The sequence below is a fragment of the Pseudomonas sp. R9.37 genome (assembly GCF_963878885.1).
GTDB lineage: Bacteria > Pseudomonadota > Gammaproteobacteria > Pseudomonadales > Pseudomonadaceae > Aquipseudomonas.
Genome location: NZ_CAWNZA010000032.1, coordinates 280,318 through 335,953, shown reverse-complemented (window position 1 = coordinate 335,953; position 55,636 = coordinate 280,318). Strand labels below are relative to the sequence as shown.

Here is a 55,636-nt window from a genome sequence, read left to right as displayed (position 1 = left end):
GGTTCAACTCAGCGTCCTGCTGGTCGACATGGACCGCGATTCCTACAGCAAAGTGGCGATTGGCTGAGGGCTACAATAACCCCTGATCGGCGCACACCTTCACCACTTGCTCACGAAACCAGGTATTGGCACTGTCCTGGCCGCTGGTTTCGTTCCACTGCATGTCCAGGGTGAAGCCCGGCAGCCCGTTGGGCGCCTCGCAATGGCCAAACACGCTGGCGGGCGCCAAGAGCTTTTGCACACGGCGCGGCAAGGTGACGATGAAGTCGGTGCCGGTGATCATCTTCAACGCGGCGCTGTAACTGTTGGCCCTGGCGACCACTTGGCGCGTGTGGGCCTGGCGTGCCAGCCAGCCGTCGATCATGTTGGTGTGGGAGGTCCAGGGCGTGGGAAACACGTGCCGCCGCTCGACGAAAGATTGCAGGCTGAACGCCGGCTCGCGCGGGGTCGCGCGTTTATCGAACACACACACCAAGTCATCTTCCAGCAGCATCTGGACCTTGAAGTCTTTGTGGGCGCGGTGAAAGTTCGGACCGAAACAAATCACCAGGTCGAGGCGACCTTCGCGCAAGTCCTCGGCGGGAATCTCGGTTTCCAGCTTTTGCACATTGACGATCACTGGCAGGTCGGCGCGGTCGAAGTTCTTCAACAGGCGCGGCAGGATCAGTTGCTCAAAGTACTCCGGCGCGCACACGTTGAACGTCACGGCCTTCTGCGTCGGGTCGAAGGTCTGGCCACCGGCGTGGCACAGGTTGATGCTCTCGAGGATCTTCTGCACATGCCCGTACATGGTCGTGGCTTTGTACGTAGGCCGCATGCCTGCCCGCGTGTTGATAAACAGCTCATCCTCAAAACTGGTGCGCAGTTTCTTCAGGCTGTAACTCACAGTGGACTGGCTGACGAACAGCGTTTCAGACACCTCGGTAACGCTGCTCTGGTCGTAGACGGCGATGAACACCATCAAGTCCTGCATATCGAGCTTTCTGAGCAAATTACTGTTTAGCATCCGTTCCATCCGGTAAGCCTTGGCACTGAGGCAGCGCGCGACAAGGGCAAAAGCTTAACGGAACGGTCGTGCCATTAGAAAGCTCTGTAGGGCGTTTCTATGTTTGGTGTGGGACAAAAAATGTTGGCAATACGACGTCAGCGGATATGTCGTGCGTAATGCTTCGGATTGAAACGCGTGACGATCAGCAGCATCACCCCAATCACGGCGGTCAGTGACCACCAGGCCCATTCGAAGCTGCCGAGTTGGTCGCGAATCATCCCGGCAATAAGTGGCGACAAGCCAGCAATCAGGTAGCCGATGCCTTGCACAAACGCAGTCAGGCCGCCGGCGCGGCGCGGGTTGTCCAAGTGGTCGAGGGACAGGATCAGGCTCATCGGAAACAGACCGCCAATGCCCAGGCCCAGCAGGCAAGGCCACAGCAGGCTCAGGTATTGAGGGCTGAGAATAAGGCCGCAAAAACCGCAGATGATCAGCACCAGCAACACCGCGACTACCCCGCGTTTATCCTGACGGCGGTTGGCGATGGCCGGGGTGATCAGGCCTGACACGACTTCCATGGCGGTCAGGAACCCCAGCAGCAGGCCGGCCTGTTGTTCGCTCCAGCCTTGCTCCACGTAGTACGGCGCCAGCCACGCCAGCACGCAGGTGTAGGAGGCGGTGCCGAGGCCGAAAAAAATCGCCAGCAACCATGCGCGACGATTGCCGAAAAACGATTCCTGCGCGCCGGCACCGGCCTGGGGCAGTGGCGGCATTGCCGAACGCTGGGCGTACCAGAACACCAGCGCCAATAGCGCAAGCGCCGCCCAGATGGCCAGGCCGATACGCCAGCTGCCGGTCTGCACCTGCACGAGCGGCGCGAACGAAGCGGCCAGTGCCGCGCCCCCCATGATGGCGGTGACGTACAGGCCCATGAACAGCGAGACGTTGGCGCTGAAGCGCGTCTTGATCAGCGCCGGCATCAACGCCTGGATCATCGCGATACCGACGCCGGCAGCGATGGCGCTGACGATCAACGCCGACGCCGAATCCACAAACAGTCGCGACAGCGTGGCCAAGCCAATCACCAGCAGTGACAGCACAATGCTGCGGTGCTCGCCCACGCGTTTACCCAGGCCCATGCCAAAGAACATCGCCAGACCCATGGCCATGACCGGCAGCATGGTCAGCAGCGCGGCGCTGCTGAAACTCAACGGCACATCGCCGCGAATCGATGACAACAGTGGACCGACGGCGGCCATCGACGGGCGCAGGTTAAGGGCGACCAGTACGACGCTGATCATCAGCCAGACGGCGGTGGCGGGCGTTGCGCGAACGTTTTCCATGGGTGGACCTTGAAGAGACAAGGGCGAATCAGGCCACGCAGGGGAGAGGGGAGCAAATCAGAAAATCGTTGGGGCTATCTAAAAATTGCAGGTGACTGGCACGCAGCGATTCCAAATGTGGGAGCGGGCTTGCTCGCGAATGCAGTGTGTCATTCGCAGATTCATTGCCTGATGCGCCGCTTTCGCGAGCAAGCCCGCTCCCACAAGGGATCTGCGTCGCTAGAGGGCGCGGATCACATGTTTGATCTCCTGAAACGCCGCCAAGCCCCACGGGCCCAACTCGCGGCCGATGCTGCTCTGCTTGTAACCACCCCACGCCGTTTGCGGGAAGATCACCTGCGGCGCGTTGATCCACACGAGCCCGGCCTGCAAGGCATTGGCCACGCGTTCGGCGGTGTCGACATCGGCGCTCACCACACTGGCGACCAGGCCGAAATCGCTGTCATTGGCCAGGGCAATGGCTTCCTCGGCAGTGGTAAAACGTCGGACACACAGCACCGGGCCGAAGATCTCCTCGTTCCACAAGGCGCTGTTCAACGGCACATCGGTAAACACGGTCGGGCGAATGAAATAGCCCTTCGCCAGGTCGGCCGGTCGTTCACCACCGCACAGCAAACGCGCGCCGTCTGCGATGCCTCGCTGAATATGCCCCAGCACTCGTTGATACTGCGCACGGTTGATCAACGCACCCATTTGCACCTCATCGGCAAACGGGTCTGCCACGCGAATCCCCTCGGCCCGTGTCTGCAAACGCTGCAGGAACGCGTCCGCCAGGCTGTCAGCCACCAGCACGCGGCTGGTGGCCGAACACATCTGCCCGGCGTTGAAAAAGCCACCCCCACAGGCCAGCTCCACCGCCAGGTCAAGGTCGGCGTCCGCGAGCACCAGCAACGCCGATTTACCACCCAGCTCAAGGCTTACACCCTTGATGGTTTCTGCCGCGCGCTGCATCACTTGCACGCCGACGGCGTTACTGCCGGTGAAGGAAATCTTCGCCACGCGGCGGTCTGCGGCCAGCGGTGCGCCAACCGCCAGGCCCGTGCCGCAGACCAGGTTGAACACACCCGCCGGCAGCCCTGCCTGGGCAATAATTTGCGCCAGTTGTAACTCCGCCAACGGCGTGACTTCCGATGGCTTGAGCACCACGCAACATCCGGCCGCCAGGGCCGGGGCGAGCTTCCAGGCGGTGGTCACCATCGGGAAATTCCACGGCACAATCAGCCCGACCACACCACAGGGCTCACGGCGCAGGCGTGCGCTGAAGTCCTCGCCGGGCAGTGCCACCGGGCGGTCTTGCGCGGCGTCCATGTCGTCGCACATGCCGGCGTAGTAGTCGAAGGTGGCGATCACATCGTCCACATCAATGCCGGCCTCAAACAGCGGCTTGCCATTGTTGCTCGACTGCAACTGCATCAGCTGGTCGCGCTGGGCGCTCACGCCCTGGGCGATCTTACGCAGCACGGCGCCGCGGTCACGGCCGGTGCTTTTCGACCAGTCGATGAACGCCGCGCTGGCCGCCGCCACCGCGTGGGCCACGGTGCTCGCGTCGCCCACGCTGACGTGGGCCAGGGTGGCTTCGGTGGCGGGGTTGATCACCTCGATAACATCATGGCCTGCGCGCCATCCGCCCGCGATGTACACACCGTTCAATACTGCGTTCATACCGCTACCTCCTGCATCCACAGCCCCTGGTCGATTTCTATCAGCGTCGGTCCCTGGCGATCAGCGGCGGCGCGCAATGCCGTGCGCAGCTGCGCGATACCCTGAATGCTCTCGGCGGCGCAGCCCAAGGCTTTGGCCACACCGATAAAGTCCGGGGTGTAGATGTCCACACCGACCGGCTCGATGGCGCGGTTGAGCATGTACTTCTTGATCTCCTCGTAACCCTGGTTATTCCACAGCAGCACGATGACCGGCACGCGCGCCTCGACCGCGCTGGCCAGTTCCGGCAGGCTGAATTGCAGGCCACCGTCGCCGATCAGGCACACCACCGGTTGCCCGTCGCCGCGTCCCAGCCAGGCGCCAATCGCTGCGGGCAGCGCGTAGCCCAAGGTGCCGTAGCCGGTGGAGGAATTGAACCAGCGGCGTGGTTGGTCGAGGTTCAGCGTCAGGTTGCCGCTGTACACCGGTTGGGTGGAGTCGCCCACCAGCACGGCGCCGGGCAGTTGCGCCAGCACGGTGTTGAGAAACAGGGTTTGCGCGCGGGTGGCGGCGTCCCAGGTGGGCGTCAATTCAGCCCACAGACGTGCGACGCGTGCGCTGCCCCAGTCGGGGGCGCGATCGCCCGATACCTGGGTGTCCAGCGCGGCCAACAAGGCTTGGGCTGCGATCTGCGCATCGGCCACCAGTGCGACCTGAGGCGGGTAATTGCGCACGGTCTGGTCGGGGTCGATATCGATGCGCAGCAGCGTGCCGGGAATCTCGAACCCCCCGGCGAAGGTCACGTCGTAATCGGTTTCCGCCAGCTCGGTGCCGATGGCCAGCACCACATCGGCTTCGGCGACCAGGGCGCGGGTGGCGACCAGCGTCTGGGTCGAGCCGATCAGCAACGGGTGCGCGGCCGGCAGCATGCCCTTGGCGTTGATGGTCAGGGCCACCGGTGCGCCCAGCCGTTCGGCCAGGCGCGTCAATTCGGCGGCCGCCTCGATGGCGCCGCCGCCGGCCAGGATCAGCGGGCGTTTTGCTGCCGCCAGCCACTGGCTCATCTGCTTCACCGCCGCCGGTGCGGCACCGGCGCGCGCCACGCTGACCGGCTCGCTGCCGAGCAGGGCATCGGCGTTTTCGACCAGTACATCCAGCGGAATCTCGATGTGCACCGGGCGCGGTCGACCGGCCTGGAACAGCGCAAACGCGCGCGCCAGCACGCCAGGCAACTCCGCCGCCGACATCAAGGTGTGCGAGAACGCCGCCACGCCCGCGATCATCGCGCTCTGGTTCGCCAGCTCATGCAGCTTGCCGCGCCCGCCACCCAATTGGCTGCGCGATTGCACACTGGAAATCACCAGCATCGGGATCGAGTCGGCATAGGCCTGGCCCATGGCGGTGGTGATGTTGGTCATGCCGGGGCCGGTGATGATGAAACACACGCCGGGTTTACCGCGGGTGCGTGCATAGCCGTCGGCCATGAAGCCTGCGCCCTGTTCGTGGCGCGGGGTGACATGGCGGATGCTCGAGCGCGCCAGGCCACGGTACAACTCCACGGTGTGCACGCCGGGAATGCCGAACACCTGGTCTACGCCGTAGCGTTCCAGGAGGTTGACCAATACTTCGCCGCAGGTCGCCATACATGTCGCTCTTGTTATGGATTCGAGGCGCTATTGGAGCGGCTGGCCGGTAGCGCCAACAATCGATAAAAAGTCATACTAGCCATGTCTCCACGTCATGGTTGCGCCCGATGAAACGCTTGCCACCGCTGCCCGCGCTGCACACCTTCTGGGTCACGGCCCAGTGCTGCAACTTCACCCGCGCCGCCGAGCAACTGCACATCACCCAAGGTGCGGTGAGCCGGCAGATTGCCGGGCTCGAAAACCATTTGGGCTATGCCTTGTTCCAGCGCCAGGCGCGGGGCTTGAGCCTGACCGAAGAAGGGCGCGAGTGGTCGCTGCGGGCGCAGCAGGTGTTTGGCTTGATCGGTGACGCGGTGGAGCAGATCGGCAGCCGCCGCCAGACCCTGCAACTCAAGGCCTCCACCTGCGTAATGCGCTGGCTGCTGCCGCGCCTGATGCAGTGGCAACTGGAGCGCCCGGACGTGCCGGTGGAACTCACCACCACGGTGGCCTACACCGTGGACTTTCGTCGCGAGCAATTCGACGCGGCGGTGATCTATGCGCCCATCGCCGAGCAGTCGGCGCAGGCGCGGCATTTATTCGATGAACAACTCACCCCGGTCTGCGCGCCGGCGTTGCTGGCCAGCCTGCACACACCGGCTGATCTGCAGCGACAGGTGCTGCTGCACCCCACGCGGGACGAGCGCGATTGGGCGTTGTGGCTGAAGGCTGCGAATACGCGCTTGAGCAACCTGGCCCAGGGGCATCATTTTGAGACGCTGGACCTGGCAATGACGGTGGCGTCCCAGGGCTCGGGAGTGGCGATTGGCGACAGCGCGTTGATTGGCGAGGATGTGAAGGCGGGGCGGTTGGCGACACCGTTTGAACTGCGCGTGCCGACGGGGATGGGGTATTACCTGGTGTATCCGCCGGGAATTGAGCCGTCTACTGGATTAGTCGCCTTGATGGAGTGGTTGGTAAGCCAGGCACAACCGTCGTAACACCGAAGACCCGAATGTGGGAGGAGGCTTGTGTGGGAGCGGGCTTGCCTGCGATGCAGGCACCTCGGTGTGTCAGTCATGCCGCGGTGATGCTATCGCAGGCAAGCCAGCTCCCACAGTTTTAACCGTGTCGGTTCAGTAGCCGACGGTGAAACGCTGGCGCGAGTGCTTCGGCGACTCAACCTCGTCGATCAACGCGATGGCGTAGTCCGCAAAGCTGATCCAGCTGCGCCCTTCAGCGCTCACCAGCAAGTCATCCTGGCCGACACGGAATTTGCCGGTGCGCTCAGTCTCAACGAACTCCGCCGACGGCGACAGAAAGGTCCAGTCCAGCTCTTTTTCCTGACGCAGCGCATCAAGAAACTCAGCGCCGGCGCTGGCTTCGGCCTTGTACTCTGCCGGGAAGCCAGGGCTGTCGATGACTCGGCTGCCCTCCGGCAACAACAATGAACCTGCACCGCCGACCACCAGCAGGCGTTTCACCCCGGCGTGCTTCACCGGGCCGATCACGGCACTGGCCGGCAGTGTGGCGAAGTGCGCCGCACTGATCACCACGTCGTTGCCGCTGACAGCCTGTTGCAAGGCGTTGGCATCCAGGGCGTCGACCTGTTTGACGGTGACGCCCGGGCGTGCGGCCAGCGTGCCGGTATTACGCGCAATGGCGGTGACGGTATGCCCACGACGCAGCGCTTCTTCCAGCAGTTGGCTACCGGCGCGGCCGGTGGCACCAATGATTGCGATCTTGCTCATGACGTTCTCCAGTACGTTAAGGTTTAAAACCATTCACCACTTCATTTCGCCCTTGGCGACTTTGGCACCGAGTTCCAGGCTGCTCTCATCTTCAAGTTTCGGGTAACGTTTTTTCATGGCCGCGATCAGCGCAGTCGAATCCTTGGCCTTGGCGGTTTCCTCATCGAACGCTTTGATATAGCCCGCGGTGAATGCCACGGACTGCACAGTCGGCGTACCCAGGTAATGACCTGGAATCACGGTGCGCGGTTTCAAGTCTTCGATGCGTTGCAAGGTTGCCAGCCAGTCGGCGTGGGACTGAGCGGTTTGCGTATCGGCCATCCACACGTGGGTGTTCTCGAAGACCACAACGCCGCCCACCACGGCCTTGATCGATGGGATCCACACAAACGTGCGGTCCGGCTGCGGGCCGTCCAGGCCGACCACTTCCAGCGTCTTGCCTTCCAGGGTCAGGCTATGGCCTTGGAGCACCTGCGGGATGATGGCTTTGGCCGGTTTGTCGGCACCCAGCTTAGGGCCCCAGAACGCGAGTTTCTGCTCGGCGGTGGCCTTGATATGGTCGACCACCGGCTGGGTGGCTACCACCTTGGCGGTGGGGAATGCCTGCGTCAGGACGTCGAGGCCGAAGTAGTAATCCGGGTCGCCGTCACTGACGTAGAGGGTGGTCAGGCGCTTGCCGCTGGCGCGAATCTTTGTCACCAGTTGCTCGGCTTGGGCATTGCCGAATTGCGCGTTCACCAAAATGACGTCGTGCTCGCCGCTGACCAGTACCGAGCTGACGGGCATCATTGCCGAGGTGCCAGGGTTGTAGGCGTCCAGCGTCAGATCGGCCGCCGCGGCATGGGCGGCGAACGCCAGGGCGGCCATGGCCGTGGCCAATCGTTTAAGCGTCGAGATCATGTGCAACTCCAGCGGCAGGTAAGGGATGCACAGAGCTTAGTTGCACTAAACGTCACAAAAAATGCCATGCTTGAACATAGTTTGTTTCTGAAAGCGTGCAAATCATGGATCGTCTTCAAGCAATGCGGGTGTTTATCACGGTCGTTGACCTGGGAAGCCAGTCGGCGGCTGCGGATCAGCTGGACCTGTCGCGGCCGGTCGTTTCACGTTATCTGGCGGAGCTTGAGGATTGGGTGGGCGCGCGGCTGATGCATCGCACCACGCGCAAGCTCAGTCTCACCGCAGCGGGCAGCGAAATGCTGCCCCGAGCGCGGCAGATGCTGGAGTTGTGCAACGACATGCAGGCGGCCGTCAGCGAGCCGGACGAAGCGCCGCGTGGTCAGCTACGGCTGAGTGTCAGCAGCTCATTCGGCCAGGCGCAATTGGCGGACGCCGTGGCCGAGTTCGTCAAGCGCAACCCGTTGGTCAGTATCGATCTGCAGATGCTCGACCGTACGGTAAACCTGGTGGATGAGCGGATCGACCTGGCGATTCGCACCAGTTTTGAGCTGGACCCCAACCTGATCGCTCGCAAGCTGACGCTCTGCCGCTCGGTCATTTGCGCGTCCCCGGCGTACCTGGTGGAACATCCGCGCCCGCAACACGTGCACGACCTGGCGAAGCACAACTGCCTGACGCACACCTACTTCGGCAAAAGCCTGTGGCATTTCACAGAAAACGCTGAGCCAGTGTCGGTGGCGGTGCAGGGCAATATCAGCGCTAACGAGGCGACCGCCCTGTTACGGGTGACGTTGGCGGGGGCAGGGGTGGCGCGGCTCCCCAGTTATCAGGCGGGGGATTACATCCGCAGTGGCGAACTGATCCGTTTGCTGCCCGAGGCAGAGCCCCAGCAAATGAATGTCTACGCGGTGTACGCCTCGCGCAAGCACATGCCGTTGGCGCTGCGCAGCCTGCTGGATTTTCTGGTGCTGCGCTTTCCTGAGGAGCCGGTGTGGGATGTCGGCCTTTGAAGCCGACATAAAGATGTTGAATGGCGTCCAATAATGGCAACTCTTGCTGACTGACCTATGCTTTAAACAGCACCGAGTCGATCCGTTCAGAGGTGTGCCATGACTCTAAAAATCAGAAAGTACCTGATGATTTTCATCCTGTGCGCCCTGGCTACCGCGCTGTACGGCACGGCTGCCTATCGGGTTGAACAGACCCGCATGCAGCCGACCTTTGCGGTCAGTTGCCATCAGGACATGTGCCTGCCGCGTACCGGCAGTTTCAGCGCGCTCAGGTAGGCTGTTCGGCCTTCAACTGCTCGCGGAACGCTTTGGGCGAAAACCCGACCCGCCGACGAAACAGTCGCGAGAAGTTGGTCGGGTCGGAAAACCCCAGCACTTGCGACATCTCATTGATGGTCATGCTGGTGTAAGTCAGCAGGCGCTTGGCTTCCAGCAACTGGCGGTCATGCATGATCTGCAGCGCAGGTTGGCCACCCAATTCCCGACACGTGCCGTTCAGGTGTGAGACCGAGATGCCCAGCTTGTGGGCCAGGTCTTCGATCTTGGGGTGCTCGCGGTAATGCTGTTCGACCAGTTGGGTAAAGCGCCGGAAATATTCACGCCCTCGCGGCGCACGCGCGTGGCGGCGCTGGATGGCCTGGCGGCTGATCCACACCAGCAGCACGCTGACCAAGGCGTGCATCATCATGTCGCGCGCCGGTTGCTCATCGGCGTATTCATCTTGCAGGCGCGCAAACAGGCTATTGAGGTAGTCGCTGTCCTTGCCTGCCGGGTAGTTGCCCAGGGCTTGCAAGCCGTCCACCGCCGAGCCCAGCTGCGCCTGCAAATGGCTGACCAGCGGCGCTGACAGCGTGACGATGAACCCTTCGACATCTTCGGCAAACCGAAACCCATGCACACACAAGGGCGGCAGCACCTGCAAGGTCGCCTCGTTGAGTGTGGTGCGCTGACCTTCGATTTCCAGTTGCGCCTGACCTTTATGCACGTACAACAACTGGCACAAGTCCGCGTGCCGGTGGGGCTGGATTTCCCACTGGTATTCCCGACTGCGCCGGGAAATGGTTTCACAGTGCAACAAATCGGGCGTCGGCCATTGCTGGCTTTCCCCGTAAAGCTTGAAGACCGGAATCGCGGTACTGGCAGTTTTGGTCATGGTTTCAATCCGATACTCAGGATAGTGGTTCGGTAATCGCCCCGATTGGCAAAAAGCGCAGGCTTTGTCTCAGTTTTCACCTTCTTATGGCGGTCACTCAAGTGAAAAATGTCAGCAACAAGATCAATGACAACTCTTTCACCTTATCCGTTCGGATGAGCCTCGCGGACCCTAAAAATAATGAAAACGCTGAAAACCCAAGTCGCCATTATTGGCGCCGGTCCCTCCGGACTGTTGCTCGGTCAACTGCTGCACAACGCGGGTATCCAGACCCTGGTGCTAGAGCGCCAGCGTGCCGATTACGTGCAAGGCCGCATCCGTGCCGGGGTGCTGGAACAAGGCATGGTCGACCTGCTGCGCGAAGCCGGCGTGAGCCAGCGCATGGACGCCGAAGGCTTGGTGCATGACGGTTTCGAGCTGGCGCTCAATGGCCAGCTCAGCCATATCGACCTCAAGGGCTTGACCGGCGGCCAGTCGGTGATGATCTACGGCCAGACCGAAGTGACCCGCGACCTGATGCAAGCGCGCGAAGCCGCCGGCGCCCTTACGCTGTACGAAGCGCACAACGTGCAGCCCCATGACCTTAAAAGTGATCGACCGTGGCTGACCTTCGAGCATCAGGGCGAAGCCTTTCGTCTGGAGTGCGACTATATCGCCGGCTGTGATGGTTTCCACGGCGTGGCGCGCCAATCCATTCCGGCTGATTCGTTAAAGGTTTTCGAGCGCATTTACCCTTTTGGTTGGCTGGGCATCCTCGCCGACACGCCACCGGTGCATGCCGAACTGGTCTACGCCAGGCATCCGCGCGGCTTTGCGCTGTGCAGCATGCGTTCGCCGACCCGCAGCCGTTATTACCTGCAAGTGCCGGCTGAAACGGCACTGGATGAATGGTCGGATGAGCGTTTCTGGGATGAGCTGAAAACCCGCCTGCCCAGCGCCTTGGCCGCACAGTTGGTGACCGGGCCGTCCATCGAGAAAAGCATCGCGCCGCTGCGCAGCTTTGTGGTGGAGCCGATGCAATACGGGCGGCTGTTCCTGCTCGGGGATGCGGCGCATATCGTGCCGCCGACCGGGGCCAAGGGGTTGAACCTGGCGGCCAGTGACGTGAATACGCTGTTTCGCATCCTGCTCAAGGTGTATCGCGAGGGGCGCGTGGACTTATTGCAGCAATACTCGGCGATCTGCCTGCGCCGGGTGTGGAAGGCCGAGCGGTTTTCCTGGTGGATGACCTCCATGCTGCACCAGTTTGCGGACGCGGATGGCTTCAGCCAGCGCATCGCCGAGAGTGAGCTGGCGTATTTCGTCGATTCGCAGGCAGGGCGCACAACCATTGCAGAAAATTACGTCGGGCTTGCTTACGAAGCTATCGAGTAGCCTGCTATCGTATCGAGCATTCCCACGGGCCCTTTCTGCCCCGTGGGCCTTGCTCGAAGGTTCTGCCGTGACCAACCTCAACCAGCCCACCCAACCCGTTCCCGCCGTGCGCAGTGTGCTCGCCGCCTTGATGATGGCGATCTTCCTCGGCGCGCTGGACCAGACCATCGTCGCCGTGTCCATGCCGGCCATCTCCGCGCAGTTCCATGACGTCAACCTGCTGGCCTGGGTGATCTCCGGCTACATGGTGGCGATGACGGTGGCGGTGCCGATTTACGGCAAGCTCGGTGACTTGTACGGGCGTCGCCCGATGATGCTGATCGGCATGGGCGTGTTCACGCTGGCGTCGCTGTTTTGCGCCATGGCGCAAAACATGGAGCAACTGGTGCTGGCGCGCATTCTGCAGGGCATCGGTGCCGGCGGGATGATCTCGGTGAGCCAGGCGATCATTGGTGACATCATTCCACCGCGCGAGCGCGGGCGTTATCAGGGTTATTTCAGCAGCATGTACGCGGTGGCCAGCGTGGCCGGGCCGGTGCTTGGCGGGTACATGACCGAGTATCTGTCCTGGCGTTGGGTATTTCTGATCAACCTGCCGCTGGGCGCTGGCGCCTGGTATGTGGCGCATCGCACGCTGGTCGGGTTGCCGGTGCCGCAGCGCAAGCCGATCATCGATTATGTCGGCACCTTGCTGATGATCATCGGCCTCACGGCCTTGCTGCTGGGCATCACCGAAATCGGCCAGGGCCATCATTGGCGCGACCAGCAAGTGCTCGGGCTGCTGGTGTGTGCGGGCGTGGCGCTGACGGTGTTTGTCTGGCATGAACGCCGCGCGCGCGAGCCTTTGCTGCCGATGCACCTGTTCGCCAATCGCAGCGCCGTGTTGTGTTGGTGCACGATTTTTTTCACCAGTTTTCAGGCGATTTCCCTGACGGTGTTGATGCCGCTGCGGTATCAGACGGTGACCGGTTCGGGCGCGGACAGCGCCGCGCTGCACCTGCTGCCGCTGGCGTTCGGCCTGCCGGTGGGGGCTTATTTTGCCGGGCGCATGACCTCGGTGACCGGGCGCTATAAGCCCATGATTCTGAGCGGGGCGTTGTTGAGCCCGTTCGCCATTCTGGGCATGGCCTACAGTGCGCCGCAGGCGGTCGGGATGACGGCGGTGTTCATGTTGCTGTGTGGGATTGCGGCGGGGATGCAGTTCCCGACGTCGCTGGTGGGAACGCAGAATTCGGTCGAGCAGCGCGACATTGGCGTGGCGACCAGCACCACCAACCTGTTTCGCTCCCTGGGCGGGGCCGTTGGCGTAGCCTGCATGTCGGCCTTGTTGCTGGCGCTGTTGCAGGATTCGAGCTTTGCGCATTTGGCCAGCGGCGCGCTGGTGGCCGAAGGCAGTTCCGGCAACGTTTTGCTGGACGGCTTGAACGCCGCGCCCGGCCCGGCGCAGGATGCCCTGCGCGGGGAGTTGGCGGTGACGTTCCGGCACTTGCTGATGGTGAGTGCGGCGGTGTCGTTGCTGGGGTTGGCTGCAGCAATAGCGATGCCAAACCGAGTGCTGCGTGGGCGTGAAGACAAGGCCAAGTAACTGCCCGATGATGATCAAACTGTGGGAGCCGGCGTGCCTGCGAAAGCGGTGTATCAGTGCCGACTATGCCAACTGACCCGCCGCTTTCGCAGGCAAGCCAGCTCCCACAGGTGACTGCATTTCAATGTTGATCAGGGGCTGTAATACCCGACCGCCACCATGAAATGCCCGGCCTTGCGCACATACGCGTGTTTGTTCTCGACCTTGTCGGTCACCGGGTTTTTCCAGCGGTACTTGTACTCACCCTGATCCTGCTCGGCCATCAGCTTCAAAATCGGCTCGCCCACCGGCTTGCCGTCCGGGTCCCTGATCTTGGCGAAGTCGGTGTCCACCAGCCGCAGGTTGGTGCCGTGGGCCACATAGCGCCCGGTATTCAGGTCGACCACGAACACGTACAGGTCATCCTGCAGGAAGTCGCCCTGCAACGAATTGATCGCCTTGAGCGTGCCGGCTTCATCCTTGACCAGTGCTTTCACCGCCTTGTCGCGCAAACCGCGAGCCTGCTCTGGCGTGGCGCGTGGCAGGTAATACCCGACGGCCAGAATCCGCTCGCCGATCCGCTGATAAAACACGTGCTTGTGCTCAACCTTGCCGTCGTTCCAGTTCTGCCAGCGATAATCGGCCTGCTGGATGCCCTGGCCTTCGGGCACCGCCAGCGCTTTTTTGAATGAGGCTTGCAAGTCAGGCCCGAGCAACTCGGACACATCGCGGCCGATCAAGGCCGAGGAAGGCCCGCCACTGGCCAGCAACACGCCCTGGGTGTCGACCACAAACACATAACGGTCATGGTCGACAAACTCCCCTTGGCGACTGAACGCGGCAAACGCCTTGTCGCCGTTGCTCTGGTAATAGGCCAGGGCCTTGGTCAGCAGCGCCTTGGCGGCGTGGGCGTCCTCCTCCTGAGTGGCCGCGTGCACCTGGCTGCAACACAACAGCAGCAGCCAGGTGATTCGGAGCAATCCCTTCATTACTCATCCCTCGTTATTGTTTGATGTGACCACAGCGTAGACGGCTGCGGCTCAGGGCGCCGCCAGCCATTGATTGACGATGGCGTCGTACGCGCCGGTGGCGACGCTCAAGTGCAACCACTGGTCGACATAGCTTTTCCACGCCACATCATCGCGGGGCAGCAGGAAGGCCTTTTCGCTGTACTGCATCTGCTGTTGCGGGTTGACCGCGCACAATCCCGGCTTGAGCTTTTGCTGGAAGCGCGCCTCGCTGGCGTCGGTGATCATCACGTCCGCCTTGCCCGCCAGCAACTCGTCGAAGATGGTCACGTTGTCATGCAGGCGGATCTGCGCCTGGCCCAGGTGAGTGCGGGCAAACACTTCGTTGGTGCCGCCGGCCGGCTCGATCACCCGCACCTGCGGCTGGTTGATCTGCTCGACGCTCTGGTAGCGCTGCACATCGGCGCAACGCACCAGCGGGATCTTGCCGTCCACACCCAGCGCCTGGCTGAAGAAGGCCTTTTTCTGGCGCTCCAGCGACACCGAAATCCCGCCCACCGCGATGTCACAGCGCTGGGCCAGAAAGTCCGGCATCAGGGTTTTCCAGGTGGTGGGCACCCACGTGATCGTCGCATTCAGGCTTTTGGCCAGCGATTCGGCCATGGCAATGTCGATGCCTTCATAGCGGCCATCGGCGCGCAGCGAAGTGTACGGCTTGTAATCGCCGGTGGTGCAGACGGTGAGCGTGCCGCGCTGCACCACATCATCGAGCCGCGAGGGCGCGGTATCGGCCAGGGCGGTGGTTGCCAAACTCGCCAATACACACAGGGCCAGGGGAGCTTTCATGCGGTCGAGTCCTTGGGGCATGATCGGGGCGGCCATTATTTCCAGGAGCGCGCCGAGGTAGCAAGCGGCGTGAATGTTTAGCCAAGCTGCAACCAAACTCCATCAACCCTGAATTTAACCACCCTGTGCAGGCGTGTGACGCTGCCGGGCATCTACCTCACTGTGAATCCCGCATGGAAGGTTCCCCCGACACTCATCCCGCGACATTGCCTGGCGCTTTAGTGCCCAGCTGTACCGCGGTTGTCGAGGCCCTTCCTTCCGAGCTGGCCTTCTGGGCCTTGTTCCACTGCCGACACGCACGCCCTCCGGATACCGCTCTCCTACGTTGATCTCTCCCATAGACCAGGCGCCCCTGCGCGCGTTGCCTATGTTCCTGCCTGACGCAAACGTATGAGACTTGCCATGAGTGATTTTGCCTGCCTGCAAGAAGCCCGATCTTTCCTTGAGCAGCACCCGGACATCGAGATGTTCGAGCTGTTTATCCTCGACAACAACGGCGTGCCACGCGGCAAATTGCTGCACCGCGATGAGCTGCTGGCGGTGTACGAAAGTGGCCGGCCGTTGCCCAGCACCATCCTTGGCCTGACGATTAATGGCGACGACGTGGAAAACTCCGGGCTGGTGTGGGAAGTCGGTGACATCGACTGCCGCGCCTACCCGATCAGCGGGAGCCTGCAGCGTATGCCATGGCGCCTGATTCCCACGGCCGCCGTGCAAGTGAGCATGCACCCCACCGAGGGCATGCCCGCCACCGTGGCCGACCCGCGGCATTTGCTCGCCAAGGTCATCGACGGGCTGAAAGCCGACGGTTACTACCCGGTAATGGCGGCGGAGCTGGAGTTTTACCTGCTCGACCAGAAACCCGACAGCAATGGCCGCCCACAACCGGCGCGGGATGTGGACGGCAATCGCCCGCGCTCGACCCAGGTGTATGGCCTGCGCGAGCTGGAGCAGATCGAGCCGTTTCTCGCCGACCTTTATAGCGCGTGCAAACTGCAAGGCATTCCGGCGCGCACGGCAATCTCCGAGTACGCCCCGGGCCAGGTTGAAATCACCCTGGAACATCGCGCCGATGCCTTGCAGGCCATGGACGAAGCCGTGCGCTACAAGCGCCTGGTCAAGGGCGTGGCGCATAAACACGGGATGACCGCCTGCTTCATGGCCAAGCCGTTCGACGACCTGGCGGGCACCGGCATGCACATGCACGTCAGCCTGGCGGATGCCCACGGCAATAACCTGTTCGCCAGTGAGGCCGCCGACGGCACGCCGCTGCTACGTCAGGCCGTGGGCGGCATGCTCAGCACCTTGCTCGATTCGTTGCTGATGTTCTGCCCCAACGCCAACTCTTATCGCCGCTTCCAGACCAACAGCTACGCACCGCTGGCCGCCACGTGGGGCGTGGACAACCGCACCGTGAGCCTGCGCGTGCCGGGCGGGCCGGCCAGTTCCCGGCACATTGAGCACCGCATCTGCGGCGCCGACGCCAACCCTTACCTGGCTGGCGCCGCAATCCTGGCGGGTATCCATCGCGGTATCCGTGAGCAACGCGATCCCGGCGCGCCGGTGGAAGGCAACGGCTACGCGCAGGCCAAACAATTGCTGCCCACCGACTGGCTCACCAACCTGCGTGCGCTTGAAGAGTCAAGCTGGGCGCGGGATGCGTTTGGCACTGAATTCCTCGGCGTGTACCTGGCGGTCAAACGCGCCGAGTACCAGCAGTTCATGGGCGAGGTAGGCGAGCAGGATTGGCGCTGGTATCTGCACCAGGCGTAATCCACCCTGGGAGCCGGGCTTGCCCGCGATAGCGGTGTGTCAGCCAGTGATGGTTGCCTGACCCACCGCCATCGTAGCCTCGCTAAAGCTCGACAACGCCCACAATGGATTTTGGGTGTTGGGTGGCCGTGACGGCTTCGACCTTTTTTTCACGTTGCAGTGGGTAAGCTGCGGTTCAAGGTCGTTCACTACCGTTCCACACACATGAGCCCGTGATGTCGTCACAACCACCTTCCTCTATCGAGATTGAGTTCACCGAGCGCTGTGACCGCGAGCATGCCAGGGTCTGCGGCGACACACGCCCGCCACGCCTGCGCCAGCGCGTGGCAGCGTGGCGCGATGAGCGGTTGGTGCGCCAGGCATTGAAAGTGGCTGGCGAACCTGGGCTGATCCTCGACCTGGCCTGCGGCTCTGGCCGGTTCTGGCCGGTGTTGGCAGAACACATCAACCGCGTGATTCTGGCCTCCGACAACTCCCAGGCCATGCTCGACCATGCGCGCACTCATCACCCGGCAGCACTGCTCAAACGCGTCAAAACCTTCCAGGGATCAGCGTTTTCCATCGGTTTGTCGGCCAATGCGGTGGACTGCATTTTCTGCATGGAACTGTTTCGCCATGTACCCAGCAGTGAAGGGCGCTTGGCGCTGCTGCGCGAGTTCCATCGGGTCAGCCGCGACACCGTGATCGTTTCCGTGGACGCACCTGCGCCTGTCGAGGGCGAGTTTCGCCAGGCCGGTTTCAAAATACTCAACCATCAGGAATTCCTGCCGGGCTCCAAGCTGTGGCGGGTTTACGTATTGCGTAAGAGAAGCTAACTCTCGCCCGTCGGACTATTCTTCCTCTCTTGTCGGAGTTTTCATGAAGGCGTGTGCACTGCGGATGCTCGCAAGCGTCTTTCGCGATATATACTGCGCGCCATTCTTCAAGGGAGAGCCGTGTGGCCATCGATATTCACTGGATCTGCGACAACGATAGCCTCGGCCAGCATTGCGCCGAATGGCAGCAGTTGCCATTCGTCGCCCTCGACACCGAATTCATGCGGGTCGACACCTTTTACCCCATTGCCGGGCTGATCCAGATCGGCGATGGCGTACGCGCTTACCTGATCGACCCTCTGACCATCGACAATTGGCAACCCTTGGCCGCCTTGCTGGAAAACCCGGCGGTGATCAAGGTGGTGCACGCGTGCAGCGAAGACCTGGAAGTATTGCTGCGCTTGACCGGCAGCCTGCCGGTGCCGTTGTTCGACACCCAATTGGCGGCGGCTTACCTGAACCTCGGTTTCTCCATGGGCTATTCGCGCCTGGTGCAGGCCGTGCTGGATATCGAGTTGCCCAAGGGCGAAACCCGCTCGGACTGGCTGCAGCGGCCGTTGTCCGAGACCCAGGTGAGCTACGCCGCCGAAGACGCGGTGCACTTGGCCGAGGTTTACATCCGCCTGCGTCCGCAGCTCTCAGACGACAAATACGCCTGGGTGCTGGAAGACGGCGCCGAGTTGGTGGCCAACCTGCGCCGCGAAGTCGACCCGTACGAGGTGTACCGCGACGCTAAGCTTGCGTGGAAACTGTCCCGCGCCCAGCTCGCCGTGCTGCGTGAACTGTGCGCCTGGCGCGAGCAGCAGGCCCGTGCCCGCGACCTGCCGCGCAACCGCATCATCCGCGAACACTCGTTGTGGCCCCTGGCCAAATCCCAGCCGGACAACCTCGCCGCGCTGGGCAAAATCGAAGACATGCACCCGCGCACCGTGCGTCAGGACGGCCAGTTTCTGCTGGACCTGATCAAGCGCGCCGCCAGCGTGCCCATGGACCAATGGCCACCGGCTGTTGCCGAGCCGCTGCCGGTGGATGCCGCCACGCTGATCAAGCATCTGCGGGCCTTGGGCCAGGCCGAAGCCGAACGCCTGGACATGGCGCCGGAACTGATGCTGCGCAAGAAAACCCTCGAAGCCCTGGTCAAGAGTGGCTACCCCGATGGGCCTTATAAATTGCCAGACTCGCTGCGTGGCTGGCGCCGCGAGTTGATGGGCCAGGCGCTGCTCGACAGCCTGGCCACTGCCGGAGAACAGCCTTGAAACGTATTTGCTCCATCTACCGCAGCTTGAAAAAAGACGGAATGTACCTCTACGTGCTCAAAAGCGACGCGCTGGAGCGTGTGCCGGAACCGTTGATGGCGGCCTTCGGCAAAGCCCATCTTGCGTTCGAGATGATCCTGACGCCGGAGCGCAAGCTGTCCCGCGAGGACATCACCGTGGTCCTGGAAAACCTCGACAAGCAGGGCTACCACCTGCAAATGCCACCGGCCGAGGATGAGTACATCGAGCACTTGCCCGAAGAGCTGCTGCGCCGCAACGACCCGATGTGATCGGTCAGTGCCCGAACCGGGCACCTTCTTCAATGCAAACGTATTCGTTGGCGGTGGCCGTAAGGATGCGGGCGGCCGTCTGCAGTGTTTTTGAAAGGTTTGAACCATGCGTGTTCTGATTGCTGAACAGGATTACCCGCTCTACGCCCAATTGCTGGGTGACGCCGCGCCGGACGTCGAAGTGCTGACCAGCGGCGACTCGGCCGAACTGTCGCGCCTGGCCGCCGATTGCCCGGTATGGCTTGGCCAGCCGGATCTGCTCGCCACCCTGTTGCGCCAAGGCCACCAGCCGCAATGGCTGCAATCGACCTGGGCGGGCATCACGCCGCTGCTGGCCGATGGCTTGCCACGCGACTATCGCCTGACCCGTGCGGTGGGCATTTTTGGCCAGGTCATGGCCGAATTTGTGCTCACCTACATGCTCGGCCACGAGCGCGAAGTGCTCGCGCGGCTGGTCAGCCAGGTTGAGCGCAAGTGGGACAACCGCATGGGCCAGAGCCTGGCCGGGCGCAAGGCGCTGATCGTCGGCACGGGCGATATCGGCCAGAGCGTTGCCGATTTTCTGCTGCCGTTTGGCGTCAAGCTGTACGGCATCGCCAGCACCGCGCGTGAGCAGGCGCCGTTTATCGAAGTGGCCGGGCTGGATCAACTGGGCCGCCTGGTGGGCGAGGTGGACTACGTGATCAACCTGCTGCCCAACACGCCCAACACGCATGATTTGTACGATGCGGCGTTGTTCAAGCAATTCAAACCGACCGGCTTGTTCATCAACGTTGGCCGTGGCGTGGCCGTGGTCGATGCTGACCTGGTCGAGGCGCTGAAAGAAGGGCACCTGGCCGGTGCGGTGATCGACGTGTGCCGCCAGGAACCGCTGCCGCAGCGCCATCCGTTCTGGACTGCGTGGGGGCTGCTGCTGACCGGGCACAGCTCGGCACCAACCTCGCCGGGGATGATGGTGGAGTTGTTTGTGCACAATCTACGGGCGTATCAAGCCAAGCAAGCGTTACGCGGAGAAGTGAGCTTCGAACGCGGTTATTAAGGTGCGAGCGGGCTTGCCCGCGACAGCAGCGTGTCAGTCAAGGATGCCGTGACTGACCGTGCGCTATCGCGGGCAAGCCCGCTTCCCCAGGGGATATCAGCAAGGCTTACAGGCTGAAATCGCCTTCGGACACCAGCTCGCTCAACGGCTTGCGTGGGCTTGGCGCTTCACGGCCCTGCAAGTACTCGGGCAGGCTCGACTTGTCGCCCAGCTTGCCCACGGCCACCGCCGCGTGCAGCGCATAGCCTTGGGGAATCTTCAGTTCTTTGCGGGTCAGTTCCTGATCGAAACCGGCCATGCCGTGGGTGTGCCAGCCGCTCAGGCTGGCTTGCAGCGCCAGGTGACCCCAGGCCGAACCGGTATCAAAGGTGTGCCACAGCGCCGGGGTTTCTTCGCTGGCGCCGGGGGCGGTGAAGTCGGTTTTTGACGCGATGATCACCAAGGCCGACGCATGCTGCGCCCAGGCACGGTTGAATTCATTCAGCAGGCCCAGGTAGCGTTCCCAATCCGGCGTGTCACGGCGCGCGTAGAGAAAACGCCAAGGTTGCGAGTTATAGGCCGATGGGGCCCAGCGTGCGGCCTCGAAAAAGCTCAGCAGGGTGTCTGTCGGGATGCTCTCGCCGGTAAAGGCGCGAGGCGACCAGCGTTCGGTAAATTGGGTGTGGATCGGGTAGTCGGCAACGCGTGTCATGGGCAGTTCCTGAGGTGCGATTCGGCGTTCAAAGCTACTGCGCGCCCACTGGGCTGACAAGTGTTGTTACACCGCCAGTCGTAAGCGCTTGGCCCCGGGGGCCTTGGGCACTAGACTGGCGGCCTTTTCACCGACCGATATTGATGTAGAGCCATGGCCGCTAAAGTCGAACCTTTCTGGATACGAAAAACCCTTGAACACCTCGACCAGGAGGAGTGGGAGTCGTTGTGCGACGGCTGTGGCCTGTGCTGCCTGCAAAAGCTTGAGGACGAGGAGGACAACAGCGTTTATTACACGCGCATTGCCTGCAAACTGCTCGACCTGAACACCTGCCAGTGCACCGATTACCCCAACCGCCGCGCCTCGGTGCCCGACTGCATCCAGCTCACGCCGGGCCAGGCCGACCAGTTCAAGTGGCTGCCGCCAACCTGCGGCTACCGCCTGGTCAGCGAGCGCAAGGACCTGCCGCTGTGGCACCACCTGGTCTGCGGCGACCGCGATGCCGTGCACCACGAACGCATTTCCCAGTCCGGTCGCATGCTCGCCGAAGGCAGCGTGCCCGAAGACGACTGGGAGGATTACCTGATCTTCCGCGCAGGCTGAAAAAGGAGTGTGTATGACGGTGGCAACCAAGCTGGCGGCCTCTTGTGTGTTGCTGGCGCTGAGCCTGCCCGCGTGGTGCGCGAAGAAAGTCGACCTCGACTACCACGTCAAACTGCTGCCCCAGAGTGATCAAGCCGAGGTGCGTGTGAGCCTGTCCCAAGGCTCGGCGGTGCGCAGCCTGAATTTCGACCTGGGCCGCGACGGTGATTACAGCGACTTCAAGGCCGATGGCCAGTGGAAGGTCACCGGCACCCATGGCTTGTGGCAACCCAGCGCCGACAAGGCCAGCCTGAGCTACCGGGTACGCCTGACCCACGCGCGCAAACCTGGCGTGTATGAAGCGCGGATGACGCCCAGTTGGGCGTTGTTCCGAGGCGAAGACCTGGTGCCGGCTGCGCGGCTCGACCAGCAGGACGGCGTCGAGTTGGTCTCGCGCCTGGTGTTCGAGTTGCCGGCAGGCTGGAAAAGCGTCGAAACCGCCTGGCCGCGCATCGGCAAGCACAAATTCCGCATCGACAACGTTTCCCGCCTGTTCGACCGCCCTACCGGCTGGATGCTCGCCGGCACCCTCGGCAGCCGCCGCGTGCGCCTGGGCGAAACCGAGGTCACCGTGGCCTCGCCCAAAGGCCAGGCCATGCGCCGCATGGACGTGCTTACGCTGCTGACCTTCGTCTGGCCTCAAGTGGAGGCCGCGTTCCCGCGCCACCCGGCCAAGCTGCTGGTGGTGGGCGCCAGCGACCCGATGCGCCGTGGCGTGTTTGCGTCGCGTGACTCGATCTACCTCAACAGCCGCACGCCGCTGGTCAGCGAGAACGGCAGCAGCGCGTTGATCCGTGAGGTGGTGCAGGCGATCGGGCGCTTCAATGATCACGACACCAGTGACTGGATCAGCGAAGGGCTTGGCGAGTACTACGCCATCGAGCTGCTGCGCCGCGCGGGCGGCATCACCGATGAGCGGTATGCCGCGATTCAGGCGCGCTTGAGCAAAGAGGGCAAGGACGTGACCACATTGCGTGGCGACCACGTCAACGGCGCGACCGTCGCGAGGGCGGTGGTGGTGTTGCAGGAGCTGGACCGCGAGATTCGCGTGAAAACCCACAACAAGCGCTCGCTGGACGACCTTGCGCAGGCGGTGATGCGCGCGAACAGCATAACGACGGCGGAGTTTGTGCAGTTGGCCGACAGTGTGATCGGCGAGTCGTCGGTGGTGCTGGATAGCAAATTATTGCGCTGAGCTTAGGGCATACACAAAGCAAAAATGCGGGAGCGGGCTTGCCCGCGATTACGGTGGATCAGTCAGCACACCTGTCGACTGATACACCGCCTTCGCGGGCAAGCCCGCTCCCACATTTAGCTCTCCAATAGGTGGAGAGGCGCATCAGCCAGTGGTTTTGGTGGCTTTTTCAGCGGCGACTTCGGCCTTGGTCTTCAGGTTTTTCAGCTCTTCGCCCGCGCGCTCGATTTTGGTACGCACGCTGTTTATTTCCTGGCGGCCCTGTTCCAGCTTGTCTTTGAGCGAGCTGCGCCCGGTGACGCCGCGCACCAGCGCCACGCCACCAATGGCCACCTGGATGAGCCCGAAGATCCCGCCACGGCGCAGGCCTTTGCCAACCATCATCACGCCACCGGCCACCGAGCCAATGCGCTCCCAGCCGTGCACATTTTGAGGCGGTTGGGTTTCAAACGGCGTGTGTTCGATGATAGGTCGCAGGATTTTGCTGTCGCTCATGATCTGTCTCCAACAAGGCAAGTGATATGTAGCTGACTGCCTGCAGGCGCCGGATGTTCCCAAAAAATCAGTACTTGGGGCCCGAGCGGGTGTTGTTGCCCTTGGCCAGGCGATCGTAGAGCACCACGTTGACCGTGGCGGCGAGGTTCATGCAGCCGGTGGTCGGGATGTACACCACGTCTTCACACCAGTCGCGAATCTCTTTGTCCAGCGAGCCGTCTTCGGGGCCGAAGATGTACAACGCGCGATCAGGGTGGGTGTATTCGGGCAGCGGGCGGGCGCCTTCGACCAGCTCCACGGCGACCGGGATGCAACCCAGCGGCAGGATTTTTTTCAGGTCGTCGATGCCGATCAGCGGAATGTCGTGATGGACCTTCTTGGTGTCGGTGATGAAATCCCGGGCGCGCTCGTAACGCACGCCGGTGTAGAACACCGAGGCCACGCCGTAGCAGCCGGCGGCACGCATCACCGAACCGACGTTTTCGGGGGATTTGGGGTTATACAGACCGATGCAGCTGTAGCGTTTATTGCCCACGGGGAAGGGTGCCTTGGAGAAAAACGGCGATTATACGGCTTGGGCTGTTGGGTTGCTTGGGCGATCGCTATCGCGGGCAAGCCCGGCTCCCACAGGGGAATGCGTTCCAAATGTGGGAGCGGGCTTGCCCGCGAAGAGGCCATGACAGGCAGCGACGATTTCAGTCGTCTTTCTTCATCAACCCAGCCAACGCCGCAAACGGGTTGTGCGTGGCCTTGGCAATCGTCGGGCTGCTGGTGGAGCCTTCGCCGAAGTACTGCTGGTCGGTGTAGCGTGAGTGTTCGTTGTCGTGGCAATACAGGCACAGCAACTCCCAGTTGGAACCGTCCTGGGGGTTGTCATCATGGTTGTGGTTGCGATGGTGCACGGTCAGTTCGCTCAAGCGCTTGCCGGCAAATTCACGCGCGCAGCGGCCACACACGTGCGGGTACATCTTCAAGGCTTTGTCGCGATAGCCCATTTCCCGGTCGCGCTGGGCATCGGCGAGGATGCGGTCCAGCTTGGCGGTGTGGGAGGGCGGGTTGGTCGAGCTCATCATGGCTCCTGGCTATTTGGGGGTTCACGGATAAGGTTGATTCTAGCCGCTTGCGGGGTAAATGACTGCTGGCTTTTTCAGCTGCGGTACAGCCTGCCGGCGGCAATCGTTTGTAGTATCGGCTCACTTCATTCTCAAGGATCTGAAACCAATGCGTTTATACACATGGACCGCAGCACTGCTACTCAGCGTCCTGGCGGCCCAAGCCCAGGCATTCTCCACGCCCAAGCCTGGCCAGATCATCGAGGTGGCCCTTGAACAATTGCACCCGACCCAGGCCGTCGTGGGCTTTGACCAGATTTACTACAGCCTGGGCCTGTTTGCCGACACGCCGGCCAAGGTCTTCGACGAATACTGCGAAACCAACGGCCAGGGCGCGGCCGACAAAGTGCCCAAAAAGGCCGACCTGCACCAACCCGCCAGCTTCAGGTGCAAAGACCCGGTGGGCACGCATCCCGATGACATGAAAACCGTCGTGGTCGGCCCTGGTGGCCAGTTGTACCTGACCGACGGTCACCACAGCTTCACTACCTTGTGGGAAGTCCCCGGCGGCGGCCCGCAGCTGCACATGTGGGTCAAGGTGACCGATGATTTCAGCAACAGCCCGGACATGGCCACCTTCTGGCAGCGTATGGAAGCAGCGCGCAAGGTCTGGCTCAAAGGCGATCACGGCCAGCCGCTGTCACCGCAGCAATTGCCGGCGCACCTGGGCTTCAAGAACCTGCAGGACGACACCTTTCGCAGCCTGGTGTATTTCACCCGCAAGGCCGCCTACGGCAAGCCGGACGATGGCGCCGTCGCGCCGGAATTCCTGGAGTTTTACTGGGGCAATTGGCTGCGCACGCAGATCGACCTGGGTGCTTTCAACCTGAACAAGAAAGGCGGTTACAAGGACGCGATTGAAGCCGTCGCCCAGCGCATGGTCAGCCTGGCGCCCGGTTCACAGGTGGGGGACAGCGGTTTCACCGCCCACCAGTTGGGCGGCATGGCCCAGTTGGATCAGGCTGAGCTGAAGAAGACCGTCGAGAAAAAAGTGCCGTATGTGATCGATTACCGCAAATCCCGAAGCTGACTCAGGACAAAAGATGTGTGGTGTTTTGGGGATGTTGCTCAGCCCTTGAGCTTTTCGGCGATCCAGATGGTGTGCCGGGTGCCCTTGTTGCCGTGGGCGAACACCTGCACTTCCTCGGCCTTGAACCCGGCCTTGCGCAGTTTGTCGCTGAACAACTTATCGGCACTGGCCGACCACACGGCCAGTACGCCCTTGGGGCGCAGGGCTTTGGCGCAGGCCGCCAGGCCACCGGCCGAGTAGAGCCAGCTGTTGGCCTTTTGCGTAAGGCCTTCGGGGCCGTTGTCGACATCCAGCATGATCGCGTCAAAGCCTTGAGGCTCGGCTTGCAGCACCTTGGCCACGTCTTCCATGCGGATCACGGTGCGTGGGTCGAGCAGCGGGCGGCCGGACTTTTCACCCAGGGGCCCACGGTTCCATTCCACGACGCCGGGCACCAATTCGGCGACCACCACTTCGGCCGTCTTGCCCAGATGTTTGAGCGCTGAGGCCAGGGTAAAGCCCATGCCCAGCCCGCCGATCAACACCCGCGAACCCGGGCGCCCGGCGACTTTGCGGCAGGGAATTTCCGCCAGTGCGTCTTCGGAGCCGTGCATGCGCGTGTTCATCAGTTGGCCGCCGTCACCGCCCTGGATCTTGATGACAAAATCCTCGCCGTATTCGAACAGGCACAAGGCACCGCCGTTATCGGGGATTGGAGTGGTGTCGAGCAGAACGAAACGTTTCATTGAAATCTCATTGGGAAGGGCATTCTTGCGCGGTTGGGAGTAGCCTTACGTCATTCCGGTCAGGCCATGGAGCCATCGATGAAGTGCAGCATTCTAACGGTCATTGTGCTTGGCGCGCTCACATTGGGTGCGGCCCAGGCTCAGGAGGTGCAAACCGTTCCGGTCGCACCCGCGCCAACGCCCGGTGCGCCGGGTACACCGACACCGACGTTGTACCCGCAAGTCACCCCGCCTGTGGCGCCCAAAGCCACCGCCAACGGTTCACCCGCGCTGGTGCCGATTGTGTTGCCAACGCCGCCCAAGGACCAGAGCGTGCCTGGCCTGCTGCAAAATGACAGCAAGCCGAAGACGCCCGGCGGTTAAAACGGTTGCGAGAGCAATTGCCCGTCGGCCATGCGCAGGCGTTTGGACAAGGCGATCGCAATCGCGCGGATGATCTTGGCCGCGACCCTGGGCGCTTCGTTGAGCATTTTTTCCAGCGAGTCCTTGCCTAGGTTCAGCAGCACGCAGTCACTTGCCGCCAGGCAACTGGCAGAGCGCCGCTCGCCATCGAGTACCGCCATTTCGCCAAACGCCCGCCCACTGCGCAGGGTGGCGATCGTCAGGCGCTGGCCTGCATGGTTGGTTTTCTGCACGGCCACCTGGCCGCTGTGGATGATGCACATGAACGTGCCGGCATCGCCCTCGACGAAGATCACTTCGCCCTGGGCAATGCTGCTGATGTTGAAGTAGCCGGCGGCGACGTGAAAATCTTCCGGCAGCAAAGGGTCGAACAGGCCGCAGTCCATGAGCATGTCGCGGATTTCATTGTTCAATAAAGTTGGTTGAGCCATAGCTGCAATCTTGGTCCATCAATCAAGTAGGCGGTCTGTGTGTTCAGACAGGACCGCCGCCCTAAGTTCCTTAAATCAACCCCAGCGCCTTGAACAAAAATACATATTCGAGCGCTACATCACGTAATCCCTGATAACGCCCGCTCATGCCACCATGGCCGGCGCCCAGTTCAGTCTTGAGCAACAGCAGGTTGTCGTCCGTCTTGGTGTCGCGCAGCTTGGCCACCCACTTGGCCGCTTCCCAGTACTGCACGCGGCTGTCGTTGTAGCCGGCGATCACCAGCAGGGCCGGGTACGCCTGGGCGCTGACGTTCTCGTACGGCGCGTAGGCCTTGATGCGTTCGTACACCTCTGGCTCTTCCGGGTTGCCCCACTCGTCGTATTCGGTGATGGTCAGCGGCAGCTCCGGGTCGAGCATGGTGTTGAGCACATCCACGAACGGCACTTCGGCAATCGCCGACTGGAACAGCTCCGGGCGTTGATTGAGTACCGCGCCGATCAACAGGCCGCCGGCACTGCCGCCGCTGATGGCCAGTTGTTTGGAAGTGGTCAGGCCCTCGGCGATCAGGTGCTCGGCGCAGGCGATAAAGTCGCTGAAGGTGTTCTGTTTGTGTGCCTGCTTGCCGTTGCGGTACCAGGCTTCACCCAATTCGCCGCCGCCGCGTACGTGCGCAATGGCAAACGCCACGCCACGGTCGAGCAGGCTCAGGCGTGCGTGCGAGAACCAGGGGTCGAGGCTGTGGCCGTAGGCGCCGTAGCCGTAGAGGTACAGCGGCACCGGTTTGCCCAGCTGGTCGCGTTTGACCACCAGGCTGATCGGCACCTGGGTGCCATCGGCAGACGTGGCCCACAGGCGTTGGCTGACGTAGTCGTCGGCGTTGAACATGCCGAGTACCGGCGTTTCCTTGAGCACGGCTTGCGCGCCGGTCGCCAATTCCAGCTGGCGCACCTGGGCCGGACGGTTCAGCGCTTCATAGCGCAGACGGATCTTGTCGCTCGGGAATTCCAGGCTGTTTTGTACATAAAGGCTATAAGCGGCGTCGGGCAATTCGACGCGATAGGCCGGCACGTCCTCAGGGTGCACTTCAATCACTGGCAGGCCGCCGATGCGCAGGCTCAAGGTCATCGCGCTGGCATTGAGGCTCACGCCGTCGAGCATCACTTCGTCGCTGTGCGGGATCAGGTTTTGCCATTGATCTTCGGTGGGCACGCTGCCGGTGTCGGCGGCGACGAACAGCGCGTAGTTGATGCCATCGCGGTTGCTGCGGATAAACCAGGTCCACTCGCCATTGCGCTGGCCGTGGTCGACATCGTATTCGTGGTCTTCGACCCGTGGCGCCAGGCAAGTGAAGTCGAGGTGCGGCTGGTTGGCGTCCAGCGCCCAGATTTCACTGGTGGTCTTGCTGCCGAGCGCCAGCAGCAACTGGCGCTCGGAACTGGAGCGGTAGCAGTGCAGGAAGAAACGTCCGTCAGGCTCGTGGAACACTTCCTGCGCTGCCGTGCCATCCAGGCGGTAGCGATACAGTTTGTGTGGGCGATGGGTGTCGTCCAGTTCGCCGAAGAACAGGGTCAGGCTGTCATTGGCCCAGGTCATGCTGCCGTCGCAGTCCTGAAACTCCAGTTCGCTGACTTTGCCGTTAGCCAGTTCCTTCACGTACAGGGTGTAGATCTCTTCACCGCTGGTGTCCAGGCTGTAGGCCAGGCGCTGGTGGTCGGGGCTGATGCTGAATGCGCCCAGCGAGAAAAAGCCGCCGTTGGCGAGTACGTTGGGGTCGAGCAGCAGTTCTTCGCTGCTGTCGTCCACTGTGTTGCTGTCATCTGCCGGGCGGCGGCAGCGGTAATGGCGGGCGTATTCGTCACCGGCGGTGGTGCGCGTGTAGTACAGGTACGGACCCCACGGCGAGGGCAGGGACAGGTCGGTTTCGAGAATGCGGCCCTTGATCTCGTCGAACAGGGTTTCGCGCAGTGCCTGCTGATCGGCGAGTTGCGCTTCCTGCCAGGCGTTTTCGGCTTTGAGGTAATCGAGGACTTCAGCCGTGTCACGCTCTTGCAGCCAGGCGTACGGGTCCTGCCCTTCGGCCTTGCGGGCAATCGGGGCGGCAGTGATGTGGGTCGATGAAGGCATGGATCACTCTCTGTCTGGCGGATGGTGGCAGGCATTGCAGCCGAGACACGCAAAAGCCGTTATCATAGCCGCCTGTTTGCCTACCTTGCCATGGACACCATGACCGAGAACGACTATCTGACCGCTTGGGGCCTTTACGCCTTCGCCGCTTTGGGCTGCCTGTTGGTGTGGTGGCGCATGACCCGCTGGATCTGGCGCTGGCTGCGCGAGCCGCTGCAGTTGCTGATGGCGGTGCTGCTGTTCAGCCCGACCATCGTCGATCCGGTCAAGACCCAGTTCGCGCCGGCGGTAGCGATCACGGCCCTGGACCTGGTGCTGCACGTCGGCAATAACGCCTGGCGGGCCATTTCCGATCTGTTCATGTACACGATGATCGCGTTTGGCGTGTATATCGTGTTTGCGCTGATCCGCTGGCCCATCGAGCGCGCCGCCAACGCCCGGCGTGAGCGCAAGGCCGCTGTCGACGCCGCCCTGGCTGCCGAGACGGTTGACGAAGACGACGAGCCGTTCCGTCGCCCGGCGCCTGCCAGCGGAATGCGCGTCGAACCGCGCCTTTGACGTCGTCCGCCCTGCAGCGAGAGCCCTGGCATGTGTGAATTATTGGGCATGAGTGCCAACGTCCCCACCGACATCGTGTTCAGCTTTACCGGGCTGATGCAGCGGGGCGGGCGTACCGGCCCCCACCGCGACGGTTGGGGCATCGCGTTCTACGAAGGCCGTGGCCTGCGCCTGTTTCAGGACCCGGCCGCCAGCAGCGAGTCGGAAGTCGCGCTGCTGGTGCAGCGTTATCCGATCAAAAGTGAAGTGGTGATTGGCCATATCCGCCAGGCCAACGTGGGCAAGGTGAGCCTGGCCAATACCCACCCGTTCGTGCGCGAGCTGTGGGGCCGCAACTGGTGTTTTGCCCATAATGGCCAGCTGGCGGACTTCAACCCGCGCGCCACGTTCTACCGGCCGGTGGGCGATACCGACAGCGAAGCAGCGTTCTGCGACTTGCTCAACCGTGTGCGCGAAGCCTTCCCCGAGCCGGTAGAGATCGAACAAGTGCTGCCGGACCTGATTGCCGCCTGCGCCGAATACCGCAGCAAAGGCGTGTTCAACTGCTTGCTCAGCGACGGTGACTGGCTGTTTTGCTACTGCTCGACCAAGCTGGCGCAGATTACCCGGCGCGCACCGTTCGGCCCGGCGCGCTTGAAAGATGTCGACGTGATCGTCGATTTTCAAGCCGAAACCACGCCCAATGACGTGGTCACCGTGATCGCCACCGAGCCGTTGACCGACAATGAAAACTGGACCCGCTACGAACCGGGCCAATGGAGCCTGTGGCGACGCGGTGAATGCGTCAGCCAGGGCATTACCGAGTAAGGATATCGACCATGCTGCTCAGTTATTTGCGGTTGGTGCTGTTTGCCATTGGCTTGTTGGTCGGCGTGCAGGTGCCGGGTTTCATCAACGACTACGCCAAGCGCGTCGAGGCCCACCTGATCGAGGCCCAGACCGGCCTCAGCGGGTTTGAAACCACTGCACGGCAGTTCTTCAACGGTGATTTGCAGGCGTTGGTGGCGCATTACCGCGCCAGTGATGATCCGGTGTTCCAGAGCGACGCCAACAGCCTGGGCACCTTGCTGGATCGCCAGGTGGCGTTGGACAAGCAATTCCAGGCCATGCAAGGCCCGTGGTACATCCGCGCCCTGCAGGTGGCGGTGGCCGCGGACCCGGCGATTCGCCTGGAAACCTGGAACGGCTACAGCTATCAGATCCTGCTGACGCCGGAGGCGATGGGCTGGGGCCTGGGCGGGGCTATGCTGTTGTCGTTCGGCATTGAATGCCTGTTCCGCTTGATCGACTGGGTGGTGTTGGGCGGCAAGCGCCTGCGTCAGAGCCGGCCGATTGAAGAGCGTGACCTGAAGGGCCTCTAAAACCGCTGAAAATCTAAATGTGGGAGTGGGCTTGCCCGCGAATGCGGTGGATCGGCCGCCTAATAGGTTGGCTGACACTGCGCATTCGCGAGCAAGCCCGCTCCCACATGTGGCCCCGTTTTTTTCAGTGGCTTAGCACCATGTGCGCTTCGCCGACCTCTTCGGCATAGCGGGCCACCACCTTCTGGCACAGCCCGACAATCTCCTCCACCAATTCCACGCCCACACGCCACGACACCACCACCTGCAGATTCGGCAGCTTCTGCGCCATCGGCAGCATCACCAACTCCCCGCGCGCCAGTTCCTCGCTGACCAGCACCGGCGGCAGGGCGCCGATGCCGAAGCCATCGCGCAGCAGGCGGGTAATCGCCGACACCGAATTCACACAGTTCATGCGCGGCGCGGCGACGCCGTTGGCCTGCATCAGGCTCAGCACGTCCTGGTGCGGGTGGGAGTTTTTCGAGTAGGTGATGATGCGCTCCTGGGCCAGTTCGGCGAGGGAGGCGTAGTCGCGGTTGTAGAGCGAGTGGCTGGCGACGATCCAGGCCATCGGGTGGCTGGCCAGTTCCAGGCTGCGCACGGTTTCCAGGCGCAGCAGGTCGGTTTGCAGGATCAGGTCGAGGAAGCCTTTTTGCAGCTGATCGCTGAGGTTCAATGCGGTATCGGCGACCAACTCGATTTCCACCAACGGGAAGTGGTCCATCAATTCGGCCACCAAGGGGCTGAGCCAGGTGTGAATCACCGTGTCCATCGCGCCGATGCGAATCCGCCCGACCTTGCTGCTGGTGGTCTCCAGTGACTGCTTCAAACCCTGCATGGTCACCATCATCTGCTCGGCGTAATCGAGCACCTTCAAGCCTTCCGGGGTCAGGCTCACGCCGCGTGAGTCGCGTAGAAACAGCTTCACACCCAACTCGCTCTCGAGCACGGCAATGCGGCTGGAGATCGAGGCCTGGGTGGTGAACAACTTCTCGGCGGTCAGGCGAAAGCTCTTGAGCTTGGCCACCCAGACGAAGGTTTCGAGGAACTTCAAATTCATGGGATCAACTTTTCTTATGCATGGATCGGTTTTTATTAGTTGGACGCCGCACCGGGCAAACGCCAAAAATCGAGCTATTCCACGATAAGCGTCGTTGGGGTGTGAGGACAAGTTGCCAGTTCTGTACGAAAAATCCCACACTACAAAAAATACAACGCCTGAAAAACAACGCCTGGAGGAGCACCCACCGTGAGCCGTCTGCTATTGAATTGCGACATCGGCGAAAGCTTTGGCAACTGGACCATGGGTCTGGACGCCGAGGTCATGCCGTTCATCGATTGCGCCAACGTGGCCTGCGGCTTTCATGCCGGTGACCCGAGCATCATGCGCAAGACCGTCAGCCTGGCCTTCAAGCACGGCGTGCAAGTGGGGGCGCACCCGGCGTACCAGGACCTGCAAGGCTTCGGTCGCCGCTCCATGGCCTACACACCGCAGGAAATCCAGGACCTGCTGCACTACCAGATCGGCGCCCTCGACGGCATCTGCCGTGCGCAAGGCGGGCGGGTCAGCTACGTCAAACCCCATGGCGCGATGTACAACGACATGATGGCCAACCCTGCGCAATTGCGCGCTGTGATCCAGGCGGTGGCCGCTTATGGCGACCTGCCGCTCATGCTGCTGGCCACCCGTGACAACAGCGCCGCCCAGGCCTTGGGCGATGAGTACGGGTTGACTTTGTGGTTCGAGGCCTTTGCCGACCGCGCCTACGACCCCAAGGGGCATCTGGTCTCGCGCCAGTTGCCGGGCGCCGTGCACCATGATGCCGAAACCATCGTGCAGCAGGCGTTGATGATTTCCCGTGGCGATGCCCTGACCGCCAGCGATGGCAGCGCCTTGGTGTTGCAGGCCAACACCTTGTGTGTGCATGGCGACAACGCCAGTTCGGTGGCCGCCGTGAAACGTATCCGCGAGGCGCTGAAGCCAGCATGAAGCCACGCATTGAAGTGGTGGCGATCGACTGCCTGATGGTGCGTCTGTTTGATGCCATTGCCGAAGCCAACATGCCGTGGATGCTCGCCGCCACTCAACGCCTGCGCGAGGAGTTTGGCGCGGCGTTGGTGGACCTGGTGCCGTCCTACACCACGTTGATGGTGCATTACGACCTCACCGCCTTAACCCCGGCCCAGGCGCGCGCGTTGATCGGCCAGGCGCTGACCGACTTGCAACCCCAGGCCCAGGGCAGTGGCCAGTGTCACGTGTTGCCGGTGTGGTACGACCTGAGTGTCGGCCCGGAACTGAGCTTGCTCAGCCAGCGCAGCGGTCTGTCGGTTGAGGACGTGATCCGCCGCCACAGCGCCCATGAATACCAGGTGTTCGCCCTCGGGTTCGCCCCCGGTTTTGCCTTTATGGGGTTGGTGGACGAAATCCTGGCGACGCCGCGCCTCAATACCCCGCGAAAGCGCGTGGCGGCCGGCAGCGTCGGCATTGCCGAGCGGCAAACCGCCGCGTACCCGGTGGTTTCGCCCGGTGGCTGGAACCTGATCGGCCGCACCCCGGCCAAGCTGTTCGACCGTGAACGCGACGGTTACAGCCTGATGCAGCCCGGCGATACGGTGCGTTTCGAGGCGGTCGGTCACGCCGAATTCATCAACCTGGGTGGCGATGACACGCCGTTGGAGGCGCAGGCATGAGCCGCTTGTTGATCGAGGCCAGCACGCCGCTGTGCCTGTTGCAGGATGCCGGCCGCTTTGGCGTTCGGCACCTGGGCGTGACCCAGGGCGGCGCGCTGGACTGGGTGTCGATGTCCTGGGCCAACTGGCTGCTGGGCAATGCGCTGGATGCGCCAGTGGTCGAAATCACCTTGGGCGGGTTCACCGTGCAGGCCGAGGAGTATTGCTTGCTGGCATTGGCCGGCGCGGACCTGGGCGCGTACATCGATGAGCGTGCGCTCAGCCCGGGACGCAGTTTTATCCTGCAAAAGGGTCAGCGTTTGCGCTTTACCCAGCCGTTCAATGGCGCGCGGGCCTACCTCGCAGCGCCGGGCGGCTTTGATGCGCCGCAGGTGCTGGGCAGTTGCGCCACGGTGGTGCGTGAAGCGTTGGGCGGTGTGGATGGTTTCGGCACGCCGCTGGCCGAAGGCGCACGGCTGGCTTACTCCGGGGTGGGCGGCGCGATGAAGGTGTTAAGCGCGCCGGACTTGCCCGCCAAGGCGCCATTGGAGGTGATTGTCGGCGCACAAATCGGCCAATTCAGCGGCCAGAGTTTGTTCGATGCCTTTAACACCGATTGGGCACTGGACAGCCGCGCCGACCGCATGGGCATGCGCCTGCTGGGCACCCCGTTGCAGTATCAGGGGCCGTCGTTGATCTCCGAAGGGATTCCGCTGGGAGCGATCCAGGTGCCGCCGGATGGGCAGCCGATTGTGTTGCTCAATGATCGGCAGACCATTGGCGGCTACCCGCGTTTAGGCGCGTTGACGCCCTTGGCGCTGGCGCGGCTGGCCCAGTGTTTGGCGGGGGAGAAGGTGCGCTTGGCGCCGGTGGTGCAGGAGACGGCGCACCGCCAGCATGTGGACTTTTTGCAGCGCTTCAGCGAAGGCTAAAAATATAGGAGGGGGCTTGCCCCCGATGGCGGTCTTTGAGTGCCAAATGCATTGACTGAGGCGCTGCTATCGGGGGCAAGCCCCCTCCCACATTGGATTTATGTGCATGTGAGTTACTTGGAGAGAAAGCGCATCCCTTCTTCCAGGCCCCGCAGCGTCAGCGGATACATCTGATCTTCCACCAGCTCGCGCACAATTCCCGTCGACGCCGTATACCCCCACGTGTCTTTCGGGTACGGGTTAATCCAGATCAGCTTCTTGTACTTGGCCATGAAGCGCTGCATCCACACGTACCCAGGCTCCTCATTCCAGTGCTCGACGCTGCCGCCGGCCTGAGTGATTTCATACGGTGCCATCGACGCATCGCCGATAAAGATCACTTTGTAATCGGCGCCGTATTTATGCAGCAAGTCCTGGGTGGAGGTGCGTTCGGAGGTGCGGCGCTGGTTGTTCTTCCACACCGACTCGTACACGAAGTTATGGAAGTAGAAGTACTCCAGGTGCTTGAACTCGGTCTTGCACGCGGAGAACAGCTCTTCGCAGATCTTCACGTGGGCGTCCATTGAGCCACCGATGTCGAACAGTAATAGCAGTTTGATGGTGTTGCGCCGCTCCGGACGCATCTGGATATTCAGCAGCCCGGCATCGCGGGCGGTGTGGTCGATGGTGCCGTCGATGTCGAGCTCTTCGGCCGCACCCTGGCGCGCGAACTTGCGCAGGCGGCGCAGGGCAATCTTGATGTTGCGCGTGCCCAGCTCCACCTGATCGTCGAGGTTCTTGTACTCGCGCTGGTCCCAGACTTTTACCGCCTTGCCCTGGCGCTTGCCGGCGTCACCCACACGGATGCCTTCCGGGTTGTAGCCGCCGGAGCCGAATGGGCTGGTGCCGCCGGTGCCGATCCACTTGTTGCCGCCGGCATGGCGCTCTTTCTGTTCTTCCAGGCGTTTCTTGAATTCTTCGATGAGCTTGTCCAGGCCACCGAGGGACTGGATCTGCGCACGCTCTTCATCGCTCAACGAGCGTTCGAACTCCTTGCGCAGCCACTCTTCGGGGATCAGCGCCTGCAGGTGGTCGTCGAGCTTTTCCAGGCCGTTGAAATAGGCACCGAACGCGCGGTCGAACTTGTCGAAATGCCGCTCGTCCTTGACCAGAATCGCACGGGCCAAGTAGTAAAACTCGTCCATGTCGGCGAAGACCACACGCTGTTTCAGCGCGTTGATCAGGTCGAGCAGCTCGCGCACCGACACCGGCACCTTGGCGGCACGCATCTCATTGAACAGGTTGAGCAACATTATCGATTACCGCGACGGCTCATGAAGGCCAGACGTTCCAGCAACTGCACGTCTTGCTCGTTTTTCACCAGGGCGCCGGCCAACGGCGGAATGGCTTTGGTGGGGTCGCGTTCGCGCAGCACGGCTTCGCCGATGTTGTCGGCCATCAGCAGCTTGAGCCAGTCGACCAGTTCGGAGGTGGAGGGCTTTTTCTTCAGGCCTGGCACTTTGCGCACGTCGAAGAACACGTCCAGCGCTTCGCTGACCAGGTCTTTCTTGATGTCGGGGTAGTGCACATCGACGATCTTTTGCAGGGTGGTGCGGTCAGGGAAGGCGATGTAATGGAAGAAGCAGCGGCGTAGAAACGCGTCCGGCAGCTCTTTCTCGTTGTTGGAGGTAATGATGATGATCGGGCGTTTCTTGGCCTTGATGGTCTCGTCGATTTCGTAGACGTAGAACTCCATCTTGTCGAGTTCTTGCAGCAAGTCGTTGGGGAACTCGATGTCGGCCTTGTCGATTTCATCGATCAGCAGAATCACGCGCTCCTCGGACTCGAAGGCTTCCCAGAGCTTGCCCTTCTTCAGGTAGTTGCGCACATCGTGGACCTTGTCCACGCCCAGTTGCGAGTCGCGCAGGCGGCTGACCGCGTCGTACTCGTAGAGGCCCTGATGTGCCTTGGTGGTGGATTTGATGTGCCAGGTGATCAGCTTGGCGCCGAAGGATTCGGCCAATTGCTCGGCAAGCATGGTCTTGCCGGTGCCGGGCTCGCCCTTGACCAGCAGCGGCCGTTCCAGGGTGATGGCGGCGTTGACGGCCAGTTTCAGGTCATCGGTAGCCACATAGGCCTGGGTGCCTTCGAACTTCATCGGTCATTCCTCGAATTCATCAATGCCCGGACTATACCGTGCAGCCCCGGCGACTGTGAACGCAGACGGGTTATTCAGTCTCTGAATGGCCGGTCACGCGCGACCCTTGGTGGCTTTCTCCAATGCGTACGCCCGCGCGTCCGCTTTGTCCCTGAGCTTGCTGCCGCCCCAAAGGGCCAGCGCGGCCAGCACCAGGGTGACCGTGCAGGCGAGGATCATCATGCCGGCGATGGGGCCGCCGTGCATGGCGAACCCCACTATTTTCACGAAGCCTGAATAGGCCAAAAGGTAGCCAATAATTGTCAGTATCCAGCCTGTAATGCGCATGCTCAGTGTCCTTACTCGTTGTTGTCATTCACCTGTCGGCACGCTAATCGCTAGGCCATCTCCCGGTCGGCGTGCGGCTCAGTCCGCGCTGGGCTTGGGTTGTTCATACCGCGCATTGAATGCCTGGATGAAACCATTACGCAAAATCGCCAAAAATGCCGAGAACGCACTGATATTTTGCTGGTGCACGCTGCCGCTGAGTTCCACGCGGGTGGCAAACTGGTTTTTGTTCTGGTTTTTTAATACGGTCTCGCTGGCGCCGACCACGGCTTCCCAGATTGAGCGGAAGATATTCTTGTCCTTGTTTTCGACATCCTGTTTCCAGTCGAACACCTCTACGTCGCGCAGCAGCGGCTTGATATAACCGCTCAGTTGGCCTTTTTCGGCCTGTGCTTCGACCACCACATCACCGGTGCCGGCCTTGAAGTCGAACTTGCCGTACGCCGACGCGAAGTCATTCAGGCGTTTGAGTTGAATATCCTTGGCGCGAAAGCGGAATTCGAAGTCTTCGAAGTTGCTCAACGGGTCGAAAGCCGCGGTGGCTTCCAGGGGCGCCTGGCCGAGCAATTGGGCCTTGCCTTCAAAGGTGGCGTCCCGCTTGCCTTTGATGTCCACCACGTTAGTCAGGTTGTAGAAGCTGGCGTTGACCTGGGTGGCGTAGATATTCACCGCAGGCTTGGAATTGAAGTTGTGAAAGGCAATCTTGCCGTCCTGAATGCGGACTTCGTTGAGGGTGATCGGCAACAATTTGCCCAACTGTTCACGCCAGTCGGTGCCTTTACCGGTCTGCGATGCCTGCTGGTTGCCACCGTCGACGAAGTTCAGCTCCGGCTGGAAGAACTGCACCTCGGCCACCACCGCATGGTCGTACCACAATGAATGCCAGCTCACCGACACGTCGATCACCGGCGCTTTGACGAACGGAACCGGCACTTTACCGTCGACTTTGACGATCTGCAGGCCGTTGATTTTATAGGCCCCGCGCCACAGCGCCACGTCCACATCCGTGACCTGGCCACGGTAGTCGCCCATGTCGGCGAGCTTGTCGTTCAGGTAGTTGCGCACCAGGTAGGGCAGGGCGAGGTCCAGGGCAATCAGTACTACCACCAGTACGGCGACGATCCATAGCAGCCCACTGTAGCGACGTTTCATGTGCAGGTTCTCCAACGTTATAGGCGATGGACCGCGCGTACCGGCCCAACGTTCCTCTGACTGGACGCCTACCAGCCTGAGGCATACCCTTGTGGCCTTGTTGAAATTGCCTTAAGGACCCGTCATGAGCCGTATCTTTGCAGACAACGCGCACTCCATCGGTAACACGCCCCTGGTGCAGATCAACCGCATCGCACCGCGTGGCGTGACCATCCTGGCCAAGATCGAGGGGCGTAACCCAGGTTATTCGGTGAAGTGCCGCATCGGCGCAAACATGATCTGGGACGCCGAAAGCACCGGCAAACTCAAGCCGGGCATGACCATTGTAGAACCGACTTCCGGCAACACCGGCATCGGCCTGGCGTTTGTCGCCGCCGCCCGTGGCTATAAGCTGCTGCTGACCATGCCGGCGTCGATGAGCATCGAGCGGCGTAAAGTGCTCAAGGCGCTTGGCGCCGAGCTGGTGTTGACCGAGCCGGCCAAAGGCATGAAAGGCGCGATCGACAAGGCTGGCGAGATCGTCGCCAGCGACCCGGCCAGCTACTTCATGCCGGCGCAGTTCGAAAACCCGGCCAACCCCGCGATCCACGAAAAAACCACCGGCCCGGAAATCTGGAACGACACCGATGGTGCCGTGGACGTGCTGGTCGCGGGCGTAGGCACTGGCGGCACCATTACCGGCGTGTCGCGTTATATCAAGAACACGGCGGGCAAGCCGATTCTGTCGGTGGCGGTAGAGCCGATTGTCTCGCCGGTCATCACCCAGGCGTTGGCCGGTGAAGAGATCAAGCCGAGCCCGCACAAGATCCAGGGCATCGGCGCCGGGTTTGTGCCGAAAAACCTCGATCTGTCGATGGTTGACCGCGTGGAGCTGGTGACCGACGAGGAATCCAAGGCCATGGCCCTGCGCCTGATGCAGGAAGAGGGGATTCTGTGCGGTATTTCCTGTGGTGCCGCAATGGCCGTGGCCGTGCGTCTGGCCGAGAAACCGGAAATGCAGGGCAAGACCATCGTGGTGATCCTGCCGGACTCCGGTGAGCGCTACCTGTCGAGCATGCTGTTCAGCGATTTGTTCACCGACCAGGAAACCCAGGCCTGATCGGTACTGTGTAGCAAGTAGGGCTGTTGTGGCGAGCGGCTTGATGTGGCCTGTGGGCTGGTCGTGGCGAGCGGGCTTACTGTGGCGAGCGGGCTTACCGTGGCGAGCGGGCTTGCCCCGCGTTGGGCTGCGAAGCAGCCCCTAAAACCTGACAACGCGGTCTATCAATTACACCGCGACGTCTGAAGTGGGAGCGCTGCGCGCTCCAACGCGGGGCAAGCCCGCTCGCCACGGCCAGCTTGCAGGTCACTACAAGCCCGCGGGCCATTACACGCTTGCAGGTCACTACCGGCCCGCAGGCCACAAGGGCCCCAGGGTGTTGATTTATGTCAGCCGGTCGGCCTGGGCCTTCTGCATAATGGCCCAAGTGTTTATCATGGCCGGCTGCTACGTCTGGTTTCCCGTCGACGGGAGGCTGTTGGCCAGGCGCTTATTTCCAGGAGTTGCTGCATGACCTTTTCTTTGGCCGCCAAACTGTCGGTGTTGCTGTTGTTTATCGGCAGCACGCTGTATGTGCACCTGCGTGGCAAGGCGCGTTTGCCGATGTTGCGTCAGTTCGTCAACCATTCGGCGCTGTTTGCACCCTATAACGCCCTGATGTACCTGTTCTCGGCGGTGCCGTCCAAACCGTACCTGGACCGCAGCAAGTTCCCGGAGCTGGATGTGCTCAAGGACAATTGGGAAGTGATCCGCGAAGAGGCCATGCACCTGTTCGACGAGGGTTACATCCGCGCCGCCGAAAAGAACAACGACGCCGGTTTCGGTTCGTTCTTCAAGAAGGGCTGGAAGCGTTTCTACCTCAAGTGGTACGACAAACCGCTGCCATCGGCCGAGGCGCTGTGCCCGAAAACCGTGGCCCTGGTCAGCAGCATCCCCAACGTCAAGGGCGCGATGTTCGCGCTGTTGCCGGGCGGCAGTCACCTCAACCCGCACCGCGACCCTTTTGCCGGTTCCCTGCGCTATCACCTCGGGCTGTCGACGCCTAACTCCGACGATTGCCGCATCTTCGTCGACGGCCAGGTCTATGCCTGGCGCGACGGTGAGGACGTGATGTTCGACGAAACCTACGTGCACTGGGTGAAGAACGAAACCGACCAGACCCGCGTGATCCTGTTCTGCGACATCGAACGCCCGCTGAGCAACCGCATCATGACCCGCGTCAACCGTTGGGTCAGCAAGCAACTGGGTCGCGCCACTGCGCCGCAGAACTTGGACGATGAACGCGTTGGCGGGATCAACCAGGCGTATGCCTGGAGCAAGACCTTCAGCGACAAGTTCAGCGGTGTGGTCAAGCAATGGAAGCGCAAGCATCCCAAGGCCTACCGCATTGCGCGGCCGGTGCTGGCGGTTATCGTGCTGGTGCTGTTGTGGAAGTGGCTGTTCAGCTGATTTGAAAGGTTAAACACAGGTTGAAAGGTGGGAGGGGGCTTGCCCCCGATAGCGGTGTGTCAGGTTGAGTATCTATACCTGACCCACCGCCATCGGGGGCAAGCCCCCTCCCACATTGGTTTTGCAGTATTGCTTAAGAGGCGATCAACTGGCGCAGCACATAGTGCAGAATCCCGCCCGCCTTGAAGTATTCCACTTCATTGAGGGTGTCGATCCGGCACAGCACTTCGACCTTCTCGCTGCTGCCATCCTCGCGCGTAATCACCAACGTCAGGTTCATCCGCGGCTCGATCTCGGCATGGGTCAGCCCAAGAATGTCGATCTTCTCCTTGCCGGTGAGTTTCAGCGCCTTGCGGTTCTGATCCAGCTTGAACTGCAACGGCAGCACGCCCATGCCCACCAGGTTGGAACGGTGAATGCGCTCGAAGCTCTCGGCGATCACTGCCTTGACCCCCAGCAGGTTGGTGCCCTTGGCTGCCCAGTCGCGGCTTGAGCCGGTGCCGTACTCCTGGCCGGCGATCACCACCAGCGGTGTGCCCGACGCCTGGTATTTCATGGCCGCATCGTAGATCGGCATTTTCTCGCCGGTGGGGATGTACAGCGTGTTGCCGCCTTCTTCGCCGCCGAGCATTTCGTTGCGGATACGGATATTGGCAAACGTGCCGCGCATCATCACTTCATGGTTGCCCCGGCGTGAGCCGTAGGAGTTGAAGTCACGCGGCTCCACGCCCTGCTCGCGCAGGTAGCGCCCCGCGGGGCTGTCGGCCTTGATGTTGCCAGCAGGGGAGATGTGGTCGGTGGTCACCGAATCGCCCAGCAAGGCCAGTACATTGGCGCCTTTGACGTCCTCAATGACCGGCAGTGGCCCGGCGATGTCGTCGAAGAACGGTGGGTGCTGGATGTACGTAGAGTCTTTCTGCCATACGTAAGTCGCCGCTTGCGGCACTTCAATCGCTTGCCACTGCTCATCGCCGGCAAACACCTCGGCATATTCCTTGTGGAACATGCCGGTGCTGACTTGAGCCACGGCGTCGGCGATTTCCTTGCTGCTTGGCCAGATGTCTTTCAGGTACACCGGCTTGCCGTCTTTGCCTTCGCCCAGCGGCTCGCTGCTGATGTCGATGCGCACCGTACCGGCCAACGCGTAGGCGACCACCAGGGGCGGCGAGGCCAGCCAGTTGGTTTTCACCAGGGGGTGTACGCGGCCCTCGAAGTTACGGTTGCCGGAGAGCACCGAGGCGACGGCGAGGTCGGCTTTTTGGATGGCTTTTTCGATCGGCTCGGGCAATGGGCCGGAGTTACCGATGCACGTGGTGCAGCCGTAACCCACAAGGTCGAAGCCGAGTTGGTCAAGGTATTGGGTGAGGCCCGCCGCCTTGTAATAGTCGGTGACCACTTTGGAGCCAGGCGCCAGGGAGGTTTTTACCCAGGGTTTGCTGGTGAGGCCTTTTTCCACGGCTTTTTTCGCCACCAGGCCTGCGGCCATCATCACGCTGGGGTTGGACGTGTTAGTGCATGAGGTAATCGCGGCAATCACCACGGCGCCGTTTTTCAGGCGATAGGTGTGGCCGTCGTACTCATAGTCGGTTTCGCCCACCAAGTCGGCGTTGCCCACGGCGACCCCGCCGCCGCCTTCGCTTTCCAGGCGGCCTTCTTCTTTGCTGGTCGGTTTGAATTGCAGGTCGAGGAAATCGCTGAAGGCCTGGCCTACATTCGGCAGAGACACACGGTCCTGCGGGCGTTTAGGCCCGGCGAGGCTGGCTTCGACGCTGCCCATGTCCAGCGCCAGGGTGTCGGTGAATACCGGCTCCTGGCCGGCGATGCGCCACAGGCCCTGGGCCTTGGTGTAGGCCTCCACCAGTTTGACCGTTTCGGCAGGGCGACCGGACAGGCGCAGGTAGTCCAGCGTCACCTCATCCACCGGGAAAAAACCGCAGGTGGCGCCGTATTCCGGCGCCATGTTGGCGATGGTGGCGCGGTCGGCCAGCGGCAGGTCGGCCAGGCCGTCGCCGTAGAACTCGACGAACTTACCCACCACGCCTTTTTTACGCAGCATCTGGGTGACGGTCAGCACCAGGTCGGTGGCGGTGATGCCTTCCTTGAGTTTGCCGGTGAGCTTGAAGCCGATCACTTCCGGAATCAGCATCGACACCGGCTGGCCGAGCATCGCCGCTTCTGCTTCGATGCCGCCCACGCCCCAGCCGAGTACGCCGAGGCCGTTGATCATGGTGGTGTGCGAGTCGGTGCCTACCAGCGTGTCCGGGAAGGCGTAGGTGCGGCCGTCTTCGTCCTTGGTCCACACGGTGCGGCCCAGGTATTCAAGGTTGACCTGGTGGCAGATGCCGGTGCCCGGTGGCACCACGCTGAAGTTGTCAAAGGCGCTTTGGCCCCAACGCAGGAAGGCGTAGCGTTCACCGTTGCGCTGCATTTCGATGTCGACGTTTTGCTCGAACGCGCTGGTGCTGCCGAATTTGTCGACCATCACCGAGTGGTCGATGACCAGGTCCACGGGGGAGAGCGGGTTGATGCGCTGCGGGTCGCCACCGGCCTTGGCCACGGCGGCGCGCATGGCGGCCAGGTCGACCACGGCGGGCACGCCGGTAAAGTCTTGCATCAGCACGCGGGCCGGGCGGTATTGGATTTCGCGGTCGGACTGGCGCTCTTTGAGCCAGGCGGCGATGGCCTTGAGGTCGGTGCCGGTGACGGTTTTGTCATCTTCCCAGCGCAGCAGGTTTTCCAGCAGCACCTTGAGGGACATCGGCAGCTTGTTCAGGTCACCCAGGCTCTTGGCGGCTTCGGGCAAGCTGAAGTAGTGGTAGGTCTTGTCGTCGATTTGCAGGGTTTTAAGGGTTCTCAGGCTATCAAGGGATGACATTACATGACTCCTTATGGTCCGCACGGCTACGGACCTGACGGGACGAACAGAGCTATCAACTTAGCCCTGTTTTCATTAGCAGGCTAATAACTGGACTCTATCGTTAAGTCCAAGGTTCCGAACTCGGCTATCATGCGCGCGTTTTCATGACAGGTAGTGCGATAGCGCAATGCCGGTTGATTCACCAGGAGAGTTGATGAACACCCTTTTTATGCACTGCCGGCCGGGTTTTGAAGGCGAAGTCTGTTCCGAGATCGCGGAACACGCCGCGCGCCTCAACGTTTCCGGCTATGCCAAGACCAAGACCGGCAGCGCGTGTGCCGAATTTGTCTGCACCATTGAGGACGGCGCCCAGCGCCTGATGCACGGCCAGCGCTTTGCCGAGCTGATCTTCCCAAGGCAGTGGGCGCGCGGGGTGTTCATCGACCTGCCGGAAACCGACCGTATCAGCGTGATCCTCGCGCACCTGCAAGGCTTCCCGGTGTGCGGCAGCCTGTGGCTGGAGATGGTCGACACCAACGACGGCAAGGAACTGTCGAACTTCTGCAAGAAATTCGAAGTGCACCTGCGCAAAGCCTTGCTGAATGCCGGCAAGCTGGTCGACGACCCGAGCAAGCCGCGCCTGCTGCTGACGTTCAAGAGCGGCCGCGAAGTGTTCATGGGCCTGGCCGAGTCGAACAACTCGGCGATGTGGCCGATGGGCATCCCGCGCCTCAAGTTCCCGCGTGAGGCGCCCAGTCGCTCGACCCTGAAGCTGGAAGAGGCCTGGCACCACTTCATCCCCCGCGACCAGTGGGATGAGCGCCTGCACAGCGACATGACCGGTGTCGACCTCGGCGCAGCGCCTGGCGGCTGGACCTGGCAATTGGTCAACCGTGGCATGTTGGTTACGGCCATCGACAACGGCCCAATGGCCGAAAGCCTGATGGACACGGGCCTGGTTCAGCACCTGATGGCCGACGGCTTTACCTTTGTGCCCAAGCAGCCGGTGGACTGGATGGTGTGCGATATCGTCGAGAAGCCGGCGCGTAACGCGGCCCTGCTGGAAACCTGGATTGGCGAAGGCTATTGCCGTGAGGCGGTGGTGAACCTGAAGTTGCCGATGAAGCAGCGTTACGCCGAGGTGAAGCGTTTGCTGGAACGCATTGAAGACGGCTTCAAGGCGCGTGGTATTCGTGTTGAGATCGGCTGCAAGCAGCTGTACCACGACCGTGAGGAAGTGACCTGCCACTTGCGTCGGCTGGTGGATGCAAAGAAACCTAAATCCCGCTGATTGTGTGTCTTGCTCAGTTTAAATGTGGGAGCGGGCTTGCTCGCGAAAGCGGTATAACAGTCGGAATTTATGTTGAATGTGCCCGCGTCTTCGCGAGCAAGCCCGCTCCCACATTGTTGAGCGGCGCCCGTTTCAGGAGTGATGTATGAATCAAACCCTCGACCTGCCTGTAGACGCCGTGCTCGACGCCACCGGCCTCAACTGCCCGGAGCCGGTGATGATGCTGCACCAGCACATCCGCGACTTGCCGCCCGGCGGCTTGCTCAAGGTGATTGCGACCGACCCGTCCACCCGCCGCGATATTCCCAAGTTCTGCGTATTCCTTGACCACGAACTGGTGGATCAGCAGGAACAGGCCGGTACGTACCTGTACTGGATTCGCAAGAAGGCCGATTAAACCAGGCGAATCCGCCGGCGCGCGCTGCGTGCCAGGCGGATCACCAGCATCGCGGCGGCGCAGCTCAAGCCCACGATCAATCCCTGCCACAAGCCACTGGGCCCACTGGCGGCGCCCAGCCAATCGGTCAGCCCCAGCGCGTAACCCACCGGCAACCCCACGCCCCAATACGCGAACAAGGTCAGCACCATGGTCACCCGTGTGTCCTGATAGCCCCGCAGCGCGCCGGCGGCCGTGACCTGGATCGCGTCCGAAAACTGGAACAGCGCCGCAAACACGATCAGCATCGACGCCACGTGGATCACCGAGGGATCCGGGGTGTAGATCGTGGCAATTTGCTCGCGAAACAGCAGCATCAGGCTGCACGACAGGCACGCGTAGGTCAGTGCCGTGCCCATGCCGACTCCAGCGGCGAAACGCGCCTCACGCGGCTCGCCACGGCCCAGGGCCTGGCCGACACGCACGGTCACGGCCATGCTCAGCGAGTAAGGGATCATGAACACCAGCGAGCTGAAGTTCAGCGCGATCTGATGGCCGGCTACCATGTTGGCACCCAGGCTGCCGATCAGCAGCGCGATCACCGCAAAAATGCTCGATTCGGCAAACACCGCGATGCCAATCGGCAGGCCGATGCCCAGCACGCGCTTGATCACCGCCCATTGCGGCCAGTCGAAACGCTTGAACAACTCGCTGCTTTGGTAGGCCGGTGCCCAGCGGGTCCAGGCGGCCAGGCCGAGCATCATCACCCACATCACGATCGCCGTGGCCCAGCCACAGCCTACGCCACCCATGGCCGGCACGCCGAAGTGGCCATAAATGAAAACGTAGTTCAGCGGAATATTCAGCGCCAGCCCGCACAGGCCCATGACCATGCTCGGGCGCGTGCGGCCCAGGCCATCGCTGAAGCAGCGCAGCACGTAATACAGGGCGATGGCCGGCATGCCGGAGGCGATGCCGTGCAAGTAGGCCATGCACGGTTTGATCAGCTCGGGGTCGACATTCATCGCATGCAGGATCGGCTCGGCGCTGACCAGCATCAGCAGCGCGGTGAGCCCTACCACCACGGCCAGCCACAGCGATTGACGCACCAGCGGGCCGATCTCGGTGTAGTGGCCGGCGCCGAAGCGCTGGGCGACCTTGGGCGTGGTGGCCAGCAAGGTGCCGGTCATCAGCAGGTACACCGGAATCCAGATCGAGTTGCCCAAGGCCACCGCTGCCAGGTCTCGCGGGCTTACGCGCCCGGCCATCACCGCGTCGACGAAGCCCATGGCGGTGGTCGCGAGTTGGCCGATCATGATCGGCAGGGCCAGGGTCAGCAGGCTGCGCACCTCGCGGCTGACGCGGGCGGGGCGGGAGAGGGCGGTAGTGGCGGTGTTCACGTGCGAGTGTCCAGTAAAAGTATTGCAAAGGACGGCGAAGTCTACGCGCTGACGCAACGGTCAGGAAAAAACCTGTGTTAGCGATTTGTAAGCGCTCCTGCGCCAGCCGCATTAATCCTGTGTGTGCTGGCTTTTGTGGGCGCTGGCTTGCCTGCGATGCAGACGCCTCGGTCCATCAGCTGTACCGAGGTGATGCTATCGCGGGCAAGCCCGGCGCCCACCTAAGCACTGCCCACCTGGCATCTGCGGTGTTACACAGATCGCATCCCTGTACACTGCTGGTCCGCGAAAGGAGCCTGCCATGCTGATTGTTGCCGACGAAAATATCCCGCTGCTCGATGCATTCTTCGAAGGGTTTGGCGAGATTCGCCGGGTGCCCGGCCGGTCCATCGACCGCGCCACGGTCGAGCAGGCCGACGTGCTGCTGGTGCGCTCGGTGACCAACGTCAATCGCGCGTTGCTGGAAGGCACACAGGTACGGTTTGTGGGCACTTGCACCATCGGCACCGACCATCTGGACCTGGATTACTTCAAGCAGGCCGGCATCACCTGGTCCAGCGCGCCGGGCTGCAATGCGCGTGGCGTGGTGGACTATGTGCTGGGCAGCCTGCAGACCCTGGCCGAAATCGAAGGCGCTGAACTCAATCAGCGCACCTATGGCGTTGTGGGTGCCGGTGAAGTCGGCGGGCGGTTGGTCAAGGTGCTCAAGGGCCTGGGCTGGAACGTGCTGGTGTGTGACCCGCCGCGCCAGATCGCTGAAGACGGCGATTACGTCAGCCTCGAACAGATCATCCAGCAGTGCGACGTCATCAGCCTGCACACGCCGCTGACCAAGTCCGGCAACGGCTCCACCTGGCATTTGTTTGACCGCGAGCGCCTCAACCGCCTCAAGCCTGGCGCCTGGCTGATCAATGCCAGCCGTGGTCCGGTGGTGGATAACGCGGCCCTGCGCGAAGTGTTGCTGGCGCGCGAGGACCTGCAGGCCGTGCTGGACGTGTGGGAGGGTGAGCCGGAAGTGGACGCCGACCTGGCTGACCTGTGTGTGCTGGCCACTCCGCATATCGCCGGGTACAGCCTCGACGGCAAGCAGCGCGGCACTGCACAGATTTATCAGGCGTTCTGCGCCCATCTGGGCCAGGCGCCGAGCATCCAGCTAAGTGATCTGCTGCCGCAGCCCTGGCTGGCCGAGGTGCACTTGAACGCTTCGACCGACCCGGCCTGGGCGTTGGCGACCTTGTGCCGCAGCGTGTACGACCCGCGCCGTGATGACGCGGATTTGCGCCGTAGCCTCGTAGGTTCTGTGGACCAGCAACGCAAGGCGTTCGACCTGCTGCGCAAGTATTATCCGCAGCGCCGTGAGATTGACGGCTTGAAGGTGCGAATCAATGGCGACTCTGCCGCGCTGTCGGCGATCGTCACCGCCCTGGGCGCCGAACTGCTTTAACGCAACGCGCCGGCAAAGGGCGTGCACATACGCAAGGCATAAAAAACCCGGCCACAGGGGCCGGGTTTGAAAGAGCTCGGGCGTATCAGCCTTGCTGCGCAGGCTTGACCAGGCGCTGTTCCAGTTCGCGGCACGCTTGCTGGATCATCTCTTCGGTAATCTGCACTTCGCGGCCTTGAGCGTCGATCACGGAGCAAGGCAGATGCTGCGGTTGGCGGATCACTTCAATCTTGGCATCGCTGCTGTTTTGCAAGGTCATTGCCTGTCTCCTCATCAGGTTGTGTACCTACTGTGTTTCTTACATTAAGCCCCCCGCGTGACCAAGCTATTACAACTCCTTACAAAGTCACCGGTTCGAACAACCAGTCCACCAGAAAGCGATACAAATTTCCAGCTGGGGGTTAGACCGATAACCTCTAGGGATCAGCATCGGCGGGCATAATTAACCTGACTCATTGTTATTTACTCAAGTTCCCCCAATGTTGTGGTGTAGATACTTATCTCCCCTGCGCAGGTGCTGCCCTCCATGTTCTCAGTCCGTCAACGCCGTGCGATCCGCTTGGCCAGCCGCTTTATCGCGCCCTACCGTTGGCAGGCGCTGGGTGCCTTGCTGGCGCTGATCGTCACGGCAGGCATCACCTTGTCCATGGGGCAGGGCATTCGCCTGCTGGTCGACCAGGGTTTCATGACGCAGTCGCCGCACCTGCTCAACCAATCCATTGGCCTGTTCATGATTCTGGTGCTGGGCCTGGCCGTGGGTACGTTTGCGCGGTTTTACCTGGTGTCGTGGATCGGCGAGCGGGTGGTGGCGGATATTCGCCGGCAAGTGTTCAACCATTTGATCTACCTGCACCCCGGCTTTTACGAAAACAATCGCAGCTCGGAAATCCAGTCGCGGTTGACCACCGACACCACCTTGTTGCAATCGGTGATCGGCTCCTCGCTGTCGCTGTTCCTGCGCAACGCCCTGATGGTCATCGGCGGCATCGTGCTGCTGTTTGTCACCAACCCCAAGCTCACCAGTATCGTGGTGATCGCGCTGCCGCTGGTGCTGGCGCCGATCCTGATTTTCGGCCGGCGTGTGCGTAGCCTCTCGCGCCTGAGCCAGGACCGCATCGCTGACGTCGGCAGTTATGTGTCCGAAACCCTCGGCCAGATCAAGACCGTGCAGGCCTACAACCATCAGGTCCAGGACGAGCAGCGTTTTGCCGTCACCGTGGAGGAGGCCTTTGCTACCGCGCGCAAACGTATCGTGCAACGCGCCTGGCTGATTACGCTGGTGATCATGCTGGTGCTCGGCGCCGTTGGCGTGATGCTGTGGGTCGGCGGGATGGACGTGATTGGCGGGCGCATTTCCGGCGGTGAGCTGGCCGCGTTCGTGTTTTACAGCCTGATCGTCGGCAGTGCGGTCGGCACGTTAAGCGAAGTACTTGGCGAACTGCAACGCGCCGCCGGTGCTGCCGAGCGGATTGGCGAGTTGTTGCAGTCGAGCAATGAAATCCAGGCGCCAGCCGATGGCACCGTACGGTTGCCGGAGCGCGTCAGCGGCGGCATGGAACTGCAAGACCTGCGCTTTTCCTACCCGTCGCGCCCGGACAGCTATGCCATCGATGGTTTGAGCCTGACCATTAATCCTGGCGAAACCCTGGCACTGGTCGGGCCGTCCGGCGCCGGTAAATCCACGATCTTCGACCTGCTGCTGCGTTTTTATGATCCCCAGCACGGCCGCATTCTGCTCGAAGGCCACGCGCTGACCGCGCTCGACCCGATGGACCTGCGCCGCCACTTCGCATTGGTGTCTCAAAGCCCGGCGCTGTTTTTCGGCAGCGTCGAAGAAAACATCCGCTACGGCAACCCGTCCGCCACCACCGCGCAGGTCGAGGCTGCGGCGCGCATTGCCCATGCCCACGACTTCATCCTGCAAATGCCCCAGGGCTATCAGACTCACCTTGGCGACGGCGGCATGGGCCTCTCCGGCGGCCAGCGCCAACGCCTGGCCATCGCCCGTGCGTTGTTGGTGGACGCGCCGATTCTGCTGTTGGACGAAGCCACCAGCGCACTGGATGCCCAGAGCGAGCATTTGATTCAGCAGGCATTGCCGCAACTGATGCAGGGCCGTACCACGTTAGTGATTGCGCATCGATTGGCAACGGTGAAAAACGCCGACCGCATTGCGGTGATGGACCAGGGCAAGCTGGTGGCGGTGGGCACGCATCAGCAACTGATCGCGAGCAATCCTTTGTATGCGCGGTTGGCGGCGTTGCAGTTCAATGATGGTGATGAGGTCGCGAAAAGCGAGGCATAGCCGGCCTGCATTGCGCTGTTCCTGTGGTGAGCAGGCCTGTTGTGGCTAGCAGGCCGGATGTGGCGAGCGGGCTTGTTGTGGCAAGTAGGCTTGTTGTGGCGAGCGGGCTTGCCCCGCGTTGGGCTGCGTAGCAGCCCCAAAACCTGTCTACCCGGTTTGAGCGGTTATGCCGAGGCGCCTGGATGGGGAGCGCTTCGCACTCCAGCGCAGGGCAAGCCTGCTCGCCACAACAAGCCTGCTGGCCACATTAAACCTGCTGGCCAAGCCGAGCCCCGCACCAGAAAAAACCGCCACAGGCTCTTCGTCAGTCAACCTTACTGATCGTCAAAATACCGCTCATGCCAATCCACCAACGGCTGCGGCGAGTTGAGCTTTTGCCCGTAGATCACCGAATAAGACAGCACGTTCTGCACGTACTGGCGGGTTTCGTCGAACGGGATGCTTTCCACCCACACATCAAAACTCAGGTGATCAGCACCGCGCAGCCATTGGCGTACACGCCCTGGGCCGGCGTTGTAGGCGGCGGAGGCAAGCACGCGGTTACCGTTGAACTGGCTGTGCACCTGGCTCAGGTAGGCGGCGCCAAGCTGGATGTTTTTGTCCGGGTCCAGCACCTGGGCCGGGGAGGCCAGTGGGATGCTGAACTTGCGCGCGGTTTCCTTGGCGGTGCCGGGCATCAGTTGCATCAGGCCGCTGGCGCCGACGCCGGAGCGCGCGTCGTCCATGAAGGCACTTTCCTGGCGGGTAATGGCAAACACCCAGCTGGAGTGCAGGCCGCGCACCTTGGCTTCGCGCACCAAGGTGTCACGGTGGGCCATCGGGAAGCGGATATCCAGGTCATCCCAGTACTGGGCCTGGCTGATGGTGCGGATCGCCGGGAAGTACCACTTCATGTCGTAGGCCAGCTTGGCCTGGGCGACCATTTCATCGCGGTTGAAGTGGCGGCTGACGTGGTACCACTCGCGGCGGCCATCGACAATCTGGCCACGTGCATAGAACTCCAGCGCGCGGCGTACGCCGGGCGTGTTACGGACCTTGTTGACCAGCGCCTGGCTCATCACCAGCGGCTTGTTTTTCAGCTGATACGGCGCTTTGGAGCGGTCGGCGGCAAGGAAACCGTAGAAATCCCGTTCTTGTGCAAGGTTTTTGTACAGCACCAGCGGCTGCGGGTTTTTCGGCTCGGCCAGCTCCAGGCTGCGCGCTTGCCAGTAACGCCAGCGGTTGGTGGTCGCCAGGTCTTGTGGGAGTTTGCGGGTCAACTGGTAGGCATCTTCCCAGCGTGCCAGACGCAGCAGCAGGCGCAGGCGCCATTCGGAGACGGTGTTGTCACGCAGCTCGGGGTCGTATTTGGTCATCACGTCCAGCGCGCGCGGGTCGTAGCGGCGTGCCAGGGTCAAGCCGATTTCGCGGGCGATCGACACTTTTTCGTCACGCGAGAAGTGCATGCTGCTGGCGTAGCCGTCGAGCAGCGCCATGGCCTTGTCCGGGTCCTGGCGGGCCAGGCGGCGCAGGCCCAGGCCGACGGCGTCAGACATCGCCTCGTTGGCCGGCAGGAAGCGTGACGGGTCGCTGAGCATGTCCGGCTTTTGCGCCACGTCGACCATCAGGCGGCCTTGGGCGCCGAGGGTCGGCAGGGTTTTCACCAGGCTGTTGGCCAGCGCGTAGTTGCGTGCTTCGGCGGCGAGCTTGGCGCGGTCCCAGATTTTCTGTTCAGTGAGTTGGCCATCGGCGGCCCACTGGCCGAACGTGGCGTCACACGCGGCGGGTTGGGATTTGCCGGTCAGCCAGAGTTTTTCGGTGGTCTTGTAGCCTTCGGCTTTCAAGTTATGGGTGAGCTGGTACTGACCATGCAGGCAGTCCAGTTCGACGAAATTGAGTTTGGCGTCGTAGTACTTTTCAAACGTCTGCCAGTCGCCACGGTCGGCCAGCCAGCGCAACCAGCGCAGCTTCATCCAGTTGGCCTGGGGCAGGTCACCGTTTTTAGCGAGGAACTGTTCGATTTCTTCGTTGCTCGCGGTTTTCAGGCGCGCGGTCAGCTCGTCATAGGCCAGGTACGGCGTGAGCGGGTAGTCGGCCAGGGCCTGGCTGTATTGCATGTACGGCCCGCTGTCGCCTTTGGCGAGGGCGCGTTTGGCTTCATCGTAATATTGACGTTGGGTGGTGAGGTCCACGGCCTGGGCGGATTGAACGGCGGTGGCGGAAAGAAGCAGACAAGATAAAAAGTTGAAAAGGCGACTGCGCATGAGACGTCCGTGCAGAGAAATCACGACTAGCACCGGCACCGCCGACACTGATTGCCCCTAGCTTAGCCTTTTGCCAGCGACCGGCGAAAGCTTTGCCGGCCGGCTGGCTGAAGTTCATCGTAAATGTCCTGCAGAACGTGTCGACAGCGAAAATGCCGACCGCATCCCACCTTCAAGTCAGGTAGAATGCGCGCCCAGTTTTTGGAGAAGCGTATGACCCTGCTCAAATTCAGCGATGTGTCCCTTGCTTTCGGCGCTATGCCGTTGTTGGACAAGGTGTCCTGGCAGATCGCCCGTGGTGAGCGGGTGTGCATCATCGGCCGCAACGGCACCGGCAAGTCCAGCATGATGAAGCTGGTTAAAGGCGATCAGAAGCCCGATGACGGCTCTGTTTGGCGCGCCCCGGGCCTGAAGATCGGCGAATTGCCGCAAGAATTGCCGGTGGCCGACGGACGGACAGTGTTCGACGTGGTTGCCGAAGGCCTGGACGGCGTCGGCGAGTTGCTCGCGCAATACCATCACCTGGCGCAGAACTGCGTCACCGAAGAAGACCTGGACAAGCTGATGCACGTCCAGCAAGACCTCGAAGCCCGTGACGGCTGGCGCTTGCAGCAACTGGTCGACAGTACCCTGAGCCGCCTGCAGCTGCCGGCCGACAAGACCCTCGCCGAGTTGTCCGGCGGCTGGCGTCGTCGCGTGCTGTTGGCCCAGGCGCTGGTGTCCGAGCCGGACCTGCTGTTGCTCGACGAACCAACCAACCATCTGGACATTGGCGCAATCGCCTGGCTGGAAGAAGCCATCAAGGACTTCCAGGGCGCCGTGCTGTTTATCACGCACGACCGTGCCTTTCTGCAGAGCCTGGCAACGCGCATTCTTGAACTGGACCGTGGCGGCCTGATCGACTGGAACGGCGACTACGCCAGTTTCCTGGTGCACAAGGAAGCCGCACTGTCCGCTGAAGAAACCGCCAACGCGCTGTTTGACAAAAAGCTGGCTCAGGAAGAAGTCTGGATCCGCCAGGGCATCAAGGCCCGTCGCACCCGTAACGAGGGCCGCGTACGCGCCTTGAAAGCCCTGCGTGTTGAGCGCAGCGAGCGCCGTGAACGCACCGGCAAGGCCAATATCCAGCTGGATACCGCCGACAAGTCGGGCAAGCAGGTGATGGTGCTGGAGAACGTCAGCTTCCATCACCCGGACGGCCCGTTCCTGATCAAGGACTTCTCGATGGTGCTGCAGCGCGGCGACCGTATCGGCCTGCTGGGCGCCAACGGCACCGGCAAGACCACCTTGCTCAAGCTGATGCTCAATGGTCTGCAACCGACCAGCGGCACGGTGGAAGAGGGTACGCGCATCGACGTGGCCTACTTCGACCAGTTGCGCCATCAGTTGGACCTGGAAAAAACCGTGATCGACAACGTCGCCGAAGGCCGCGACTTTATCGACATCGACGGCCAGAGCCGCCACGTGCTGAGCTACCTGGGCGACTTCCTGTTCAGCCCGCAACGCGCACGTACGCCGGTGAAAGCCTTGTCCGGTGGTGAACGTGCGCGCCTGCTGCTGGCCAAACTGTTCAGCAAGCCGGCCAACCTGCTGGTGCTCGACGAACCGACCAACGACCTCGACGTGGAAACCCTCGAACTGCTGGAAGAGGTCTTGCTGACCTTCAACGGCACCGTGCTGATGGTCAGCCACGACCGGGCATTCCTCGACAACGTGGTCACCAGCACCCTGGTCTTCGAAGGCGAAGGCAAGGTGCGTGAATACGTCGGTGGTTACCAGGACTGGCTGCGTCAGGGCGGCTCGCCGCGCCTGCTGGGCGTGACCGAGAGCAAGTCCGGCAAGGCCGACCTGACCTCCGCTGTCGTTGCGCCAGTGGCTGCCGCTGCTGCTCCGGCCCAGGATGCTGCACCGTCGACCAAGAAGAAGCTCAGCTACAAGCTGCAACGTGAGCTGGAAGCCTTGCCGGGCGATATCGACGCCAAGGAACAGCAGATTGCCGCAGTAGAAGCAGAAATGGCGGACGCAGGTTTCTACCTGCGTCCGGCGGCGGAAACTGCCAAGGTCATTGCTTCCCTGGAAACGTTGAACCAGGAGCTGGAAGTGTTGGTTGAGCGTTGGGCCGAGCTGGATGCCTGATTGATTCAAGCGCACTAAAAAAGCCCGGCGCCCATTTGTATGAACGCCGGGCTTTTTATATGGAGTGCGATTAGAAATGTGGGAGCGGGCTTGCTCGCGAAATCGGTACATCAGTCGCCGGATGCGTCAACTGACAGAATGCTTTCGCGAGCAAGCCCGCTCCCACAGTTGGTTAGCGCCGTGCTTACGTATTTTTTACCAGTTTTACTGCCAGCACATCACACGGCGCACCGTGCAGTACGTCATTGGCAGTCGAGCCCAGCAGCAGCGCCAGGCCATGACGGCCGTGGCTGCCGACCACGATCAGGTCACAGCCCTGTTCCTTGGCCAGGTGGTGGATTTCCTGACGAGGCTGACCGTAGGTGAGGTGGGAATTTTCCTTGGTTACTTCCGGGTACTTGAGGATCAACCGGTCCAGGCGCTCTTTGGCCTGGTCAAATTGTTGTTGCTGCAACTGGGAAAGGTCCATGGGCACGTCGCCACCAAACGCCATGGCCATAGGCTCGACAATATGCACGAGTGACAGCTTGGCGCCGTTGGCGATTGCTGAAGCCTGCGCGCGCTTGATCACTGGGTCGCACTCTTCGGTCAGATCGACAGCGACCAGGATATGTTTGTAGGAGTGTTCGTTGGGCATGGCGCGTTCCTCCAGGGGACTGCAATAAGTTCAGTATGGCTGCTTTCAAGCGGATGGGGTTGCGTCAGGTCAAATCCGCTCATCTAGAAATTCGGGAGTACACATATGACGGTCTGGATAGTGGTGTCAATCCTTCTCGTGGTGCTGAGCCCTCTGGCA

At 61.9% G+C, this 55,636-nt stretch carries 55 protein-coding genes (2 of these 55 running past the window's edge); 29 read left to right on the top strand and 26 right to left on the bottom strand.

The genetic code is table 11. The features are described from left to right. A protein-coding gene (locus AACU78_RS17340; RefSeq protein ID WP_106577293.1) for a 5-carboxymethyl-2-hydroxymuconate Delta-isomerase crosses the window boundary here: on the top strand, positions 1–67 show its end. Its footprint begins 296 nt before the window's first position; only the last 67 of its 363 coding nucleotides appear in the window; its start codon lies beyond the left edge, outside the window; its stop codon occupies positions 65–67. Between the two features lie 3 nt (positions 68–70). On the opposite strand, the gene AACU78_RS17335 is transcribed toward AACU78_RS17340, so the two are convergent. The 4 genes from AACU78_RS17335 to AACU78_RS17320 all read right to left on the bottom strand — a co-directional run bounded on the left by AACU78_RS17335 (position 71) and on the right by AACU78_RS17320 (position 5,615). Beyond that, complete coding sequence (locus tag AACU78_RS17335) at positions 71–1,006, bottom strand: LysR family transcriptional regulator (RefSeq protein WP_106577292.1); 936 nt, start codon at positions 1,004–1,006, stop codon at positions 71–73. A gap of 137 nt (positions 1,007–1,143) precedes the next feature. Then, on the bottom strand, positions 1,144–2,331 hold the full coding sequence (locus tag AACU78_RS17330; RefSeq protein ID WP_106576982.1) for a cyanate transporter: 1,188 nt from the start codon (positions 2,329–2,331) through the stop codon (positions 1,144–1,146). A gap of 219 nt (positions 2,332–2,550) precedes the next feature. Then, positions 2,551–3,993, bottom strand: a complete 1,443-nt coding sequence (locus AACU78_RS17325; protein ID WP_106576981.1) for an aldehyde dehydrogenase family protein — start codon at positions 3,991–3,993, stop codon at positions 2,551–2,553. Then, positions 3,990–5,615 (bottom strand): 5-guanidino-2-oxopentanoate decarboxylase, encoded by a 1,626-nt coding sequence (locus tag AACU78_RS17320; protein ID WP_106576980.1) that lies wholly within the window; start codon positions 5,613–5,615, stop codon positions 3,990–3,992. Before AACU78_RS17320 ends, AACU78_RS17325 begins: the two co-directional genes overlap by 4 nt. Positions 5,616–5,725: 110 nt before the next feature. On the opposite strand from AACU78_RS17320, the gene AACU78_RS17315 reads away from it, so the two are divergent. Next, on the top strand, positions 5,726–6,598 hold the full coding sequence (locus AACU78_RS17315; RefSeq protein WP_106576979.1) for a LysR substrate-binding domain-containing protein: 873 nt from the start codon (positions 5,726–5,728) through the stop codon (positions 6,596–6,598). Between the two features lie 135 nt (positions 6,599–6,733). On the opposite strand, the gene AACU78_RS17310 is transcribed toward AACU78_RS17315, so the two are convergent. Further along, positions 6,734–7,348: an NAD(P)-dependent oxidoreductase gene (locus AACU78_RS17310; RefSeq protein ID WP_106576978.1), complete on the bottom strand. Its 615-nt coding sequence runs from the start codon at positions 7,346–7,348 to the stop codon at positions 6,734–6,736. Between the two features lie 33 nt (positions 7,349–7,381). Then, on the bottom strand, positions 7,382–8,248 hold the full coding sequence (locus AACU78_RS17305; RefSeq protein ID WP_106576977.1) for an MBL fold metallo-hydrolase: 867 nt from the start codon (positions 8,246–8,248) through the stop codon (positions 7,382–7,384). A 104-nt stretch (positions 8,249–8,352) separates the two neighbouring features. On the opposite strand from AACU78_RS17305, the gene AACU78_RS17300 reads away from it, so the two are divergent. Then, entirely contained in the window at positions 8,353–9,258 is a 906-nt protein-coding gene (locus AACU78_RS17300; protein WP_106576976.1) for a LysR family transcriptional regulator, read from the top strand. A gap of 99 nt (positions 9,259–9,357) precedes the next feature. After that, the gene (locus AACU78_RS17295; RefSeq protein ID WP_164487913.1) at positions 9,358–9,534 is read left to right on the top strand and encodes a hypothetical protein; all 177 of its coding nucleotides are present in this window, start codon (positions 9,358–9,360) and stop codon (positions 9,532–9,534) included. Here the strand turns inward: AACU78_RS17295 and AACU78_RS17290 are convergent. Continuing rightward, complete coding sequence (locus tag AACU78_RS17290) at positions 9,527–10,411, bottom strand: helix-turn-helix domain-containing protein (protein WP_106576975.1); 885 nt, start codon at positions 10,409–10,411, stop codon at positions 9,527–9,529. The two genes, AACU78_RS17295 and AACU78_RS17290, sit on opposite strands and share 8 nt — an antisense overlap. A 180-nt stretch (positions 10,412–10,591) precedes the next feature. On the opposite strand from AACU78_RS17290, the gene pobA reads away from it, so the two are divergent. Next, positions 10,592–11,785: a 4-hydroxybenzoate 3-monooxygenase gene (gene pobA, locus AACU78_RS17285; RefSeq protein ID WP_106576974.1), complete on the top strand. Its 1,194-nt coding sequence runs from the start codon at positions 10,592–10,594 to the stop codon at positions 11,783–11,785. 67 nt (positions 11,786–11,852) lie between these two features. Further along, positions 11,853–13,370, top strand: coding sequence for an MDR family MFS transporter (locus AACU78_RS17280; protein WP_106577291.1), 1,518 nt, complete (start codon positions 11,853–11,855; stop codon positions 13,368–13,370). Between the two features lie 131 nt (positions 13,371–13,501). Here AACU78_RS17280 and AACU78_RS17275 read toward each other — a convergent pair whose 3' ends face one another. Both AACU78_RS17275 and AACU78_RS17270 read right to left on the bottom strand, forming a co-directional pair. Beyond that, positions 13,502–14,338 carry a cache domain-containing protein gene (locus tag AACU78_RS17275; RefSeq protein ID WP_106576973.1) on the bottom strand — a complete coding sequence of 279 codons (837 nt, stop codon included), beginning with the start codon at positions 14,336–14,338 and terminating at the stop codon, positions 13,502–13,504. Positions 14,339–14,389: 51 nt separating this feature from the next. Then, positions 14,390–15,163: a transporter substrate-binding domain-containing protein gene (locus tag AACU78_RS17270; protein WP_106576972.1), complete on the bottom strand. Its 774-nt coding sequence runs from the start codon at positions 15,161–15,163 to the stop codon at positions 14,390–14,392. 402 nt (positions 15,164–15,565) lie between these two features. Between AACU78_RS17270 and AACU78_RS17265 the strand changes: the two genes are divergently transcribed. The 5 genes from AACU78_RS17265 (at position 15,566) to AACU78_RS17245 (ending at position 20,336) form a co-directional block, all read left to right on the top strand. Beyond that, positions 15,566–16,936 (top strand): glutamine synthetase family protein, encoded by a 1,371-nt coding sequence (locus AACU78_RS17265; protein ID WP_106576971.1) that lies wholly within the window; start codon positions 15,566–15,568, stop codon positions 16,934–16,936. 215 nt (positions 16,937–17,151) lie between these two features. Then, positions 17,152–17,751 (top strand): class I SAM-dependent methyltransferase, encoded by a 600-nt coding sequence (locus tag AACU78_RS17260; protein ID WP_106576970.1) that lies wholly within the window; start codon positions 17,152–17,154, stop codon positions 17,749–17,751. Between the two features lie 122 nt (positions 17,752–17,873). Beyond that, positions 17,874–19,007, top strand: coding sequence for a ribonuclease D (rnd, locus tag AACU78_RS17255; RefSeq protein WP_106576969.1), 1,134 nt, complete (start codon positions 17,874–17,876; stop codon positions 19,005–19,007). Beyond that, a complete protein-coding gene (locus AACU78_RS17250; RefSeq protein ID WP_056857316.1) occupies positions 19,004–19,297 on the top strand; it encodes a YcgL domain-containing protein in 294 nt (97 codons plus the stop codon). Before rnd ends, AACU78_RS17250 begins: the two co-directional genes overlap by 4 nt. Before the next feature lie 106 nt (positions 19,298–19,403). Beyond that, positions 19,404–20,336, top strand: coding sequence for a D-2-hydroxyacid dehydrogenase (locus AACU78_RS17245; protein WP_106576968.1), 933 nt, complete (start codon positions 19,404–19,406; stop codon positions 20,334–20,336). A gap of 106 nt (positions 20,337–20,442) precedes the next feature. On the opposite strand, the gene AACU78_RS17240 is transcribed toward AACU78_RS17245, so the two are convergent. After that, positions 20,443–21,027, bottom strand: coding sequence for a nitroreductase family protein (locus tag AACU78_RS17240; protein WP_106576967.1), 585 nt, complete (start codon positions 21,025–21,027; stop codon positions 20,443–20,445). A gap of 153 nt (positions 21,028–21,180) precedes the next feature. On the opposite strand from AACU78_RS17240, the gene AACU78_RS17235 reads away from it, so the two are divergent. Both AACU78_RS17235 and AACU78_RS17230 read left to right on the top strand, forming a co-directional pair. Further along, positions 21,181–21,630, top strand: a complete 450-nt coding sequence (locus AACU78_RS17235) for a YcgN family cysteine cluster protein (protein WP_106576966.1) — start codon at positions 21,181–21,183, stop codon at positions 21,628–21,630. Between the two features lie 13 nt (positions 21,631–21,643). Continuing rightward, the gene (locus tag AACU78_RS17230) at positions 21,644–22,864 is read left to right on the top strand and encodes a hypothetical protein (protein ID WP_106576965.1); all 1,221 of its coding nucleotides are present in this window, start codon (positions 21,644–21,646) and stop codon (positions 22,862–22,864) included. Between the two features lie 144 nt (positions 22,865–23,008). Here the strand turns inward: AACU78_RS17230 and AACU78_RS17225 are convergent, their stop codons facing one another. The 3 genes from AACU78_RS17225 to AACU78_RS17215 all read right to left on the bottom strand — a co-directional run bounded on the left by AACU78_RS17225 (position 23,009) and on the right by AACU78_RS17215 (position 24,429). Further along, a complete protein-coding gene (locus tag AACU78_RS17225) occupies positions 23,009–23,359 on the bottom strand; it encodes a YgaP family membrane protein (RefSeq protein ID WP_106576964.1) in 351 nt (116 codons plus the stop codon). A gap of 67 nt (positions 23,360–23,426) precedes the next feature. Further along, a complete protein-coding gene (locus tag AACU78_RS17220) occupies positions 23,427–23,894 on the bottom strand; it encodes an RNA methyltransferase (RefSeq protein ID WP_003189607.1) in 468 nt (155 codons plus the stop codon). Between the two features lie 160 nt (positions 23,895–24,054). Continuing rightward, on the bottom strand, positions 24,055–24,429 hold the full coding sequence (locus AACU78_RS17215; protein WP_003210675.1) for a YajD family HNH nuclease: 375 nt from the start codon (positions 24,427–24,429) through the stop codon (positions 24,055–24,057). A gap of 151 nt (positions 24,430–24,580) precedes the next feature. Here AACU78_RS17215 and AACU78_RS17210 point away from each other — a divergent pair, with 151 nt between their 5' ends. Continuing rightward, complete coding sequence (locus AACU78_RS17210; protein WP_106576963.1) at positions 24,581–25,501, top strand: ParB/Srx family N-terminal domain-containing protein; 921 nt, start codon at positions 24,581–24,583, stop codon at positions 25,499–25,501. A gap of 38 nt (positions 25,502–25,539) precedes the next feature. Here the strand turns inward: AACU78_RS17210 and AACU78_RS17205 are convergent, their stop codons facing one another. Continuing rightward, positions 25,540–26,226: a spermidine synthase gene (locus AACU78_RS17205; protein WP_058411058.1), complete on the bottom strand. Its 687-nt coding sequence runs from the start codon at positions 26,224–26,226 to the stop codon at positions 25,540–25,542. A gap of 78 nt (positions 26,227–26,304) precedes the next feature. Here AACU78_RS17205 and AACU78_RS17200 point away from each other — a divergent pair, with 78 nt between their 5' ends. Beyond that, positions 26,305–26,589, top strand: a complete 285-nt coding sequence (locus AACU78_RS17200; RefSeq protein WP_106576962.1) for a hypothetical protein — start codon at positions 26,305–26,307, stop codon at positions 26,587–26,589. Here the strand turns inward: AACU78_RS17200 and AACU78_RS17195 are convergent. Together AACU78_RS17195 and AACU78_RS17190 are read right to left on the bottom strand one after the other, a co-directional pair. Continuing rightward, positions 26,586–27,059 carry a cyclic nucleotide-binding domain-containing protein gene (locus AACU78_RS17195; protein ID WP_106576961.1) on the bottom strand — a complete coding sequence of 158 codons (474 nt, stop codon included), beginning with the start codon at positions 27,057–27,059 and terminating at the stop codon, positions 26,586–26,588. The genes AACU78_RS17200 and AACU78_RS17195 overlap by 4 nt on opposite strands. A gap of 70 nt (positions 27,060–27,129) precedes the next feature. After that, positions 27,130–29,184, bottom strand: a complete 2,055-nt coding sequence (locus tag AACU78_RS17190) for a S9 family peptidase (protein ID WP_106576960.1) — start codon at positions 29,182–29,184, stop codon at positions 27,130–27,132. A gap of 21 nt (positions 29,185–29,205) precedes the next feature. On the opposite strand from AACU78_RS17190, the gene AACU78_RS17185 reads away from it, so the two are divergent. The 3 genes from AACU78_RS17185 to AACU78_RS17175 are packed head-to-tail and all read left to right on the top strand — an operon-like array spanning position 29,206 to position 31,103. Further along, entirely contained in the window at positions 29,206–29,742 is a 537-nt protein-coding gene (locus tag AACU78_RS17185) for an MFS transporter (protein ID WP_106576959.1), read from the top strand. 30 nt (positions 29,743–29,772) lie between these two features. After that, entirely contained in the window at positions 29,773–30,549 is a 777-nt protein-coding gene (locus AACU78_RS17180; RefSeq protein WP_106576958.1) for a class II glutamine amidotransferase, read from the top strand. Positions 30,550–30,560: 11 nt separating this feature from the next. Continuing rightward, positions 30,561–31,103 carry a DUF2937 family protein gene (locus AACU78_RS17175; RefSeq protein WP_106576957.1) on the top strand — a complete coding sequence of 181 codons (543 nt, stop codon included), beginning with the start codon at positions 30,561–30,563 and terminating at the stop codon, positions 31,101–31,103. A 124-nt stretch (positions 31,104–31,227) separates the two neighbouring features. Here the strand turns inward: AACU78_RS17175 and AACU78_RS17170 are convergent, their stop codons facing one another. After that, entirely contained in the window at positions 31,228–32,142 is a 915-nt protein-coding gene (locus tag AACU78_RS17170; protein WP_106576956.1) for a LysR family transcriptional regulator, read from the bottom strand. 189 nt (positions 32,143–32,331) lie between these two features. On the opposite strand from AACU78_RS17170, the gene AACU78_RS17165 reads away from it, so the two are divergent. The 3 genes from AACU78_RS17165 to AACU78_RS17155 are packed head-to-tail and all read left to right on the top strand — an operon-like array spanning position 32,332 to position 34,684. Beyond that, positions 32,332–33,072, top strand: a complete 741-nt coding sequence (locus AACU78_RS17165) for a 5-oxoprolinase subunit PxpA (protein WP_106576955.1) — start codon at positions 32,332–32,334, stop codon at positions 33,070–33,072. Further along, positions 33,069–33,773, top strand: coding sequence for a 5-oxoprolinase subunit PxpB (gene pxpB, locus AACU78_RS17160; RefSeq protein WP_106576954.1), 705 nt, complete (start codon positions 33,069–33,071; stop codon positions 33,771–33,773). Before AACU78_RS17165 ends, pxpB begins: the two co-directional genes overlap by 4 nt. Then, on the top strand, positions 33,770–34,684 hold the full coding sequence (locus AACU78_RS17155; RefSeq protein WP_106576953.1) for a 5-oxoprolinase subunit C family protein: 915 nt from the start codon (positions 33,770–33,772) through the stop codon (positions 34,682–34,684). The genes pxpB and AACU78_RS17155 overlap by 4 nt, the downstream gene beginning before the upstream one ends. A 113-nt stretch (positions 34,685–34,797) precedes the next feature. Here the strand turns inward: AACU78_RS17155 and AACU78_RS17150 are convergent, their stop codons facing one another. From AACU78_RS17150 to AACU78_RS17135, 4 genes are all read right to left on the bottom strand, one after another. Further along, the gene (locus tag AACU78_RS17150) at positions 34,798–35,976 is read right to left on the bottom strand and encodes a vWA domain-containing protein (protein WP_017137401.1); all 1,179 of its coding nucleotides are present in this window, start codon (positions 35,974–35,976) and stop codon (positions 34,798–34,800) included. Continuing rightward, on the bottom strand, positions 35,976–36,821 hold the full coding sequence (locus tag AACU78_RS17145) for an AAA family ATPase (protein ID WP_003210690.1): 846 nt from the start codon (positions 36,819–36,821) through the stop codon (positions 35,976–35,978). The genes AACU78_RS17150 and AACU78_RS17145 overlap by 1 nt, the downstream gene beginning before the upstream one ends. 93 nt (positions 36,822–36,914) lie before the next feature. Next, positions 36,915–37,148, bottom strand: a complete 234-nt coding sequence (locus AACU78_RS17140) for a hypothetical protein (RefSeq protein WP_106576952.1) — start codon at positions 37,146–37,148, stop codon at positions 36,915–36,917. A 78-nt stretch (positions 37,149–37,226) separates the two neighbouring features. After that, complete coding sequence (locus tag AACU78_RS17135) at positions 37,227–38,300, bottom strand: DUF748 domain-containing protein (RefSeq protein WP_106576951.1); 1,074 nt, start codon at positions 38,298–38,300, stop codon at positions 37,227–37,229. A 124-nt stretch (positions 38,301–38,424) separates the two neighbouring features. Between AACU78_RS17135 and cysK the strand changes: the two genes are divergently transcribed. Then, positions 38,425–39,399: a cysteine synthase A gene (cysK, locus tag AACU78_RS17130; RefSeq protein WP_106576950.1), complete on the top strand. Its 975-nt coding sequence runs from the start codon at positions 38,425–38,427 to the stop codon at positions 39,397–39,399. Between the two features lie 450 nt (positions 39,400–39,849). Further along, entirely contained in the window at positions 39,850–40,788 is a 939-nt protein-coding gene (locus tag AACU78_RS17125) for an aspartyl/asparaginyl beta-hydroxylase domain-containing protein (protein ID WP_106576949.1), read from the top strand. A gap of 133 nt (positions 40,789–40,921) precedes the next feature. Here the strand turns inward: AACU78_RS17125 and acnA are convergent, their stop codons facing one another. Further along, positions 40,922–43,663, bottom strand: a complete 2,742-nt coding sequence (gene acnA, locus AACU78_RS17120) for an aconitate hydratase AcnA (protein ID WP_106576948.1) — start codon at positions 43,661–43,663, stop codon at positions 40,922–40,924. Between the two features lie 196 nt (positions 43,664–43,859). Here acnA and rlmM point away from each other — a divergent pair, with 196 nt between their 5' ends. Then, positions 43,860–44,936, top strand: coding sequence for a 23S rRNA (cytidine(2498)-2'-O)-methyltransferase RlmM (rlmM, locus tag AACU78_RS17115; protein WP_106576947.1), 1,077 nt, complete (start codon positions 43,860–43,862; stop codon positions 44,934–44,936). A 145-nt stretch (positions 44,937–45,081) separates the two neighbouring features. Then, positions 45,082–45,333, top strand: coding sequence for a sulfurtransferase TusA (gene tusA, locus AACU78_RS17110; RefSeq protein WP_106576946.1), 252 nt, complete (start codon positions 45,082–45,084; stop codon positions 45,331–45,333). Here tusA and AACU78_RS17105 read toward each other — a convergent pair. After that, entirely contained in the window at positions 45,330–46,712 is a 1,383-nt protein-coding gene (locus AACU78_RS17105; RefSeq protein ID WP_106576945.1) for an MATE family efflux transporter, read from the bottom strand. The two genes, tusA and AACU78_RS17105, sit on opposite strands and share 4 nt — an antisense overlap. A gap of 301 nt (positions 46,713–47,013) precedes the next feature. Between AACU78_RS17105 and pdxB the strand changes: the two genes are divergently transcribed. Next, positions 47,014–48,156 carry a 4-phosphoerythronate dehydrogenase PdxB gene (gene pdxB / locus AACU78_RS17100; protein WP_106576943.1) on the top strand — a complete coding sequence of 381 codons (1,143 nt, stop codon included), beginning with the start codon at positions 47,014–47,016 and terminating at the stop codon, positions 48,154–48,156. An 85-nt stretch (positions 48,157–48,241) separates the two neighbouring features. On the opposite strand, the gene AACU78_RS17095 is transcribed toward pdxB, so the two are convergent. After that, complete coding sequence (locus tag AACU78_RS17095) at positions 48,242–48,415, bottom strand: PA1571 family protein (RefSeq protein ID WP_027604248.1); 174 nt, start codon at positions 48,413–48,415, stop codon at positions 48,242–48,244. Between the two features lie 267 nt (positions 48,416–48,682). Between AACU78_RS17095 and AACU78_RS17090 the strand changes: the two genes are divergently transcribed. Then, the gene (locus tag AACU78_RS17090) at positions 48,683–50,461 is read left to right on the top strand and encodes an ABC transporter transmembrane domain-containing protein (RefSeq protein ID WP_106576942.1); all 1,779 of its coding nucleotides are present in this window, start codon (positions 48,683–48,685) and stop codon (positions 50,459–50,461) included. 314 nt (positions 50,462–50,775) lie between these two features. On the opposite strand, the gene AACU78_RS17085 is transcribed toward AACU78_RS17090, so the two are convergent. Next, positions 50,776–52,704 carry a transglycosylase SLT domain-containing protein gene (locus AACU78_RS17085; protein WP_106576941.1) on the bottom strand — a complete coding sequence of 643 codons (1,929 nt, stop codon included), beginning with the start codon at positions 52,702–52,704 and terminating at the stop codon, positions 50,776–50,778. Positions 52,705–52,917: 213 nt separating this feature from the next. Here AACU78_RS17085 and AACU78_RS17080 point away from each other — a divergent pair, with 213 nt between their 5' ends. After that, positions 52,918–54,840, top strand: a complete 1,923-nt coding sequence (locus AACU78_RS17080; protein ID WP_106576940.1) for an ATP-binding cassette domain-containing protein — start codon at positions 52,918–52,920, stop codon at positions 54,838–54,840. Between the two features lie 184 nt (positions 54,841–55,024). Here AACU78_RS17080 and AACU78_RS17075 read toward each other — a convergent pair whose 3' ends face one another. Beyond that, positions 55,025–55,477 (bottom strand): universal stress protein, encoded by a 453-nt coding sequence (locus AACU78_RS17075; protein ID WP_106576939.1) that lies wholly within the window; start codon positions 55,475–55,477, stop codon positions 55,025–55,027. Positions 55,478–55,582: 105 nt separating this feature from the next. Between AACU78_RS17075 and AACU78_RS17070 the strand changes: the two genes are divergently transcribed. After that, a protein-coding gene (locus AACU78_RS17070; protein ID WP_106576938.1) for a hypothetical protein crosses the window boundary here: on the top strand, positions 55,583–55,636 show its start. The gene runs 384 nt beyond the window's last position; 54 of the gene's 438 nt are visible here — the first part of the coding sequence; it begins with the start codon at positions 55,583–55,585; its stop codon lies beyond the right edge, outside the window.

Coding starts and splice junctions, on each gene's coding strand:
- AACU78_RS17335 (WP_106577292.1), bottom strand. CDS start 1,006: ATGCTAAACAGTAATTTGCTCAGAAAGCTCGATATGCAGGACTTGATG.
- AACU78_RS17330 (WP_106576982.1), bottom strand. CDS start 2,331: ATGGAAAACGTTCGCGCAACGCCCGCCACCGCCGTCTGGCTGATGATC.
- AACU78_RS17325 (WP_106576981.1), bottom strand. CDS start 3,993: ATGAACGCAGTATTGAACGGTGTGTACATCGCGGGCGGATGGCGCGCA.
- AACU78_RS17320 (WP_106576980.1), bottom strand. CDS start 5,615: ATGGCGACCTGCGGCGAAGTATTGGTCAACCTCCTGGAACGCTACGGC.
- AACU78_RS17315 (WP_106576979.1), top strand. CDS start 5,726: ATGAAACGCTTGCCACCGCTGCCCGCGCTGCACACCTTCTGGGTCACG.
- AACU78_RS17310 (WP_106576978.1), bottom strand. CDS start 7,348: ATGAGCAAGATCGCAATCATTGGTGCCACCGGCCGCGCCGGTAGCCAA.
- AACU78_RS17305 (WP_106576977.1), bottom strand. CDS start 8,248: ATGATCTCGACGCTTAAACGATTGGCCACGGCCATGGCCGCCCTGGCG.
- AACU78_RS17300 (WP_106576976.1), top strand. CDS start 8,353: ATGGATCGTCTTCAAGCAATGCGGGTGTTTATCACGGTCGTTGACCTG.
- AACU78_RS17295 (WP_164487913.1), top strand. CDS start 9,358: ATGACTCTAAAAATCAGAAAGTACCTGATGATTTTCATCCTGTGCGCC.
- AACU78_RS17290 (WP_106576975.1), bottom strand. CDS start 10,411: ATGACCAAAACTGCCAGTACCGCGATTCCGGTCTTCAAGCTTTACGGG.
- pobA (WP_106576974.1), top strand. CDS start 10,592: ATGAAAACGCTGAAAACCCAAGTCGCCATTATTGGCGCCGGTCCCTCC.
- AACU78_RS17275 (WP_106576973.1), bottom strand. CDS start 14,338: ATGAAGGGATTGCTCCGAATCACCTGGCTGCTGCTGTTGTGTTGCAGC.
- AACU78_RS17270 (WP_106576972.1), bottom strand. CDS start 15,163: ATGAAAGCTCCCCTGGCCCTGTGTGTATTGGCGAGTTTGGCAACCACC.
- AACU78_RS17265 (WP_106576971.1), top strand. CDS start 15,566: ATGAGTGATTTTGCCTGCCTGCAAGAAGCCCGATCTTTCCTTGAGCAG.
- AACU78_RS17260 (WP_106576970.1), top strand. CDS start 17,152: ATGTCGTCACAACCACCTTCCTCTATCGAGATTGAGTTCACCGAGCGC.
- AACU78_RS17245 (WP_106576968.1), top strand. CDS start 19,404: ATGCGTGTTCTGATTGCTGAACAGGATTACCCGCTCTACGCCCAATTG.
- AACU78_RS17240 (WP_106576967.1), bottom strand. CDS start 21,027: ATGACACGCGTTGCCGACTACCCGATCCACACCCAATTTACCGAACGC.
- AACU78_RS17235 (WP_106576966.1), top strand. CDS start 21,181: ATGGCCGCTAAAGTCGAACCTTTCTGGATACGAAAAACCCTTGAACAC.
- AACU78_RS17230 (WP_106576965.1), top strand. CDS start 21,644: ATGACGGTGGCAACCAAGCTGGCGGCCTCTTGTGTGTTGCTGGCGCTG.
- AACU78_RS17225 (WP_106576964.1), bottom strand. CDS start 23,359: ATGAGCGACAGCAAAATCCTGCGACCTATCATCGAACACACGCCGTTT.
- AACU78_RS17215 (WP_003210675.1), bottom strand. CDS start 24,429: ATGAGCTCGACCAACCCGCCCTCCCACACCGCCAAGCTGGACCGCATC.
- AACU78_RS17210 (WP_106576963.1), top strand. CDS start 24,581: ATGCGTTTATACACATGGACCGCAGCACTGCTACTCAGCGTCCTGGCG.
- AACU78_RS17205 (WP_058411058.1), bottom strand. CDS start 26,226: ATGAAACGTTTCGTTCTGCTCGACACCACTCCAATCCCCGATAACGGC.
- AACU78_RS17200 (WP_106576962.1), top strand. CDS start 26,305: ATGAAGTGCAGCATTCTAACGGTCATTGTGCTTGGCGCGCTCACATTG.
- AACU78_RS17195 (WP_106576961.1), bottom strand. CDS start 27,059: ATGGCTCAACCAACTTTATTGAACAATGAAATCCGCGACATGCTCATG.
- AACU78_RS17190 (WP_106576960.1), bottom strand. CDS start 29,184: ATGCCTTCATCGACCCACATCACTGCCGCCCCGATTGCCCGCAAGGCC.
- AACU78_RS17185 (WP_106576959.1), top strand. CDS start 29,206: ATGGTGGCAGGCATTGCAGCCGAGACACGCAAAAGCCGTTATCATAGC.
- AACU78_RS17180 (WP_106576958.1), top strand. CDS start 29,773: ATGTGTGAATTATTGGGCATGAGTGCCAACGTCCCCACCGACATCGTG.
- AACU78_RS17175 (WP_106576957.1), top strand. CDS start 30,561: ATGCTGCTCAGTTATTTGCGGTTGGTGCTGTTTGCCATTGGCTTGTTG.
- AACU78_RS17170 (WP_106576956.1), bottom strand. CDS start 32,142: ATGAATTTGAAGTTCCTCGAAACCTTCGTCTGGGTGGCCAAGCTCAAG.
- pxpB (WP_106576954.1), top strand. CDS start 33,069: ATGAAGCCACGCATTGAAGTGGTGGCGATCGACTGCCTGATGGTGCGT.
- AACU78_RS17155 (WP_106576953.1), top strand. CDS start 33,770: ATGAGCCGCTTGTTGATCGAGGCCAGCACGCCGCTGTGCCTGTTGCAG.
- AACU78_RS17150 (WP_017137401.1), bottom strand. CDS start 35,976: ATGTTGCTCAACCTGTTCAATGAGATGCGTGCCGCCAAGGTGCCGGTG.
- AACU78_RS17145 (WP_003210690.1), bottom strand. CDS start 36,821: ATGAAGTTCGAAGGCACCCAGGCCTATGTGGCTACCGATGACCTGAAA.
- AACU78_RS17140 (WP_106576952.1), bottom strand. CDS start 37,148: ATGCGCATTACAGGCTGGATACTGACAATTATTGGCTACCTTTTGGCC.
- AACU78_RS17135 (WP_106576951.1), bottom strand. CDS start 38,300: ATGAAACGTCGCTACAGTGGGCTGCTATGGATCGTCGCCGTACTGGTG.
- cysK (WP_106576950.1), top strand. CDS start 38,425: ATGAGCCGTATCTTTGCAGACAACGCGCACTCCATCGGTAACACGCCC.
- AACU78_RS17125 (WP_106576949.1), top strand. CDS start 39,850: ATGACCTTTTCTTTGGCCGCCAAACTGTCGGTGTTGCTGTTGTTTATC.
- acnA (WP_106576948.1), bottom strand. CDS start 43,663: ATGTCATCCCTTGATAGCCTGAGAACCCTTAAAACCCTGCAAATCGAC.
- rlmM (WP_106576947.1), top strand. CDS start 43,860: ATGAACACCCTTTTTATGCACTGCCGGCCGGGTTTTGAAGGCGAAGTC.
- tusA (WP_106576946.1), top strand. CDS start 45,082: ATGAATCAAACCCTCGACCTGCCTGTAGACGCCGTGCTCGACGCCACC.
- pdxB (WP_106576943.1), top strand. CDS start 47,014: ATGCTGATTGTTGCCGACGAAAATATCCCGCTGCTCGATGCATTCTTC.
- AACU78_RS17095 (WP_027604248.1), bottom strand. CDS start 48,415: ATGACCTTGCAAAACAGCAGCGATGCCAAGATTGAAGTGATCCGCCAA.
- AACU78_RS17090 (WP_106576942.1), top strand. CDS start 48,683: ATGTTCTCAGTCCGTCAACGCCGTGCGATCCGCTTGGCCAGCCGCTTT.
- AACU78_RS17085 (WP_106576941.1), bottom strand. CDS start 52,704: ATGCGCAGTCGCCTTTTCAACTTTTTATCTTGTCTGCTTCTTTCCGCC.
- AACU78_RS17080 (WP_106576940.1), top strand. CDS start 52,918: ATGACCCTGCTCAAATTCAGCGATGTGTCCCTTGCTTTCGGCGCTATG.
- AACU78_RS17075 (WP_106576939.1), bottom strand. CDS start 55,477: ATGCCCAACGAACACTCCTACAAACATATCCTGGTCGCTGTCGATCTG.